The organism is Cupriavidus phytohabitans (assembly GCF_000426345.1).
Lineage (GTDB): Bacteria > Pseudomonadota > Gammaproteobacteria > Burkholderiales > Burkholderiaceae > Cupriavidus.
In genome coordinates this window covers 1-48,132 of record NZ_AUFE01000048.1, presented here as the reverse complement: position 1 = coordinate 48,132, position 48,132 = coordinate 1, and the positions used below count along the sequence as shown (strand labels likewise).

The following is a 48,132-nucleotide window of genomic DNA, read 5'->3' as shown; positions in this document are numbered from 1 at the left end:
AGGCTCTTATTGTGCAAAACCCCTCGACAGCGTGTGCTGCGAGGGGTTTTTGCTTTTTGGATTTTGATTTTTGTTGCAAGGTGGTTGGTGACATGTCACCAACAGCGACAGCGCGCGCGCTTAAACACCCGACAGCATGTCACCAACAGCGATTGCCGAGGCACAGCTCAAAAACCTCCGATACCATAAACTTGGCAATCCCCGCCACGCCAAGCAAAACCATGCTAGCCATCCTGCGCAAAACCACCGACGCGCTGTTCGATACAAACCGGCGCTTTCGGCAAGCCAGGCTGTTCCACGCCACGCGCGTCGCGCTGGCATTGCTGGCATCAATTGCCCTGACCACCGGCATCGATATCCCCCACGGTGAGTGGGCCACCATCACCGTACTGGTTGTCATCGGCGGCCTCCAGCACCACGGCAATATCCGGCGCCGCGCCGCGGAACGCGGCATCGGTACCCTGATCGGGGCACTCATCGGCCTGGCGCTGATCGTGCAGCAGTCATTCTTTGGCTGGCCGTTGCTGACCTATGCGCTGCTGGCGCTGATCTGCGGTTATTGCGCGTACCATGCCATTGGCCAGGGCGGCTATATCGCACTGCTGGCGGCAATTACCGTGGTGATCACAGCTGGCCATGGCGAACAGAATATCGCCGATGCGTTCTGGCGCACCGCTGACGTGTTTATCGGTACCGCGATCGCCCTGGTGTTTTCCTTTGCATTGCCCGCCTACGCCTCATATTCCTGGCGCATCCGGCTGGCGGGTCTGTTGCGCGCCAGCATGGCGGTCCATACGCGGATGCAGCACGGTTTTGCCGACGCCGCCGAGCTGCGCGCCGCGATGGTGGATTTGGGCGTGAAGCTGATCCCGCTGCGCGGGCTGATTCCCTCTGTCGCCAAGGAGACCGGCGTGCCAGCCGCCGAGTTCGAGGAAATCCAGCATGGCGCGCGCGTCTGTATCAGCGCGCTGGAACTGATGGCTACGATGGAGTTTGAAGGCGGCTTGCGGGAGGGCGACGATCCGGGCATCGATGCCGCTCTGCTGGCCATGGCCGACGCCCTGGAAACGGCCCAGGCGCCATTGCCGGCGTCGGCACCACGAGCCGCCGTGGCGGAGTTGGAGCCAGGGCCGCTGCCGATCATGGCACGGCAGCTGGCCGGCGAACTGGCCAGCCTGCGCGCCAGGCTTGACCGGCTCAGCAGGCAGTATGGCTTTCCGTACGCCGTACGCCTCTAGCCCTTGTCAACGCGGTTTGTTGGCCTGCTCGTCGACCTGCGCGCGCAGCCGCTCTTCCTGCTCGCGCAGTTCGGGCGTGAACTCCGACCCGAAATCATCGGCCTCGAACACCGGACGAATCTCGATCTCCGACTCGCCCTCCATGGGATTGGGGCAGCGCCTGACCCATGAGATCGCCTCGTCCATCGATTTGACCTGCCATAGCCAGAAACCTGCGACGAGTTCGTTGGTTTGCGCAAACGGGCCGTCGGTCACGGTCCGTTCTTTTCCGGAGAAGCGCACGCGCTTGCCCTTTACGCTCGGATGCAGGCCCTCGCCGGCGAGCATGATGCCGGCCTTGACCAGCTCTTCGTTGAAGTTGCCCATTGCCGCCAGCAATTCAGTGCCCGGCATCTTGCCGGCTTCGGAATCGCTCGTTGCCTTGACGATCACCATGACGCGCATTGTCTTGCTCCTTGAAGGGCTGGCTGCCGCTACACGGCAGCAGGAGCAAGTCAGCATAGGAGAAATTCAAAGCACCTTCAAATGACGCCACGGGCACATGGGAAGGCCGGCGACTCACCCGGCGATCACCCCGCGATCAGCTTGAGGCCCGCGGGCAGCGCTTCTCCGAAGACCCGTCCCTCGTCCGCGGCACTGAGCTCGACGACTTCGCGGACCATGGCGATCCAGCTTTGTGGCGCGTTGACGGCTTCGAGCCGGCGCAGCACATCGGCCCGGGTCTCGTCGGGCAGGTCGCGGGTGCGGTCGCCGGTCATGCGCGCGATCTGCACCGCGGCGAAGGCGGCCGGCTCGACCTTCTTCCAGTCGAGCGCGAGGATTGCGTCGATCCATTGCGTGGCGATCTCCGCCGGCACGACGCTGTGCGCGCTGCCATAGAACGGCATGCGCGCGCCGATGCGGCCCACCGCCCACCAGGCCAGGTTGTTTTCCGATGGCTTGCGCAGCCGTGTCAGCAGCCAGCCGGCAAGCTCGATCTTGGTGTCGGCCGACAGGCGTTCGAGCGATCCGGCCAGGCGCACCATGTCGGCATAGCCGCCGCGCGTGGGACCGGCAGGCTTCTTGTAGTATCCGCTGCCGGGGGGCTGCAGGTAGAACGCCATGTCTTCGAACAAGCGCAGTTGCGCGCTTTCATCGAGACCGCCGGCGGCGCGCCGCCACAGCGTCCACCATTCCGACCAGTTCTGGGTTTCGTTGACATACTGGATGCCCTGGTCGTACTGCGACCAGAGCTGCTCGACGCGCCATTCGTCCAGCGGATAGCCGAAGCCCGGCCGCACGCAATAGCCGGCCAGGTTCAGCCACAGGCGTTCATGGTCGGCCGTGCGGCGACGGCGTTTGGCGCGCTCCCAGAAGGCACCGAACAGCTCGCGCAGCAGGGCACTGTCCCATTGCTCGCGCGGGCCCAGCATCTGCTCCAGCTGCGCGCGCAAGCGCTTGACCTCCTTGGGGCCCACATCCTGCGAGCGTGCGCCAAAGGTGCGGTCGATCGCCTCGATGGCTTGCGGCAGCGACGGGTGCGCTGTCGCGGGTGCCGGCGCTTCCGCCGGGGCGTCGTTGCCGCGCAGCTGGAACTCCAGCCGCCAGCGTTGCGCGGCATCAGCGATATCGATGCAGTGGACTTCGAGCGTGCCCACCTCGGTCAGCGAGGTGCTGATCTGCACCGGCGTCTCGCGCGGACCGCGGGCGCCGCGCGGCGGCACGACGGTGGCGATCGGCGGCAGCCGCACGAAGTCGCCCGCCGACAGGTCGACCAGTTCGCCTGGTTGATAGACGGTATCGGCGACGGACGACACAAGGTGGAATTGCACCGGGTGCCCGACCCGCAGCGCAAAAGTACGGTCGCTGAGGTGGACCTCATGGCCTTCCTCGGTGCCCTTGGGCAGCAGGCAGATGCCTTGCTGGCCCGTCGCACTGTCATCGAGGACAAGGAAGTAGCTGCGCGGCGAACCGCCACCGATGCGCGGCGCCTGGCCGCTGCGGGCCCTTGCATAGGCGACCGCGCCGCGCGCCACGGCGATGTCGGGGTCGGCGTTATGCAGCACGTGTAGCGGCGCACCGCGCCATGCGCCCAGTGTCTCGGCGATGCGGCCTGCCAGCGCTTGCGCGCGGAATACGCCGCCGTTGAGCAGCAGCGTGTCGGGTACGGGCAGGGCATCGTCCTGCACGGGCGGCGCCTCCAGCGCGATGCGCGACTGCGCGGCGTGCTGCGCCAGAAAGCCGGCGACGTGTCGCGTTACGGCGGGGTCGGACGCATAGGGCAGGCCGAACTCGACGATGGCGCCACGCGCGCGGCCGGGTCGTTCTCCGGATGCAACCCTGGGAAAGAAACCGTCGACAACGAGTTGCTCGACTTCCTCCCGCGCCACCTCCACCGATCGCGCGCCGCCGACCAGCTTCGAACCTGCACCGAGCAGCGTGACCGTGACGGAATCCGGCGCCTGCGCGCTGAGCAACTGTTCCTTGGCCGCACGGCTGCGAGCCACCAGTTGCGACAGGCTGGAGGCCGACAGCCGCTGGCCCGCGCCGAGGCGCGCTTCGACCAGGTGCGCCAGCGCCAGGTCCATGTTGTCGCCGCCAAGCATCAGGTGGTTGCCCACACCAATGCGCGTCAACTGCGGCTGTCCGTCCTGCATCTCCACGCGGATCAGCGTCAGGTCGGTGGTGCCACCACCGACGTCGCAGATCAGCACCAGGCGTGTCTGCGCGAGATCGGTATCCAGCGTCTGGCGATGATGGAAGAGCCAGTCGTAGAGCGCAGCCTGCGGTTCTTCAAGCAGGCGCAGCGCCGGCAACCCGGCCAGGCGCGCTGCTTCGAGCGTCAGCGCGCGCGCGCCTTCGTCGAACGAAGCAGGCACGGTAAGCACCACGTCCTGCTGCTCGAGCGGCGCATCGGGGAAACGGTGGTTCCATGCCGAGGCGACATAGCCAAGGTAGCTGGCGCTGGCGACCACCGGCGAGATCTTGTCGGCGTCGTCGGGCCCGCCCCACGGCAGGATGGGCGCGGTGCGGTCGACCGATGCGTGCGACAGCCAGCTCTTGGCGCTGGCGACAAGCCGGCCGGGCACCTGCGCGCCCAGCGTCGCCGCCAGGCGGCCGAACACGGTCCGGCGCGCGGCGGCGCTGGCGGCGGTCTGCCAGGGGAGCTGCAAATCGTCACCGCTGAGCTCGCCCGGCGCCGCGTGGTAGCGCACCGAGGGCAGCAGCGGGCGTGCCGCGACTTCGCCGGGGCTGACCAGCTGGTCGATATCGAACACACGGATATCGTCCGAGCCGGCCCTCGCGTAGGCGACGACCGTATTGCTGGTGCCGAGGTCGATGCCGACGACGTACTGCTTCGCCGGCGCGGACGCTGCCTCAGGCATCGGCGCTGCCGCGCACGTCGAACTCGACCTTCCAGCGCTCGCCGTTGCCGCGCGGCACGGCTTCCAGCTCCAGCGTACCGGCTTCGGTCACGCGCGCATGCAGCCTGACCGGCACGACTTCACCGGCGGTGCGGCCTTCGGCGGGCAGGGTCGCCTGGATTTCCTCCAGCTCCTGCAGTTCTTCCGGACCCCAGAAGTCGAGCAAAGTGCCGACCTGGTCCTGGCGGCGCACCGACGAGCCGAAGAAGCGGAAATGCACCGGCTCGCCCACCACCAGGCCGAATTCCTGCGGCGGCAGCGCGGCGTCGGTGCCTTCTTCCATGCCGAACGGCGCCACGCACAGCGCCTGGATCGGCGGTTCGAACCCGGGCACGGCCGGCATCGACGATTCCACCGCGACATAGTAGGAACGCGCGGTACCGCCACGGATGCGCACGCCCTTGCCGCGCCGCACGTAGCCGTAGTACGCCGCGCCGCGTGCCACGGCCAGGTCCAGCTCGGCGCCGCCCAGCAGCCGCGCGGGTGCGGCGTTTTCGCCGGCGAGCCAGCCGTTGAGGGTCTGCAGGATGCGCTCGACCAGCAGTTCCGACTTGAACACGCCGCCGTTGAACAGCACCGCGGTCGGATGCAGCAAGGTCGCGCCTTCCGGCTGCGCGCCCTGGAAGCCTTCCAGTTCGGCCAGCGCGGCTACCTGGCGGCCCAGGAATGCGGCCAGGTGGCGCGTGATGGCCGCATCCTGCGCGTACGGCAGGCCTAGCTGTGTCAGGCCGGCGCGCGCGCGGCTGACCGGGCGTGCCGAGGCGTCGACCTGCGGGAAGAAGCCTTCCAGGATGGTCTGCGTCAGCTCGGCGCGGGTCAGGTCGGTGCGGATCGAGCCGCCGATCAGCTTGGAGCCGCGGCTCGGCACGACCAGCGGCACGGTGTCGGTGGTGGGGTCGGTGAGCAGCGTTTCCTTGGCAGCGCGGCAGGCGTAGGTCAGCGCGCGCAGCTGCCACGGATCGGCCTGCGTGCCTTGCGCGGCCAGCTTGCGCGCCACCACGTGGGCCAGCGCCAGGTCCATGTTGTCGCCGCCGAGCAGGATATGGTCGCCCACGGCGACACGGTGCAGCTCCAGGTTGCCGTCGCGCTCGATCACAGCGATCAGCGACAGGTCGGTGGTGCCGCCGCCGACGTCGACGACCAGGATGATGTCGCCGACCTTCACCTGCTTGCGCCACTGGCCGCCGCTTTTCTGGATCCAGCTGTACAGCGCGGCCTGCGGTTCCTCCAGCAGGGTCATGCGGGCATAGCCGGCCGCGGCTGCCGCTTCGGCGGTCAGCTCGCGTGCGGCGGGGTCGAACGATGCGGGGATCGTGACCGTGATGTCCTGCTCGCCGAACGGCGCGTCGGGATGGGCCTGGTTCCAGGCCTCGCGCAGGTGGCTCAGGTAGCGCACCGATGCTTCCAGCGGCGACACGCGCGACACTTCCGGCGGCGCGTCGGCGGGCAGGATCTGCGCGCGGCGGTCGACGCCGGGGTGGCACAGCCAGCTTTTCGCGCTGGACACCAGCCGGATCGGCGTGGCCGCGCCGCGGGTGCGCGCCATCTCGCCCACGGCGAAATCGCGCTCGGCGGTCCATGGCAGCGCCAGGTCGCCGGGCGACAGCTCGCTCGCGTGCGGCAGGTACAGGAAGGAGGGCAGCAGGTCGAGGTCTTCGACGGCGCCCGGCGCGGTCAGCTGCACGATGGCCTGCACGTCCTGGCTGGTCTTCTCGCCATCGCTGGCGGCCAGGTCGACGTAGGACAGAGCGCTGTGGGTGGTGCCCAGGTCGATACCGATGGCGTAGCGGGCTTCGCTCATAGCTCGACCTCGGCCGGCGCGATCACGGTGGCGTCATGGCGCTCGGCCACGCGCGGCAGGCGCACTTCCTCGACCTTCCAGCCGCGGTGGCTGATGCTGCCGTGGAACGGCGCGCTGCCGACCACGTTGCCGGTGAGGCGGATGGCGGTGGCGTCGAAACCATCGGCCACCGTCACGCGGCTGCCTTCGGCTTCCTCGCGCACCGGGCGGATGGTGAAGTGCTCGCGCAGCACCGCGCGGCAGCCGTCGTGCACCAGGCGTGCGGCGGCGCCGATTTCCGCGTCGGAATAGCGGGCCATGTCTTCCTCGACGAAGTCGACGAAGCGGGCGTCGCGCTGCAGCAGGCCCAGCAGCTGCAGTGCCGCCACCGGGCTGGCTTCCTTCAGCGTGGGGGCCTCGGGCGCCGCTGCCGGGACCGGCGCGGCGACGGGGGCCGGCGCTGCCGGCGCGGCGCTCTCGCCGCTGCGCAGCCGCTTGATGCCGGCCGCGAGCTGGCCGTCGCCGAGGATGGCGAAGAAGGTGCCCACGGCAAGCGAAACCCTGCCGAAGAAAGATAGGTTCGAGTCAGTCATGAAAAAGCTCCCGTGGCCCCGTCGGGCCACCCAGACCGGGATTTTGCCCTAACAAGTGTGTCAGCCGGCCACATTGCGACGAACCGGCACGGCAGCTTCCCATGCGCCGCCCGGTACGCGCCGGCCGGCCGGAGATCAGGCGTCCCGCAGGTAGGTCATCAGCCGGTCGGCGCGGCTCGGGTGCTTGAGCTTCTTCATGGCCTTGCTCTCGATCTGGCGGATCCGTTCGCGCGTGACGTCGAACTGCTTGCCGACTTCTTCCAGCGTATGGTCGCTGGCCATGTCGATGCCGAAGCGCATGCGCAGCACCTTGGCTTCGCGCGGGGTCAGCTCGTCGAGCATCTCGCGCACGACCGCGCGCAGGCCCGCCTGCAGCGCGGCATCGGCCGGCGTGGCGTTGTCCGAGTCGGCGATCATGTCGCCCAGGCTGGTGTCGCCGTCCTCGCCCACCGGCGTTTCCATCGACACCGGCTCCTTGGCGATCTTCATGATCGAGCGGATCTTTTCTTCCGGCATGTCCATGCGCTCGGCCAGCACGGCCGGATCCGGCTCCTTGCCGGTCTGCTGCATGATCTCGCGCGACAGGCGGTTGAGCTTGTTGATCTGCTCGATCATGTGGACCGGCACGCGGATGGTCCGGGCCTGGTCGGCGATGGCGCGCGTGACGGCCTGGCGCACCCACCAGGTCGCGTAGGTGGAGAATTTCCAGCCGCGGCGGTATTCGAACTTGTCCACCGCCTTCATCAGGCCGATATTGCCTTCCTGGATCAGGTCCAGGAACAGCAGGCCGCGGTTGGTGTACTTCTTGGCGATCGAGATCACCAGGCGCAGGTTGGCCTGCGTCATTTCGTGCTTGGCCTGACGCATCTGGCGCTCGGCGGCCAGCATCTTGCGGTTGACCGACTTCAGCTCGGCCAGCGACAGCGTGGCGCGGGCCTGGATGTCGATCAGCTTCTGCTGGTGCGACTCCAGGTCGGGCAGGGCGCGCGCCACGGCGGCGCTGTAGGGGCGGTTTTCCGCCACCAGTGCCTGGCCCCAGGCGAGGTTGGTTTCATTGCCGGGGAAGCGGGCCACGACGTCCTCGCGCGGCATGCCGCAGCGCTCGACCAGCAGCTGCAGCACCTGGCGCTCGACGGCGCGCACGGCATCGACCATCGACTGCACGTCGGCGCACAGGCGCTCGATGGTCTTCGCGGTGAAGCGGATCGTGCGCAGTTCTTCGCGCACCGCGTCGCGGGCGGCCAGGAACGCCGGCGACTGGGTGCCGTCGGCCGCCTCTTCGCTGCGCATCACTTCGAACTGCGCGGCCACGCGCGCAAACCGCTTCAGGCATTCCTCGCGCAGCTGCGCCGAGTCGGTCTCGGCGCCGCCGGCCTGCTGGGTCGAGCCTTCGTCGGCATCGTCTTCGTCGCCGTCTTCGTCATCGGCGCTGACGCTGGTGTCTTCGACCTCATCGTCGGCAGCGGGGGCCGCGGCGGCTTCCGCAGTGCTCTCGTCGCTCAGGCCGTCGACCAGGTCGTCGATCGCCATCTCGTTGGCGGAGACCCGTTCGGACAGTTCCAGGATCGTCGCGATCGTCGACGGGCACGCCGAGACCGCATGGATCATGTTGTTCAGGCCGTCTTCGATGCGCTTGGCCAGCTCGACTTCCTGCTTGCGCGTGAGCAGCGTGGCCGAGCTCATCTCGCGCATGTACATGCGCACCGGGTCGGTGGTGCGGCCGAATTCAGAGTCGACCGTGGACAGCGCCACCTCGGCCTCTTCTTCGGCCTGGTCGTCGGAGGCGACCACCGGACTGTCGCTCAGCAGCAGCGTCTCGGCATCCGGGGTCTGCTCGTAGATCTTCACGCCCATTTCGGCGAACGTGTTGACGATGCTTTCCATCGCCGCCGTGTCGGCGAAATTTTCCGGCAGGTGGTCGCTGATGTCGGCGTGGGTCAGGTACCCGCGCTGCTTGCCCAGCTGGATCAGGGCGCGCAATTGCTGGCTACGCGCGGCGGCCTCGGCCGAGGGATCAAGCTGTGCCGCGGACCCGCCGGGGGTCTGGCCTAGGCCCTTGATGGCTCCTGCATCTCGTGATTTGGCTGCCGTACGTTGTGCGCCGCTTGTCATTGACTGCTTTTTCCTTCGTGAATGGCAATTCGACGGCAGCGCGCACGATCACGTGCATCGCGTCCTGCTGTCGAGGCAAAAGAGGGGGTTCGCGATGGCGAGGGGCCGCAAATCAGGGGCGCGCCATGGCCTTCGAATCGGGGTCCGACATTGTACAGCCATTGGTGCGTCGCAGCACCTTGCAGTCGTAAGGAAGGTACTGTCGACTTGCCGGAACGGCGTAATCGGTGTATGCGCGGGGTATGCGCCGGCCCGCTTTTTCGGGTGCTCAGAAAGCCATGAGAGGGCAAGATGCGGCACATCGATGTCGGCTCCGGAGGCGGATCGCGGTTATAGCTTAGGCGACCCGGCTAAAATCAAGCACGCGGCACAGCTGGCTGCCGCGTCGAAAAAGGCCCCCGAATGCTCATGAACCCCAGAACGATCACGATAGCGCTGCTGCTGGCCGCATGCAGCGTCCCGGCCTATGCAAGCCTGGCGTCTGATGCGCGCGCGTTCAAGCACAACGTCAAGGCGGCGGGCAAGCAAGGCGGCCACGCGGTGCGCGATGCGGCGCATGCCGTCGGCCGCGGGGCCAAGGAAGCCGGCCATGCCGTCGGCTCTGCGACAAAGCAGGGCTGGCATGCGACGAAAAAGGCAGTCAAGGGCAGCGACTAGCCAGTGCCGGCCGTTCACCAACGCTCCGAGATGAATGCCATCCGTGCCCAGGACTGGCTGGACTTCAGTGCGCCTGTAGCCGCCGCGCGGGCTGCGGGCCGCCCCGTGGTTGCCCTTGAATCGACCATCATCGCGCACGGCATGCCTTATCCCGAGAACGTGCGCACCGCCCGCGAAGTGGAGGCGCTGATCCGCAGCCTCGGCGCCGAGCCGGCGACCATCGCGGTGATCGGCGGGCGCATCCGCATCGGCCTGTCCGACGACGAACTGGAACTGCTGGGCCGCTCCGGGCAGGCGCACAAGGTCAGCCGGCGCGACCTGCCGGCGGTGCTGGCCAGCGGCGAACTCGGCGCCACCACCGTCGCGGGAACGATGATCTGCGCCGCGCTGGCGGGCATCGAGGTCTTCGTCACCGGCGGCATCGGCGGCGTGCACCGCGGCGCGCAGGAAACCTTCGACATTTCGGCCGACCTGCAGGAACTGGCCAGAACCTCGGTGGCGGTGGTCTGCGCCGGCGCGAAATCGGTGCTGGATATCGGCCTGACGCTGGAATACCTGGAGACGCATGGCGTGCCCGTGCTCAGCTGCGGGCAGGACAACGTGGCGGCGTTCTACAAGCGCGACAGCGGCTTCCGCGCGGATTACCGGCTCGATGACCCGGCGCAGCAGGCGCGCTTCATCCGCGCCAAGTGGGACCTTGGCCTGGCGGGCGGCGTGGTGCTGAGCACGCCGGTGCCCGAAGCGGCGGCCATGGCCTCTGCGGAGATCGATGGCCTGACCGCACAGGCGCTGGCCGAAGCCGCCGCGCAAGGCATCACCGGCAAGGCCGTGACGCCGTTCCTGCTGGCCCGCATCAAGGCGCTGACCGGCGGCCGCAGCCTGGCGACGAATATCGCGCTGGTCAGGCACAACGCCGAGGTGGGCGCGCGGCTGGCCCTGGCGCTGGCGGCCACCGGCCCTCTGGCCAGCCAGGCCAGCCAGGCCAGCCAGGGCTAGCCATGAGCGCCAGTGCTCCCGCACCGCTGCATTCCGACGACCTGGCCTGCTTTGTCTGCGTGGCCGGCACGGGCAGCATTTCGCGCGCGGCGCTGGAGCAGGGCGCCGACCAGTCCACGGTCAGCCGGCAGATCGCGCGCCTGGAAGCCAGCCTCGATACCCGGCTGTTCCATCGCACCGGCCGCGGCATGATCCTGACCGAGGCCGGCCAGACCCTGCTCGGCTATGCGCGGCAGGTCTCGGCCACGCTGGCCGAGGCGCGCGAAGCGATCCGGGCCTCGGCCGCGCAGGGGCCGGCGCAGCTGATCATCGCGGCGCAGCCCACCATCGCCAACACCGCGTTCGCCAGCATCGGCACGGCCGTCAGGCAGCGCTTCCCGGCGACCCGGGTGCGTTTTGTCGAAGGGCTGGCCAGCCCGTTGCTGGCCTGGCTGGCGGAAGGCGAAGTCGATGTCGCGCTGCTCTACCTGCCCGACCAGCACGGCGCGCTCAAGGTCGACGTGCTGCTGGAAGAAGACCTGACGCTGGTTACGCCGACGTCATGGAACCATATCGGGCCGACGTTCCGCTGCGCCAGCCTGGACGAGGTGCCGCTGATCCTGCCCAGCACCGGCCACGGGCTGCGCGTGCTGGCCGAAAACCTGGTGGCGCGCGCCGGCAAGTCGCTGCAGCTGGCGCTGGAATGCGATGCGTCGAATACCGTGTCGATGCGGCTGGTCGAGGATGGCTGCGGCGCCACGCTGCTGCCGTTCGCCGCGGTGGCGGACCGCGTGGCGCAGGGGCGGCTGCGCTGCGCCAGGCTGGTCGAGCCGGTGGTGACGCGACAGGTGGCGCTGGCCACCGCGCGCAACCGGCCGCCGGTGCCGGAGCTGTGGGACATCATGCAGACCGTGCGCCAGTCGGTGCGCAATACCGTGATGTCGGGCGCGTGGCCGGGCGCCCGGCTGGTCTGATCAGCGCATCCCCCGCCCGCTACCCTCGGTCGGCAAAGCGGTCCCGCAGCGCCTGCGTGGCCTGGCGCAGCAGCACGTGGTCCAGCCCGACCGCGACGAAGCTGGCGCCCATGTCCAGGTAGCGGCGCGCGTCGGCCTCGACCGGCGTCAGCGTGCCGACAGCCTTGCCGGCCTGCCTTGCGGCCCGGAAGATGCGCTCGACTTCAGCCTGGACTTCAGGGTGGTTGGGGTTGCCGAGATGGCCGCAGGCGGCCGCCAGGTCGTTGGGGCCGATGAAGATGCCGTCGACGCCTTCCACCGCGCAGATCTCCTCCGCGGCATCCACACCTTTCCGGCTCTCGATCTGCACCAGCACGCACAGGTTGTCGTTGATCTGCTCGAAATAGCCCGGCATGGTGCCATAGCGGTTGCTCCGCTGCGTCATCGCCACGCCGCGCGTGCCCAGCGGCGGGTAGCGGGTCGCCGATACTGCCTGGCGCGCCTGCTCGGCGCTTTCCACGAACGGGATCAGGAAGTTGTAGAAGCCCAGGTCGAGCAGGCGCTTGAGCAGGATCGGGTCGTTCCACGCCGGCCGCACCACGGGGGCGCTGACGCTGTCCTTCAGCGCCATCAGCTGCGGCAGCAGCGTCAGCGGGTCGTTGGGGGCATGCTCGGTATCGAGCAGCAGCCAGTCGAAGCCGGCCACGCCGACGATCTCGGTGGTCAACGGGCTGGCCAGCGAGCACCAGCAGCCGATCTGGCGTTGCTGGCCAAGCACGGCGGCACGGAAGGTGTTGGGCAGGGGCGAATAGGGGGCGCGTGGATGGTTAGCCGAGGGCATGCGGTGTGCTTCCTTTGGGTCGGGGTGTGAGGTAATGCTCAGGCCGCCAGCCGCGAGAGCCGCGACAGCGGACCGGGCGAAGTGCCACGGACCGACTGCACGCGCGCGGCGGCGTCGTCAAGCTGGGCCAGCGTGCCGCTGTCCACCGGGATGGCTTCGGCACGTTCGCGCCGGCGTTGCCGTTCGGGCTCGCCGGGCAGGGCGATGCCGGCCTGGCCGGTCTGCTGCCGCGACGAGCGGATCCAGTCGGCAAAGGCCTGGACCTCGCCGCCGAAGCTGGTGCTGGTGCCGAGCCGCTGCGGGTCGAACACGATCGCCAGCATGTTGTTCCACACCGCGTGGCGGTGCGTCAGTGTCTCGGGCCGGATGGTGTGGCCGCCGGCCACCGCGGCGCCCAGCAGTTCGCACATCACCGCCAGCACATAGCCCTTGTGCTCGCCGAACGCCTGCAGCGCGCCCTGCGCGGCGCCATCGGCGGGGAACATCACCTCGGGCCGCGTGGTCGGTGCACCTTCCGCATCGATCAGGCAGCCGGCAGGCACCTCGATCCCCTTGTTGTGGGCCACGCGCACCTTGCCGAGCGCGATCGCGCTGGTGGCAAAGTCGAGCACCAGCGGCTGCGCGCCCGCCACCGGCAAGCCGATCGTGAAGGGATTGGTGCCGAAGCGCGCTTCGCTGCCGCCGTGCGGGGCGACGATGGGCCTGGACAGCACGTTGACGAAGTGGATCGAGATCATGCCGGCCGCGCACGCCTGCTCGGCCCAGTGGCCGACGCGTCCCAGATGGTGCGACTGGCGCAGTCCCATCACGCAGACGCCATGCTCCCTGGCCCGGCCGATCGCCAGCGCCATGGCTTCCTCGGTCACCGCCTGGCCCATGCCGCGGTTGCCGTCCAGGCTCAGCATGCTGCCGCCGTCGTGCAGCACGCTGACGTTGCGGTTCAGCTGCAGTTCGTCGGCCTGCCACGACAGCACGTACTTGGGGATCATGCCGACACCGTGCGAATCGTGCCCGCTCAGGTTGGCGCCGACCAGGTGGTCCGCGGTCAGGCGCGCCTCGCGCGCGCCGGAGCCGGCCGCCAGCCAGAGATCGGTGACCCATTGGTGCAGGGCAGGCGTGGAAATGTGGTGTTCGCTCATGTCGTCTCGATTTGTTCTTGGATGGAACGCCTTCCCGATGGCAAGGCGCGGGCCGGGCGAGCGGACATTCTGGCAGCAATCTACCTGCCGGCGGCCACCCCGGCCTTGCATTTTCTGCAAAGCAGGCATGCAGGAAGACGCGAGCGGACGTGGCCGGCCCGGGACAACAATCGGCGCCGTACCTTTCCCGAACCTTGATGAACTCCATGCCTGCCGATACTGCCTTGCCTGACGCCCGAGCGACCCATGCCGCCCGGACTGCCGCACCAACGCGCCGCACCGGCGGCCGCGCGCTGGTCGACGCCTTGCGCCTGCACGGTACGGACCGCGTCTTCTGCGTGCCGGGCGAGAGTTTCCTCGACGTGCTGGACGCGCTGCACGACCAGCCCGCCATCGAGCTGGTGGTCTGCAAGCACGAGGGCGCTGCCGCCAACATGGCCGAGGCCGACGGCAAGCTGACCGGCCGCCCTGGCATCTGCTTCGTGACGCGCGGGCCGGGCGCCACCCATGCCAGCATCGGCGTGCATATCGCGGCGCAGGATTCGACGCCGATGATCCTGTTCATCGGCCAGATCGCGCGCGATCACATGGGGCGCGAGGCGTTCCAGGAAGTCGACTACACCGCGATGTTCGGGGGCATGGCCAAGTGGGTGGCCCAGATCGATGATCCGGAGCGCATCCCGGAACTGGTTGCGCGGGCGTTCCAGTGCGCGACCTCGGGCCGGCCCGGACCGGTGGTGCTGGCGCTGCCTGAAGACGTGCTCGACGGCCTGTGCGAATGCGCCGATGCCGCGCCGTACCGGCCGGTCTCGGCGGCGCCGTCGCAGGACGATGCCGAGGCGCTGCGCGCCGCGCTGGCCGCTGCCGAGCGCCCGCTGGTCATTGCCGGCGGCGCCAACTGGAGCGCCGCAGCCGCGTCGGACTTCGCCGCCTTCGTCAAGGCCTGGGACCTGCCGGTGGCCTGCGCCTTCCGCCGCCAGGACGTCTTCGACAACCGCGACGCGCACTATGCCGGCCACCTGAGCCTGGGCATGAACCCGCGCCTGGCGCAGCGCGTGCGCGACGCCGACCTGATCCTGGCATTCGGCACCCGCCTGGGCGACATTGCCACCGATGGCTACCAGCTACTGACGCCGCCGCGGCCGCGCCAGCGGCTGGTGCACGTGCATGCCGACAGCGCCGAGCTTGGACGCGTCTACCAGGCGGAACTGGCGATCCAGGCCGGCATCGGCCCGGGGGCGCGCATGCTGGCCGCGCTGGCGGCGCCTTCCTTGTCTTCCTCACGGCGCTGGGCGGAATGGACCCGCGCCGCGCGCGCCGACCACGTCGCCTTCTCGGCCCCGTTGGCGCCCAACGCGCAGGCGCGCGGCGTCGACCTGTGCCAGGTGATGCAGTACCTCGACCAGACGCTGCCGGACGACGCCATCCTCAGCAACGGCGCCGGCAACTACACGGTCTGGCTGCACCGCTTCTTCGCCTACCGGCAGCCGCGCACCGAACTGGCCCCCACCTGTGGCGCCATGGGCTATGGCCTGCCGGCCGCCATCGCGGCCAAGCTGCGCGCGCCGCGGCGGATGGTGGTCTGCTTTGCCGGCGACGGCTGCTTCCAGATGTATCCGCAAGAACTGGCGACCGCGGCGGAGGCGGGGGTCAATGTGATCGTCGTGCTGGTCAACAACGGCATGTACGGGACCATCCGCATGCACCAGGCGAAGCGCTATCCGGGGCGCGTCAGCGGCACCGGCATCCGCAACCCGGACTTTGTCGCCATGGCGCGCGCCTGCGGCGCGTGGGCCGAGCGGGTGGAGCATGCCGACGGGTTTGCCGATGCCTTCGAACGCGCCCGCGCCGCAGGCACGCCGGCCGTGATCGAACTGATGACCGATCCACGCCAGATCACGCCGGCAATGTGGGTGGACGAGTGAGGCCCTGTAGAGGCGCCGTGCCGTCAGCGGAAATAGTCGGTGAAGCGCCCGCGGATCTCGTCGATATTCGCCAGTGTGCCGGACAGGTGCGCGCGCAGCGCGCTCTCGGCACGCGCCGGATCGCCGGCCGCGATCGCATCGACGATGGCCTCATGGTCGCGCAGCACCGCCATCGCCTTGCCGGGAATGGGCAGGTGCAGGCGGCGCAGCCGGTCGAGGTGGCCGCTCTGCCGGCGCACCAGGGTCCACAGGTCGGGCACCCGGGCCGCTTCGTAGAGTTCGCGGTGGAAGGCCTGGTCGTTGACGTTGAATTCGTCGAGGTCCTGCAGCTCGAGCATCTTGCGCTGCCGCGCGACCGTGGCGCGCAGGCGCTCGACCAGCACCGGGTCGGCCTGCTGTGCCAGCGTGCGCACGATCTCCAGCTCGACCGAGCGGCGCAGGAAGTGCGCCTGCGTGGCCAGGGCGACGTCGATCGGGCTGACCACGGTGGCGTGCTGCGGAAAGATGTCGACCAGGCCTTCTTCGCCGAGCCGGATCAATGCGTCGCGCACCGGGGTCTGGCTGATGCCGTACTGGTCGGCCAGCTCGGGGCGCGACAGCACGGTGCCCGGGGGCAGGGCCATCGAGATGATCTGGTCGCGCATGTGCTCGAACACCTGCGGCGCCGCGTGGCGCGTGCGGTCGAACTGGAATTTGGCTGCGGTAGGAACGGTTGCGGATGGCATGGGAAGGCTCGGCGCATGCCCGGATCGCCACACCGGTGGCGCCGAGGCGTTGCTGATGCGCTGGATTCTAAGGGATTTCACCCGCAATCTCATGCATTGACGTACTAATATATTAGTGCTTTAATGTTTCTAGCGATGCCCGGCGGCGCGATCGCCCGGCACAAGATAACAAGGTGGAAGAGACACATGACGGCTCGCAAGAAAACGCCGGACGCGCTGCGCAGCGCGCGCTGGTTCGCACCCGATGACCTGCGTTCGTCGGGGCATCGGTCCCGGATCATGCAGATGGGCTACTCGCCGGGCGAGTGGATGGGCAAGCCGGTCATCGCCATCATCAATACGTGGTCGGACATCAATCCCTGCCACGCCCACTTCAAGCAGCGCGTCGACGACGTCAAGCGCGGCATCCTGCAGGCCGGCGGCTTCCCGATCGAACTGCCGGCGATCTCCTTGTCGGAAAGCTCGGTCAAGCCGACCACCATGCTCTATCGCAATTTCCTCGCGATGGAGGCGGAAGAACTGATCCGCTCGCACCCGATCGACGGCGCCGTGCTGATGGGCGGCTGCGACAAGACCACGCCGGGCCTGCTGATGGGCGCCACCAGCGCCGGCGTGCCGGCGATCTTCGTTCCCGCCGGGCCGATGCTGCGCGGCAACTACAAGGGCAACGTGCTGGGCTCCGGCTCGGACGCGTGGAAGTACTGGGACGAGCGCCGCGCCGGCAATATCACCGACGCGCAGTGGACCGGCATCGAGGCCGGCATCGCCCGCAGCCACGGCACCTGCATGACGATGGGCACGGCCAGCACGATGACGGCCATCGCCGAAGCCATCGGCATGACGCTGCCCGGCGCTTCGTCGATCCCGGCGGCCGACGCCAACCATATCCGCATGTGCTCCGAAGCCGGCCGCCGCATCGTCGACATGGTGTGGGAAGACCTGACGCCGCAGCGCATCCAGACCCGACAGGCCTATGAAAACGCGATCGCCGTGGCGATGGCGATGGGCTGCTCGACCAACGCAATCATCCACGTCATCGCCATGGGCCGGCGCGCCGGCCATGACATCGGCCTGGAAGACTTCGATGCGGCCAGCCGGCGCGTGCCGGTGATCGCCAATATCCGGCCCAGCGGCGACAAGTACCTGATGGAAGATTTCTTCTACGCGGGCGGGCTGCCTGCGCTGATGCAGCGCATCAGCGACCGCCTGCACCTGGACGCGCTCACCATTACCGGGCGCCGGCTGGGCGAAACCATCGCCCATGCCGAGGTCTACAACAACGACGTGATCCGCACGCCGGAGAACGCGCTGTACCAGGAGGGCGCGCTGGCGGTGCTGAAGGGCAACATCGCGCCGGACGGCTGCGTGATCAAGCCCAGCGCGTGCGAGAAACGGTTTTTCCGGCACACCGGCCCGGCGCTGGTGTTCGAGGACTACCCGTCGATGAAGGAAGCGGTGGAGCGCGACGACCTCGACGTCACCGCCGACCACGTGCTGATCCTGCGCAACGCCGGCCCGCAGGGCGGCCCCGGCATGCCGGAGTGGGGCATGCTGCCGATCCCGAAGAAGCTGGTGAAGCAGGGCGTGCGCGACATGCTGCGCATGTCCGACGCGCGCATGAGCGGCACCAGCTACGGCGCCTGCATCCTCCATGTGTCGCCCGAATCGTACGTGGGCGGACCGTTCGCCCTGGTGCGCACCGGCGACCTGATCTCGGTCGATATCGAACGGCGCAGCATCCACCTGGAAGTCTCCGACGAAGAGCTGGCGCGCCGCCGTGCGGAGTGGACGCCGCCGCCGCCGCGCTTCGAGCGCGGCTATGGCTGGATGTTCTCCCAGCATATCCGCCAGGCCAACGAAGGCTGCGATTTCGATTTCCTGCAAACCGACTTCGGCGCGCCGACCGGCGAACCGAGCATCTACTGACGCCACCAGACCGGCAAGGACCACCATGACCCGACTCAGCCCCGCGGTACGGGACCAGCTCAAGACCGTCAGCACCGCCACGCTGTGCACCGCGCTGTTCAAGCGCGGCCTGCGCAACCAGTTTATCCAGGACGTACGCCCGCTGAATCCGGAGGGCGGCACCATGGTGGGCGAGGCCTTCACGCTGCGCTATATCCCGGCGCGCGAGGACCTCAACCCCATCACCGTGTTCCAGGACCCGGCGCACCCGCAGCGGCAGGCGATCGAGCAATGCCCGCCGGGCGCGGTGCTGGTGATCGACAGCCGCAAGGATGCGCGCGCGGCCTCGGCCGGCTCGATCCTGGTCACGCGGCTGATGCAGCGCGGCGGCGCCGGCATCGTCACCGACGGCGGCTTCCGCGATTCGCCCGAGATCGCGCGGCTGGCCATGCCCGCCTACCACCAGCGGCCTTCGGCGCCGACCAACCTGACGCTGCACCAGGCGCTGGAGTTCAACGTGCCGATCGGCTGCGGCGATGTCGCGGTCTTCCCCGGCGACGTGGTGGTCGGCGACGGCGAGGGCGTGATCGTGATCCCGGCGCACCTGGCCGAAGAGATCGCTGCCGAGGCCGTGGAGATGACGGCGTTCGAGGACTTTGTCACCGAGGAAGTGAGCAAGGGCCGCTCGATCATCGGGCTCTACCCGCCGACCAGCGAGCAGGCGCGCGAGGATTTCGTGGCCTGGCGCAAGGCCAACGGGCGCTAGCCGCTTCGCCCCGCCTGACACGCCAACGACAACAATACAGGCCGGCACGACCGGCCATGGCAGGAGACATCATGAAGCAAGGGATTGCAGCCGCAAGGCGCAGCGCCCGCACGCTGGCCGCGTGCGTGGCTTTCGGCCTCGGCGCGCTGGGCGCGCCGGCGCAGGCGCAGGACAAATGGCCGTCGCGGCCGATCACCTGGGTAGTGCCCTTTGCGGCGGGCGGCTCGACCGATATCGTCGCGCGCACCATCGGGCAGGAAGTCTCGCGCGCCCTCGGCCAGCCGGTGGTGGTGGAGAACCGGCCCGGCGCAGCAGGGGCCGTGGGGGCAGGCTACGTCGCGCGTGCCAAGGCGGACGGCTACACGCTGTTCGGCGGCACCATCAGCACCCACGCCATCAATGCCAGCCTGTACAAGAACCTGTCATATGACCCGGTCAAGGACTTCGAGCCGGTCAGCCTGGTCGGCTATGTGCCGAACGTGCTGATGGTGAACGCGGAGTTGCCGGTCAGCAACGTGCAGGAGCTGATCGCCTACGCGAAGAAGAAAAACGGCCTCAGTTTCGCCTCGTCCGGCGCGGGCACGTCGACCCATCTCGCCGGCGAACTGTTCGCCGACCTGATCCATGTGCCGATGACGCACGTGCCATACAAGGGCAGCCCGCAGGCCGTGCAGGACGTGGCGGCCGGGCTGGTGCCGTTCCTGTTCGACCAGCTCACCGCGGGCGAGGCCATGATCAAGGCCGGCAAGCTGCGCGCGCTGGCCGTGACCTCGCCGAAGCGCTCGGCGCTGCTGCCCAAGGTGCCGACCATGGCCGAGGCCGGCGTCAGCGGGTTTGAGATGGTGTCGTGGCAGGCGCTGTATGCCCCGCATGGCACGCCAAAGGAAATCGTCCAGCGCCTGAATGCCGAAGTCATCCGTGCGCTGAAGCAGCCCGCGGTGCAGCAGCGGCTCAGCCAGCAGTTGGGCATGGAGATCGTGGGCAGCACGCCCGCGGAGCTGGCGGCGCTGATGGACAAGGAGATTCCGCGCTGGGCTGCGTTGGTGAAGAAATCGGGGGCGAAGGCGGAGTAAGCAGCCGTCGCCAGGTCAAACCAGACGCTCAATTTCAGCGCGAGCCTCAGCGCACCCCTCTCCCGCAAACGGGCGAGGGGAGCAAACCGCCGGCTCCGATTCATGAACAATCAGGCAGGAGACACCATGGCAATCAACTTCCGATCCTCCCGGCTGGCCGCGGCGCTTGCCGTGACCGCCCTCAGCATCGCCTTCACCCCCACCGGCGCCCACGCCCAGAGCTATCCCACCAAGCCCATCACCATCGTCGTCCCGGCTTCCCCCGGCGGCGCCATCGACCTCGTTGCGCGCCTGGTCGGGCAGAAGCTGACCGAGGCCTGGGGCCAGTCGGTCGTGGTCGACAACCGCAGCGGCGCCACCGGCATCGTCGGCACTGACGTGGTGGCAAAGGCTGCCCCGGACGGTTACACGCTGGCGCTGGTGGCAAGCAGCCACGCCATCAACCCCAGCATGGTGCGCAAGCTGCCGTACGACACCGTCAAGAGCTTCGAGCCGGTCGCGCTGACGCACGTGGTGCCGCTGATGCTGGTGGTTTCGCCCTCGGTCCCGGCGAAGTCGGTCAAGGAACTGATCGCCTACGGCAAGGCGCATCCCGGCCAGCTGTCGTTCGCATCGAGCGGATCGGGCGGTGCCCCGCATTTCTCCGGCGAACTGTTCAAGAGCATGGCCGGCCTCGACATGGTCCACATTCCCTACAAGGGCAGCACGCTGGCGCATCCCGACCTGACCAGCGGCCGCGTCTCGCTGATGTTCGACACCGTGGCCGCGATCAACCCGCAGGTCAAGGCCGGCAAGGTGAGGGCGCTGGCAGTCAGCACGACCAAGCATGCGGCCATCGCGCCGCAGCTGCCGACCATGGCGGAAGCCGGCCTGCCCGGCTACGACACCAGCACCTGGGGCGGCGTGCTCGCGCCCGCCGGCACGCCCAAGGCAGTGATCGACAAGCTCAACGCCGGCATCAACCAGGCGCTGGCCGCGCCGGACGTGCGCGAACGCCTGCTTGCGGCAGGCATCGAGCCCGCCGGCGGCAGCCCCGCGCAGTTCTCGGGCTTTATCCAGACCGAGATGGTCAAGTGGGCCAAGGTGGCCAAAAACGCCGGCATCCAGCCGGAATGACACGACGACGCTTCCCCCGACAACGCCAACCGAACGAGACAGCCATGCCAGACCGCATCCCCTCCACCGCCCGGCGCCGGGCGCTGCTGGCTCTGTGCCTTGCCGCCGCACCGCTGCTTGCCCCGGCGGCTCACGCGCAAGCCAACGCCAGCTGGCCGACACGGCCGGTCACGATCATCCTGCCGTTCACGCCCGGCGGCGGCACCGACATTGCCACGCGCCTGGTAGCGCAGCGCCTGTCGCAGCTGTGGGGCCAGCCGGTGCTGGTGGACAACCGGCCCGGCGCGGCCGGCAACGTCGGCCTGGAGCTGGCGTCGCGCGCCAGGCCGGACGGCTACACGCTGGTGGCGGGCAATGTCGGCACCCAGTCGATCAATCCCACGCTGTACACCAAGCTGTCTTACGATCCCAACCGCCTGGTTCCGGTGACCGAGATGGCCGAGTTGCCGTTCGTGCTGGTGGTGACGCCCAAGCTGCCCGCAAAGACCGCGAAGGATCTGGTGGCATTGGCCAAGGCGCAGCCGGGCAAGCTATCCTTCGCCAGCTCGGGCACGGGCGGGTCGCCGCACCTGTCGGGCGAGATCTTCAAGGCCGCGACCGGGACCGACATGCTGCACGTGCCATACAAGGGCGGCGGCGCCGCCATGAGCGACCTGATGGCGGGCAATGTCGACATGCTGTTCGCGTCGGTGCTGGAAACCGCCGGGCACGTCAAGGCGGGCAAGCTGCGCGCGCTGGCGGTCACCGGCACGGTGCGCTCGCCGGCGCTGCCAGACGTGCCCACGCTGGCGCAGGCCGGCATCACCGGCGCCGAGTCTGGCTCATGGGTCGGCTTGCTGGCGCCGGCCGGCACGCCCAAGGACATCGTCGACAAGATCGCCGCCGGGGTGAAGCAGGTGGTGGCACTGCCCGAGGTGCGCCAGCAACTGGTGGAGCAGGGCGCGATTCCCGTCGGCAGCACGCCGCAGCAGTTCACCGAGCTGATTTCCACCGACCGCAAGCGCTACGCCAAGGTCATCGTCGACAACAAACTGCGCGCCGACTGACGCGCGCGTCTCTCCTCAAAGGACCCCTTGCGCATGAAACCCCGCCTGTTGCAGCACGGCCGCCTGCCTGAAGCCACCGAAGCGCGCCTGGCCGAGCACTACGACGTCCACCCGTTCTGGACTGAAGCCGATCCCGCCGGCTTCCTGGCCCGCCACGGCAGCGAGTTCGTCGCGCTGACGACGCGCGCCGCGATCGGTGCCGATGCCGCGCTGCTGGCCGCGCTGCCGTCGCTGCGCGTGATCTCCAGCTTCGGCGTTGGCCTGGACAAGCTCGATCTCGACACCGCGCGTCAGCGCGGCATCGCCGTGGGCTATACGCCAGACGTGCTAAACGACTGCGTTGCCGATACCGCGTTTGCGCTGCTGCTGGATGTCTCGCGCAAGGTCAGCGCCGCGGACCGCTTCGTGCGCCGCGGCGAATGGCCCAAGGGGCAGCCGTTCCCGCTGGCGACGCGCGTCAGCGGCAAGCGGCTCGGCATCCTTGGCATGGGCCGCATCGGCCGCGTGATCGCGCACCGCTCGGTGGGGTTCGACATGGAGGTGCGTTATCACAGCCGCAACCCGGCCCCGGATGCGCCTTACCCCTATGAAGCGTCCCTGGAAGCGCTGGCGCGCTGGGCCGATTACCTGGTCGTCGCCACGGCGGGCGGGCCCTCGACTCGCCATCTGGTGTCGGCAGCCGTGCTGGACGCGCTGGGCCCGCGCGGCTTCCTGATCAATATCGCCCGCGGCACGGTGGTAGACGAGGCGGCGCTGGTCGAGGCGCTATCGCGGCAGCGCATCGCCGGTGCTGGCCTTGACGTGTTCGAGGATGAACCGAATGTGCCCGAGGCGCTGTTCGGCCTGGACAATGTCGTGCTGCTGCCGCATATCGCAAGCGCCACGCATGAAACGCGGCAGGCGATGGCGGACCTGGTGTTCGAGAATCTGCAGCAGTTCTTTGCAACCGGCGCGGTGAAGAAGTCGGCGATCTAGCCCTGGGGATATGCTGCCATCTGCTGCGCGACCTGCTCCGAAGGCGGCAGCAGGCGAGATCAAGCCGAGGTATTCCGGGCCTTTTCAGGCGCCTCGGGCTGTTCGGCCGGCAGCACTGGCATGTCGACGCATGCAACCGGCGACACGGTGTCGGTGGGTGGCATGGCACGGGAGCAATCAATGCGCTGGATGATGTCGCCGTTCTTGTCATGCACGTAGAGCATCGCCCGTCGCTCCACGGCGAGCGATGTGGCGAGAGCAATGGCGCTGGTCATGTCGAGGCCGACCTGGAGGCGTCCTTCGCCCTCGGCCGCGATCGCCCAGTGCCCATCGAAAACGACATGCACATTGCAGTTCTGAACAGGCATTGGCTGCTTCCTCCGTGGCGGGGCCCAGCGGACCCCTCGAGACATTTGTAGACACAAGCTACCACGGGACTGCCCTGAGCGGGTGCGCCCGGAACTCGCGAGATTCGTACAGATCGGGTCTGATGATTTGACTTCATCGCGCCCCGAACATTCCATGCAAGTGCCATACCGGGGCACGATCGCCCGGCCATCCTGCAGGCAGGCAAGCCCCGCCACGACTTCGACGACCGGAGCAGTCCCCGAACGCTTCTGAAAGGATTGCATGAATTGCCCCGGCTCGTGTAGGGATTTCACCAAGCGATCCGGCTGGCAACGGTACGCCAGCGCGTATGTGCCGCAGCCAGCATACCCGGGCCACCGCCGGCACTGCTTCAGCGCTGCCCGCAGCCGGCACTTTGCCGTTCCGCCGTTGCCGTCCTACAACTGAAGCATGGGGCCGGAAAGGCACCGGGCCGCACTTGTGAGGAGACACATCATGTGCCGCTGGCTGGCGTACTCGGGCAGGTCCGTTCCGCTGGAGGCGGTGCTATTCCAGCCGGAACATTCATTGATCGACCAGAGCCTGAATTCCAGGCTCGGCCATACCACCACCAATGGCGACGGCTTCGGCGTCGGCTGGTACGGAAGGCATTCCGAGGTGCCGTTCCGCTACCGCTGCCTGCATCCGGCATGGAGCGACACCAACCTGCGCGAGACGGCGCGCGCGGTGCGGGCGCCGCTGTTCCTGGCCCATGTGCGCGCGGCCACCGGCACGCCCACGCAGGAGACCAACTGCCATCCGTTCCGCTTCGGCCGCTGGTTGTTCGTGCATAACGGGCTGATTCGGGAATATCCGCTGCTGCGGCGCGACCTGATGATGGCCGTGGCGCCGCATCTGTTCCGCTGGATCGAGGGATCGACCGACTCGGAGGTAATGTTCTTCCTGGCCGCTGACTTTTGGCCTGGAGCGCGACCCGCGTGGTGCACTGGAGCAGATGGCGGGGCTGATCGAGGAGGTCGGCCATCGCTATGACGTGCAGTTCCCGCTCAACATGACGGTGTGCGTCACGGATGGCCAGCAGGTCGTGGCGGTGCGCTATTCGAGCGAGACGGCGTCGCGCTCGCTGTTCCACAGCACCTCGTTCCGGCAGCTGCGAGAGCTGTATCCCCAGGACCCGCGCATCATCGCCGCCGGCGACGACGCGTTCCTGGTGTTGTCGGAGCCGCTGATCGACGTGCAGGGGGTTTGGGAGGAGATCCCGGAAGCGACCATCCTGATGGCCCGGAATGGCCAGATCGACCACAAGCGCTTTGTGCCGAGGATGCCTGAGCCGTCCGCGTAGTCACCGGGAAAGGCGCCTTCCCGGGAGGCGCCGGCGATGGTCAGGCGGGCTTGCCGGCCTGCGACGGTTCCGCCGCCTGTGCTGGCTGTTCCTGCTCCGCTTGCTGAGCCTGGTGTTCCTGCTGAGCTTGCGCAGCTTGCTGCACTGGTTGCTTCGACTGCGGCCGGGTAGCACGGCTGCGCTGCAACTGACGCGCGCGCCGGGCATCGGCCTCGGTGACCTGTCCGGCGGGCTCGCCGGCAAGGTCCACGCGCGCAGCGCCCTCCACCATGCCGTTCCAGTAGCGTGCGCCGCGGCACCAGGTCCGGATCGCGTCGCGCAGCTCGGCCTCGGTCAGCTTCAGTTCCTGCGCGTGCTGCACCAGGTCCTGGAAGATGCCGACCTTGAGCGGCACTTTCGGAGCCGGGTTCTTGGGGAAGACGGCGGGGAAGCGCTTTTGCAGCCTGGAGATGGCGAGGACCACCGGATCGACCGGCTTTTCCGGCGCGGCATCGCGTACGCGCGACGGCTTGTTGCCCTTGTTGCCCTTGTTGCCTTTGGCGCCGTCAGTACCCTTGCCGCCGTTAGCACCCTTTGTGCCGTTGGTGCTCTTGTTTCGCTTTGCAGACTGGGCCGCCTTTTCGGCCTTTGCCTGTTCCACGAGTTTTGCCTTCAGCGCCGCCAGTTGTTCGAAGCCCATTGTGTCAAGACATGTAAACGTGGCGGCATTGTATCAGGGTGCCGTCCTGGATCACCGCGTCAGCGCTCGCGCGACAGGTTTTCAAGCCACAGGCTCATCAACCCGGCCCGGCCCCTGACACCGAATTTGCGGAAGATCGTGGTGACATAGGAATGAGTGGTGGAGACGGCGAGGCCGAGGCGGTGGGCAATCTGCTTCTCCGAAGCGTCGGTCAGCAGCAACTGAAGGACCTTCTGCTCATGGGGCGCGAGCGGTACCGGGGAAAACGCCAGGCCCAGTTCGACCACGCTCTTCTTCCTCAGCGCCGTGACATCGCGCGCGACCCCGACGCGCATCCGTTCCGATTGCAGCCATCCGGCCGACCACATGATATGAACATCGTTGCCGTCTTTGTGGCGGTAGCGATTCTCGAAGCCGATCCGCTTCTTGCCGGCCATGACTTCCTTGGCCTCGATCAGGGTCCGGTCGCGGTCGTCCGGTGCCACCAGGTCGATGATGGATTGCCCGGTGATCTCCTTCGGCGTGTAGCCGAGGATGCCTTCGCAGGCAGCGCTTACGTACTGGATGCGGCCGCTGGTATCGACCATGAACACGGCATCCAGCAAATGATCCGCAAATTCGGTGCGGTCCTTCCCGATCTCGTTCCTCATGGCAGTCCGGAAATATGCCGAAGTTGCTGTGCTGCGCCGATCCCGCGTGCGGCCGGGTTCCCATGCGGGTGAAGACTAGACGACACCCTCGCACCTGTAAATAACGCCAAAGGGGCAGAAATTGTCAGGGAGAGGGCAAAAAGGGGACCGCAGCTCGCATCAGCGCCCCTTGAACACCGGATGCCGCGCGCACACCGACAGCACGATGCGCTCGGACTGCGTCAGGTAATCGTTCAGCGCCACTGCGCATTCGGCCAGCTTGCCCGCCTCGAACAGTTCCAGGATGTGCTGGTTCATCTCGACGTAAGGGCCGTGCAGGAATTCGGGGTCATGCAGCATGCCGAACGCCAGGCGCAGTTCGGCGAGCAGATGGGAGAACATCACGTTCAGGCGCTCGCTGTCGGCCAGCTCCACGATCGCCATGTGGAATTCCATATTGGCAGTGCCAGCGCCCTGCCAGTCGCCGTTGTCGCGGCAGCGCAGCCCCATTTCCACCGCTTCGCGCAGGTGCTTGCGGGCCGGATGGCTGGGGTAGGCCTGGGCAATCGCCTGGCATTCGATCAGCCGGCGCACCCGATAGATGTCGATGATCGACGCAATGCTGGGAATCGCCACCGACACGCCCCGGTTGGGCTCGTGCTTGAGCAGGCCTTCCTTGGTCAGCACGCGGAAGGTCTCGCGCAGGGTGTTGCGGGAAATCTGCAGGCTTTCGCTCAGCGCCGCTTCCGACAGGCGCTGTCCCGGCTCGAACTCGCCATGCACGATGCGCTGGCGGATCTGTTCCGTGACTCGTTCTGCCAAATTCTTCACGTCAGGTGTGGAGGACATGGTGGATGGATCGCTCATTCCGGTGAAGCCCGTGACCGGATGTTAACGCACTTTGTTCAACAATAAGCACAGGATTGGTGCGGACGACGGGCTGCAACGGTGCCTTAGGTGTATACCATGATCGATCAACACCAAAGATTGTTCAACAATATGTGTACGGTGGTTGAGTGATACGTGCCGATAGGTCAACATGGCATGCGATTTGCTAAACAACGCCGATGAAAACGAACATCGTCGTGAGTCAGTGCGACGAGCTTTTTCCCACGCTTTGTCCTTGTCCTAGTGAGCGCAACCATGTGGCTTAAAGAAACTACCGGAGCAGAGCGCAAGACGCTCTTTGCCGCCTTCGTCGGCTATGGCGTCGATGCCTTCGACTACATGATCTACACCTTCATGATCCCCACGTTCATCCTCGTGTGGGGCATGACCAAGGCCGAAGCGGGCTATATCGCGACCGGCGCGCTGATCAGCTCGGCCGTCGGCGGCTGGCTGGCCGGCATCCTGGCCGACAAGTACGGCCGCGTGCGGATCCTGCAGCTGACCGTGCTCTGGTTCAGCTTCTTCACCTTCCTGAGCGGGTTCACCAACTCGCCCGAGCAATTGTTCGTCACCCGCATGCTGCAAGGCCTGGGCTTCGGCGGCGAATGGTCGGTCGGCTCGGTGCTGATCGCCGAGATGATCCGCGCCCGCCACCGCGGCAAGGCCGTTGGACTGGTGCAAAGCAGCTGGGCGGTTGGCTGGGGACTTTCGGCGATCGCGTTCTGGGCGGTCTATGCCGCGTTCGAGCAGCAATACGCATGGCGAGTGCTGTTCTGGATCGGCGTGCTGCCGGCGGTCTTTATCCTCTACATCCGCCGCAATATCTCGGAACCCGAGGTGTATCAGGAAACCAAGGCCAAGCTGGCCCGCACCGGGCAAAGCAATAACTTCATGCTGATCTTCAAGCCTGGCGTGCTGCGCACCACGGTGCTGGCCAGCCTGCTCGCGACTGGCATGCAGGGTGCCTACTATTCGGTGACGACCTGGCTGCCGACCTATCTCAAGATGGAGCGCAACCTGTCCGTGCTCAATACCAGCGGCTATCTGATGGTGCTGATCGCAGGCTCGTTCGCCGGCTATCTGACCAGCGCCTGGCTGTCCGATCGCCTGGGACGCCGGCGCTGCTTCATGCTGTTCGCAGTGAGCGCAGCCATCCTCGTGACCTGCTATACGCAGCTGCCGATCACCGACTCGGCGATGCTGCTGCTTGGCTTCCCCTTGGGATTCTTCCTGTCTGGCATCTTTTCGGGCATGGGAGCTTACCTGACGGAGCTATATCCGAGCCATATCCGTGGCTCCGGACAAGGCTTTTCCTACAACTTCGGGCGCGCGGTCGGCTCGGTGTTCCCGGCCATGATCGGGCACATGAGCGCATCGATGTCGCTGGGCGTGGCCATCGGCTATCTTGCCGCGGGCGCCTATGGGTTGGTCGTTATCGCGTGCCTGCTGTTGCCGGAAACACAGGGACGCGAACTACTCGGGGAGACCGAGGCTGGCACGGAAGGACCGGCTGGCGCAGCAACATCGCGGACGGCAGCCTGACGCCATGCATATCGATCTCAACAGCGACCTCGGCGAGAGCTTCGGCGCCTGGAGCATGGGCAACGATGCCGCCATGCTGGATATCGTCAGCAGCGCCAACGTGGCCTGCGGCTTTCACGCCGGCGATCCGGCAGGCATCCTGCAGACGCTGAAGGCCGCGGCGGAGCGCGGCGTTGCCGTGGGCGCGCACGTTTCGTATCCCGACCTGCAGGGCTTCGGCCGACGCAACATGGACGTGGCCAGCGCCGACCTGGTGGCCGACGTGATCTACCAGATCAGCGCACTGTCGGGCATGGCCGCCACGGTTGGCACCACGGTGCGCTATGTCAAGCCGCACGGCGCGCTCTACAACACCATCGCCAGCGACGAGCGCCAGGCGCGCGACGTGATCGCCGCCATCCGCGCGGTGAATCCGGAGCTGGCGCTGGTGGCGCTGGCGGGCTCGCCGCTGGTGGGCTGGGCGCGCGAGGCCGGCCTGCGCGTGATCGCCGAAGCGTTCGCCGACCGCGCCTACACGCCGCAGGGCACGCTGGTGTCCCGCCGCGAGAAGGGCTCGGTCCTGCACGACGCCACCGACGTGGCGCAGCGCATGCTGCGCCTGGTGCGCGAAGGCACGGTGCTCGCCATCGACGGCAGCGTGGCGCGCGTGGAGGCGCAATCGATCTGCGTGCATGGCGACAGCGACGGCGCGCTCGAGATGGCACGCGCCGTGCGCGCCGCGCTGGAGCGCGACGGCATCACGGTTCGCGCCTTCGCCTGAGCCGTCGGGCCCTGAACACACTGGAGAAACACACATGCAAGCATCCGCACTGGAACGCGCCCGCATCGCCGCGGTGAATGCCGCCCGCGAAGCGCGCGCGAGCTATCGCGCCGGTACCGTGCAGCCGACCGCCGGCATTGCGCCGGGCATGACGCAGGCCAATATGATCGCCTTGCCGCGCGACTGGGCCTGGGATTTCCTGCTGTACGCGCAGCGCAATCCCAAGGCCTGTCCGGTGCTCGACGTGATCGAGGCGGGTGCGCACCAGACCCTGCTGGCCGAAGGCGCGGACGTGCGCACCGACATCCCGCTGTACCGCGTCTGGCGCGACGGCAAGCTGGCGGACGAGGTGGCCGATGCCACGCCGCTGTGGGCCGAGCATCCGGACCTGGTCACCTTCCTGATCGGCTGCAGCTTCACCTTCGAGACGCCGCTGCAGGAGGCCGGCATCGAGGTGCGCCATATCGCCGACGGCTCCAACGTGCCGATGTACCGCACCAGCCGCCAGTGCCGTCCCGCCGGCCGCCTGCATGGCGAGCTGGTGGTGTCGATGCGGCCCATCCCCGCGCACCGCGTTGCCGATGCCGTTTCCATCAGCGGGCGTTTTCCCTCGGTGCACGGCGCGCCGGTCCACGTGGGCGATCCGGCCGCGCTGGGCATCGCCGACATCGGCAAGCCGGACTTCGGCGACGCCGTGCGCATCGAGCCGGGCGAGGTCCCCGTGTTCTGGGCCTGCGGCGTGACGCCCCAGGCGGCCGTGATGGCGTCCGGCGTGCCGTTCGCCGTGACCCACGCACCGGGCCATATGTTCATCACCGACGTGCCGGACAGCACGTACCACGTCTGAGACCGCCGGGTCCTTTGCGGAGCTAGTCTTGCGTTTCCTGCCCGTCACCTCGAATGCCCTGCTGGTAGAGCTGGCCGACCTCGGCCAGACACTGGCCCTGCTGGCCTCGCTGCAGCGCGATCCGCTGCATGGCGTGGCCGAGCTGGTGCCCGCCGCGCGCACCATCCTCGTTCACTTCCGCCCGTCGGCGACCAGCGCCGCCGCGCTGGTGCGGGCCATCGCCGCGCGCGACCTGTCGCAGCGCGTCGAGCGCAGCGACATCCTGGTCGAGATCCCCGTGCACTATGACGGCGAGGACCTGGCCGAGGTCGCCGGGCTGCTCGGCATCACGCCGGAGGAAGTCGTGCGCCGCCACACCGGCAGCGAATATACCGTGGCCTTTACCGGGTTTGCCCCGGGCTTTGCCTACCTGAGCGGCGGCCATCCCAGCTTCGATGTGCCGCGCCGCAGTACGCCGCGCACGCGCATTCCCGCCGGCGCCGTCGGCCTGGCCGGCACCTTCAGCGGCGTGTATCCGCAGGCCAGCCCCGGCGGCTGGCAGATCATCGGCGTGACGCCGGTGGCGATGTGGGACCTGGAGCGCGATCAGCCCGCGCTGTTGCAGCCTGGATATCGCGTGCGCTTTGTCGATATCGCGCGGCTCAATGGCGTGGCGCATCCCACCGGCGCCATTGCTGCCGTCGCGCCGCAGCGCGCGGCAAAGCCGGCGGACCAGGCGCCTGCTTCCGCGTCGTTGAACGTAAAGGGCACTGGCCTGCAGACCCTGTTCCAGGACCTGGGCCGGCACGGCCAGGCGGGGCAGGGCGTGTCCGCCTCGGGCGCGATGGACCAGGCCGCGCTGAAGGCCGCCAACCGGCTGGTGGGCAACGGCAGCGATGCCGCGGCGCTCGAGACCATCGGCGGCGGCCTGCAGCTGCAGAGCATGGGCGAAAGCGTGCTGGCCGTCACCGGCGCCGACGCACCGCTGACCGTGCGCACCGCCGATGGCCGGCAATGGGACGTCCCGAACCACCAGGCCGTGGCGCTGGCCGATGGCGACACGATTGCCATCGGCCAGCCGCTGGCCGGCGCGCGCTGCTACGTGGCCGCGCGCGGCGGGTTCGCGGTGGCGCCGGTGCTGGGCAGCTGCGCCACCGACACGCTGGCCAGGGTCGGCCCCGCGCCGCTGGCGGCAGGCGATGTGATCGACCTGCGGCAGGCTCCGGCCGGTGCCATCGTCGGCGCACCCGAGATGCCCGCCGAGAACCTGCCCACGGTGGAGCAGGAGGTCGTGCTGGACGTGGTGCTCGGGCCCCGCACCGACTGGTTTACCGCCGAATCCGTGGAACGGCTGGGCGCGCAGCGCTGGCAGGTCACGCCCCAATCCAACCGCGTGGGCCTGCGCCTGGCCGGCGAAGTGCCGCTGGAGCGCGCCATTGCCGGCGAGCTGCCCAGCGAAGGCACCGCGCTCGGCGCGCTGCAGGTCCCGCCGAGCGGCCAGCCCGTATTGTTCCTGGCCGACCATCCGCTGACCGGCGGCTATCCCGTGATCGGTGCCGTGGCGCCTTATCACCTCGACCGCGCCGGGCAGATCCCGGTCGGCGCCTGGCTGCGCTTCAATCCCGTCGGCGCCTTCGAAGAACTGCAACCGTAATTGCCATGAAGAAAGTCCTGATTGCCAACCGTGGCGAGATCGCCGTTCGTATCATCCGCGCCTGCGCCGACTATGGCGTGGCCTCCGTCGCCGTCTATGCCAACGCCGATATCGACGCGATCCACGCGCGCCTGGCCGACGAAGCCTACGGCCTCGACGGCGACCGCCCGGCGGACACCTACCTGAACATCCCCAAGCTGCTCCAGATCGCCCGGCGCAGCGGCGCCGACGCCGTGCACCCGGGCTATGGCTTCCTGTCGGAAAGCGAAGCCTTCGCCCGCGCGGTGATCGATGCCGGCCTGACCTGGATCGGCCCGTCGCCGGAAACGATCGCGCGGCTGGGCGACAAGGTGGAAGCCCGCAAGATCGCGCTGCAAGTGGGCGCGCCGCTGGTAGCCGGCACGCCCGATCCGGTGTCTGACGCCAACGAGGTGCTGGCCTTTGCCGAGCGCCACGGCCTGCCCATCATCATCAAGGCGGCGTTCGGCGGCGGTGGCCGCGGCATGAAGATTGCCTGGCGCATGGATGAAGTCGAAGAGCTGTACGCGTCCGCCGTGCGCGAGGCGGTCACCGCATTCGGCCGTGGCGAATGCTTCGTCGAGCAGTTTCTCGACAAGCCGCGCCATATCGAAGCCCAGGTGCTGGCCGACAAGCATGGCAACGTGGTGGTGCTCGGCACGCGCGACTGCTCGCTGCAGCGGCGCAACCAGAAGCTGGTGGAAGAGGCCCCCGCGCCGTTCCTGAGCGACGAACAGCGCGCCCGTATCCACGCCGCCGCGCGCGACATCTGCGCCGCCGCCGGCTACACCAGCGCCGGCACCGTCGAGTTCCTGCTCAGCGCCGGCGGCGCGATCTCGTTCCTGGAGGTCAACACCCGCCTGCAGGTCGAGCACCCGGTGACCGAGCAGACCACCGGCGTCGACCTGGTGGTCGAGCAGTTGCGCGTGGCCGACGGCCTGCCGCTGTCGATCACCGAAACGCCGGCGCCGCTGGGCCATTCGATCGAATTCCGCATCAACGCCGAAGACGTCGGCCGCGGCTTCCTGCCGACGCCCGGCCCGGTGCAGCGCTTCGAAGCCCCGTCGGGCCCGGGCGTGCGCGTCGATTCGGGCGTGCAGACGGGGTCGGTAGTGCCCGGCACCTTCGACTCGCTGATGGCCAAGCTGATCGTGACCGGTGCCACGCGCGAGCAGGCGCTGGCGCGCGCGCGCCGCGCGCTGCGCGAGTTCCGGATCGAAGGCGTGGCCTCGGTGCTGCCGTTCCACCGCGCCGTGATCGATCATGCCGATTTCCTGGGCTCCGACGGCTTCAAGGTCCATACGCGCTGGATCGAGTCCGACTTCACCGAGCCGCTGGCCGCCGCCGTGCGCGCCGAGCCGCAGCCGGATGGCAGCCTGCTGCGCACCGCGATCGAGATCGACGGCCGCCGCATGGTGCTGGGCCTGCCGGCGCAACTGCTGCGCGGCCTGGCCGAAGCACCGGGGCAGGGCGGTGCCGCTGCTCCGGCGCCGGCCGCGACGACCAACGCCGCCGACCTGCCTTCGCCGATCGCCGGCACCGTGCAGGCCTGGAAGGTCAACGCGGGGGACGAGGTTAAGGAGGGCGACCTGATCGCCGTGATGGAGGCGATGAAGATGGAGATGCAGGTCCACGCCCATCGCAGCGGCCGTGTCACGTGGCAGGCCGAAACGGGCGTGTTCCTGGCCGCGGGGGCGCGGCTGGCCAGCGTAGAGTGAGCGCGGCCGGGCGCCGGCCTGTTCGTCGGCGCCGCCCATCTTGCGCAGTCCCTTGAACACGAACGGTGCTGCCAGCGCGGCTTCGGCCCGCGCCGGCAGCGCCGCCGGGCCGGGGTGCGACACGAACACCAGAGGGTCGCCCAGGGTCATCTGCATCGCGCGGCAGGACTCCTGGCATTCGGGATAGCTCGCAATGGCGCATCGCGGGCGGCGGCACGGCAAGCGTCAGCCGGCCGGCTGCGACAGCGTCCGGTGCAGGATCAGCGGGATGACGCCGCCACGCCGCAGCAGTTCCACTTCAAGCTGCGTTTCCACTACTGCGGTAGCGTCGATCTCGTCGATCGCGCCGTCGGCGCGCACGACGCGGACCGCAATATGGCAGCGCGGCGCGATGGCCTGCGCGGGCGCCTCCACGTGGATCTTGTCTCCTGGCTTGATGTCGAGGGTGCGCGGGCCGGTGCCGCGCGGCAGCCGGACCGGCAAGATGCCCATGCCGATCAGGTTGGAGCGGTGGATGCGCTCGAAGCTCGGCGCGATGACCGCGCGGATGCCGAGCAGCCGCTGGCCCTTGGCGGCCCAGTCGCGCGACGAGCCGGTGCCGTAGCGTTCGCCGGCGACCAGCACCACCGGATCGCCGGCGGCGCGGTAGCGCTCGGCGACTTCGAAGATCGGCTGGACTTCGTTGCTGGGCACGTGCAGCGTGTGGCCCACCGGCGCGGCGGGATGCAGCAGGTTGGCCAGCGTCTTGTTGTAGAACGCGGCGCGCATCATCACTTCCCAATTGCCGCGGCGCGAGGCGAACACGTTCAGGTCGCTGGGCGACGACATCACCACCGACCATATCTCCGGCCAGCGCGATTCCGAAGGACAGCTTCATCGCCGACTTCCTGGCATTCCCTGAAAGTGCCTGATCATTCTCCTGGGCCCAGCGCCACGCGCCGGCAACTTGCGCCGGGCGCTGCGCAGTCAGCCGGCAAGCTAGCCGCCTGTGGCCCGCTGCACGCCCGGCCTCCGGTCCTCCACCACGAACGCCGCCTGCGTGCCGACCGGGCTGTCCGCGCGCGTCACGTCTTCCACGGCGCGCAGCGTGGCGGCCCAGCGCGCGGGCGTGGCCTCGACCACGGTGTAGCCGCGCCGGTCCGGCCGGGCATGCACGATATGCGGATTCTGGGCCATGATGTTCTCGACACTCTGCATGCTGCTGCCCGAGGCCGAGGCGATGGAGGTCGTGCAGAACTCGCTGGCGATCACGCGGGATGACGGGTCGCTGAAGTCGGCGAGTACGTTGCAGGCGTAGTGCTGGTGGATATCGCCCCCGATGAACACGCTATTGCGCGGCGCCGCCGCCGCGATGCTGTCGAGCAGGCGCTGGCGCGCGGCGGGATAGCCGTCCCAGGTGTCGCTGTGGAAGGCTTCCTCCGGCGGCGCCTTGTAGTTGCGCCGCGAGAAGATGGTCTGCTGCGCGATCGCGCTCCAGCGCGTCTGGTCGCGCTGGTCCTGCGTCAGCCCCTGCGCCAGCCATCGTTCCTGCGCGCTGCCCAGCATGGTGCGGCGCGAGTCGTAGAGCGCGCTGCATGTTTCGGGGGACACAGCGCCTTTGCGTGGCTGCCCGGGCTCGCGGCAGGGCTGGATATCGCGATACTGGCGGTCGTCCAGCACATGGAAATCGACCAGCCGGCCCCAGCGGTGGCGTGTGTGGATGCGCAGTGCATCGGGCGTGCCAAGGCCCGCCGCGCCGTGAACCAGCGTGCTCGCGCGGATCGGCATGTTTTCGTAGAACGCCTGGTAGCCGGCCGTGCGCCGGGCGAGGAACGCTGCCGCGGGCTCGCTGCCCGCGAGCGCCGCGTAGTCGTTCTGGACTTCATGGTCGTCCCAGGTGACCAGCCACGGGCACGCCGCGTGCATGGCCCGCAGCAGCGGGTCGCTCTTGTACAGCGCGTAGCGGTCGCGGAAGTCCTGCAGGCTGGTCGCGGTGGGCAGGCTGTGCGTGCGCGGCAGGTGCGCACGCGCGTTGGCGGGCACCGCGGTTTCGTAGATGTAGTCGCCCAGGAACACCACCAGATCCAGGTCTTCCTGCCGCATCCGCCGGTAGGCGGCGTAATAGCCTTGTTCCCAGCGCTGGCAAGAGGCAAAGGCAAAGCGTACGCGCGGGGCCAGCGTGTCGGCAGCCGGCGCGGTGCGGGTGCGGGAAGGGGCGGTAACTGCGTCGCCGTGCATGAACCGGTAGAAGTACCAGCGATCGGGGCGCAGCCCGTCGACTTCCACATGGACGGAATGGCCCAGTTCGGGCAGCGCCTGCGCATGGCCGCGGCGAACGATGCGGCGGAATGCTTCATCTTCGGCGACTTCCCACTGGACGGTCAGCCGCCCCTGCAACGGCGTGGTGCCATGGGCATCGGCCTGCGGTGTACCCGGGATGGCGCCGTCGAACAGCCGCGTCCACAGCACGAATCCGTCCGGCGTCGGGGCACCGCTTGCCACGCCCAGCGCGAACAGGTCGCGCTGGCGCAGCGTGGCGGAGATGGCCCAGCGCGGCAACTGTGTGGCAAGTGCGGCAGAGGCTGCCAGCGTCAGGAATGTTCTTCGTTGCATGGCGGTTCCGTACAGTCAGGAGGGACGATTGCAGCTCGGCTCGAAGCATCCGATGCTCGCGTCCCAGCCAGTGTTTCAATGCCGAATCAGCCCGCATTCCCCCGTTTGAACGATGGGAGCGGGTGCCCTCGTGCACTACGCTTCGACGAAATATCACACCACTGAATCCGGGGGGAATCATGGGTGAGTCGAACCCGTGCGGGCAATACGAGCCTGCTGATCTTTCATTGTGCGAGTTGCCTGAGCCAGACACAGTTGGAACACCGAGGCCAAAGCCGACGGAAGAGCGGCCCAAACCGCCACAGGCCGCACCACGCAAGATAACACCCATCGAGCAGCCCGGAACTCCAGACCTGGACGCCATGGCAGACCACCGGGAGCAGCATGCCGGCACGCGCGGTTCGACGGCCGCGGATGATCCGCTGCTGGGCTGCCTGTTATTGCTTAACCGGGCGCGGCAGCAGGCAATACCGCCTGCCGTCCTGCTGAAAGGGCTGCCACTGGAAGGGCAGCCCCTCACATTGCCGCTCCTGAGCGATGCGGTGGAGCGCGCCGGCTGGTCGGCCCGGCTCGTGGAGCTGGATCTTGACGATATCCCTGACAGCGTGCTTCCGGCGATCCTGCTGCTGGACAGGCGCAGGCCGTGCGTATTGCTGGAGTGCCGCGAGTACGGAAGTTTTCTGGTCGCGCTCCCCGGATGGGGCGGCGGGATCCAGGAGGTGAGCCGGGAAGAGCTGCTGGCCGCGTACAGCCGGTACGCCATCGTCGTGCAGCCTGCTCCTCAGGCGGAAATCCAGGCAGACATGGGGCGGGTGCAGCCTGGCCGGTCGGCAGATGCGCGTAACGCATTCGCACCGATACTCGAGTCTTTGCCTCGTCCAGCCTGGTAAAGCTGGCCTCGCCTGCATTCCCGGCGCCCCCAATGTTGCACCAGGCGATACATTGGCCGGGAATGTTTTGCGCTATATCGGCATCCCGTTCCTGCTTCCCTCCGATTTCTGCACGCCAGTGCAGAAGCCGCTCGTCGTGCTGTTTCATCTCTTCCACGCCCTGCATAAACCAGGGCCAAGTGAAATTCAATCCAGTGTGAGCGGAAGGAGCGCCGTGTCGGCGGGTACGCATAGGCGCCGGGAACCCGCGCTCGACCTGTCCCAGGGATCGTGATTTTCTGTCGCGGCCCACCTGTCGACCACGACGTTTCATTTTCAAAACATGCTTTTGGTGGAGTTTTTCCGGCGCTTTTTCATTTGCTGTATTGCTGCAGTATTTCCCCGCTGTCGAGGGGTATCGAATATCGATGCATGCGTGCGCCGCGCTCTCTGAAATAAATCCGAGCCGCCTGCATGGCCTTGTCCGGCAAGGCTTTGCGGGCAGCCGCACCATTCGTGTCCATGCCTCTTCGTCATGCCGCTTCCGTACGAGTCGGCCTGATGAATTCGCCGCGTATCTCGTCCATCTGACCGTTCCAAGGGCCTCACCAGGCCGATTTGCCGCTCGTCCATAGGACCGATTTTCCATTCCAATTCCGCCAACTAGATTGATCTCGCTGGCGCTTGAAAAAGCTACGGAAGCAATTGCTTAAACATCGGGAAAACGGGGGCATCCATGAAACACATCCACATGAGGCTGGCGGCCGTGCCGCTCGCTTGTCTGATCGCCATGGTCGCGGCTTGCGGGGGAGGCGGCGGCGATTCGGCGCCTGCAAGCACCGCCGCTGCGGCAGCGGATACGGGAACGTCTACGCCGGCGCCCGCGCCGGCTTCGCCAAGCAGCGCCATGCTGTCGGGTACCACCGACCCGGGGCCGGATGTCGGCAAGGACGGTGACTTCTACCTCAATACGGCGACCTGGATGTTGTTCGGGCCCAAGGCAAACGGTGTGTGGCCCGCCGGGGTTTCGATTGCCGGGCCTGCGAGCGGAACCGGCGCGCAGGGCGACACCGGGTCTGGCGGCAACACAGGACTGTCCGGTAACACCATCCTGTCGGGTTCGGTCGACCCGACCGATGGTGTTGGCAACGATGGCGATTACTACATCAACACGTCGACCTCGACGCTGTTCGGGCCCAAGGCGGATGGCACCTGGCCGCCGGGCGTGCCGCTGGGCGGCGGAAGCGGATCGGGCGGTGGCACCGTACTGACCGGCGCGGGCGCTCCGGACAACAGCGTCGGCAACAACGGTGACTACTACCTCGATACCAACACCTGGACGCTATATGGGCCCAAGGCCAATGACCAGTGGCCGGCGGGTGTCCCGCTGACTGGCCAGTCGGGCGGCGGCGGATCCGACGGCACGGGTGGCAGTGGTGGCAGTGGTACCGACGGTGGCACGGTCGGCAACGGCGGCCACCTCCTGTACGGCAGCGGCGCGCCGAACGACAGCATTGGCGTCGATGGCGACTTCTATTTCGATACCTCGACGTCGACGCTTTACGGACCCAAGCAGGACGGCAAGTGGCCGACTACGGGCGTGACCATGACGACAGCCACGGTCTACAACGGCAACTTCAACGTGCCGGCCACGCTCAGCCGCGGCCACTATGCGATGACTGGCTCGGGCGGCGCCGTGCCCTTGCCGTCGGACTTCGGCGTCGTGATTCCCTACGACTGCAGCAGCGTCACGCTCACTGCCGGCACGCTGGGCAAGGTGCAGGGCTCGCTCGACATCAGCCTGTACAAGGTCACCGGATCCGGCACATCCGTGACCCTGGCACCGGTCGATGACCTGAGCTGCAAGATCACCAACGGGCTGCAAAGCTGCAGCCGGACGGTGCCGTCTGGAACCATCAACCACAGCGACAAGCTGCAGGTCCAGGTGGATAACAACCAGGCCACGGACTGGGGAGGCCTTACCGTCAACGTCGCCTGCGCGAAGTAGGCCCGTTGGAGCGGAGCGCGCCCATGCCAAGGGGGGGCGGGCGTGCGTTGGAACGGCGGCCGGACATAGCGTCCCGCCGCTGTTTTTTTTCGTCTGGATTACTCATGAGGCGCCTTGTCATCAGGCTTTGCGGCCGAGCCAATGGTCGGCTTGTGCGCGGTAGCAGGCGCCGCGGGTTTCTCCCGCTTGACAGTACATGACAGGCTTTTATCATTCTGTGTCACTGTTTCACTGAGGTCTGCAATGTCGTCTCTTGTCCGCGCCGCGGCCCTCACCAACTACAGCGAGGTTGCCCTGGCCGCCGGACTGGATCCGGTGCGGATGCTGCTTGATGCGGGCTTGAGTCCCAGCGTCCTGCGCGAGCCGGACTTCATGATTCCAGGGGAGCGCGTCGGACGGCTGCTGCAAGCGTCCGCCACCATGTCGGGCAACGAAAGCTTCGGCCTGTGCATGGCCGAATCGCGGCTGTTGTCCAACCTCGGGCCGGTAGGGTTGCTGATCCGCGACCAGGCGACCCTGCGTGACTCGCTGTGCGTCCTGATGCGCTATCAGACCCTGCTCAACAGTGCGCTCTCGCTGGCGGTCGAAGAATGCGACGGGCTGGCGATCATTCGCGAGGCGGTCATCGCCGGCAACGCCCACCAGCCCACGCGCCAAAGGGCGGAGCTCGCACTCGGCGTCATCGTGCGATTGATCCGGCAGCTGCTGAGGCCGGACTGGGAACCGCGACGCGTCTGCTTCGAACATCCCGCGCCACGCGACCTCAGTACACACCAGCGGTTTTTCGGCGCTTGCATCGAGTTCGACCATGAATTCAACTGCATCATCTGCACGAAGGCCGATCTCGATGCCCGCAATCCCGCTGCGGATCCCGCCATGGCGCGTTACGCGCAACAGTTGGTAGACGCTTCCGCCATTGCCCGGCAAGTGACCATGCTGGAGGACGTGCGGCGCATCATCCCGTTGCTGCTGCCCAGCGGGCGCTGCACCATCGAGCAGGTGGCGGACCATCTCGGCGTGGTGTGCCGCACGGTCCAGCGGCGGCTGGCGGAAGAGGGGCAAAGCTTTTCCTCGATCGTCAATGGCATTCGCACGGAACTTGCCGCGCGCCATGTCATCGAGAGCGATCGTCCATTGACCGAGGTGGCGACCTTGCTCGGTTTCTCCGCGCCAAGCGGATTCTCGCGCTGGTATCACGTGCAGTTTGGCTGCAGCCCGAAGGAAAGCAGGGCGGCGCGGGGCACAATGCGCCGGCGCGCAGGCCATCCGCAAGCCAACGCATAGCACTTCACGACGCCATGCCAGATGCGACGTTCTGGTTGCCGCCGAGGGCTGGGTGGACTTAGTATTGTCGACAAAAACCTAACCAACGAGCGGAACCAAGGATCACCACGCATGGGTCGACTCAAGACCACCAACACACCAGACCTGCAATCGCTGCTGGCGCTGCAAACACCGCAAAACCCGGTCATGCTTGCCGTCGAGCACGCGCTCAAGCATGGCCGCGACTGGTCGGCATCAGTCGCGGACCAGATTGCGGTGCGGCTGGCGGGCCTGATCACCGTCGATGCGATCCACGCGGGCCAACGCCTGCTTGAGAATGACATCTGCGAAGTGTTGGAGGTCAGCCGCGCGCCGGTGCGCGAAGCTTTGCGCATTCTGGAGCGGGAGCGCCTGGTCGAGTTTCGCGCGCGGCGCGGGGCCATTGTCACCGAGCCCAATGCCCAGGATCTGCGCGATATCTACGTCGTTCGGGATGCGCTGTTTGCAATCCTGCTCAGGCAGCTGGTGCAAGAGCGTGCGGACGCGCTGGATGCCTGGTTCGAGAAGTTCATGCCGCAGTTCGGCAAGGCCGTCGAGGAATCGGTGGACGCCTATATCAGCGTCACCTTTGTGGCGAATATGGCCATGGCAGACCTGTCGAGCAACCGGCTGGTCGGAGAGTTGCTGAATTCCATCTCGCTGCGGGTGCTGCGCTACGTGCGGCTCGGGCTCGCATGCCATCCCGGCTCGCTGGAGAATTCCCTGAAGACCTGGCGAGCCCTGCAGCGTGCCGTTTCCAAGCGAGACATCGATGCGGTCTTGCAGACGGCGCACAAGCGCATCGCAAATTCGCGTGAAGCGGCCATTCGCGCCCTGGGAAGCCACCAGCGCTAGCGCGCCATCAATTGCGCCATCATTTCCGCCAGCGAGCGGGAATGTGTTGGCGTTCCCGGCCCCTGGAGAAGTGCACTAAGCTAGAGAACAAGACCTTTCGATGGGGCGCCAATGCAACTCCACCTCTTGTTCTCACGCCTCGGCAAAGGCCGTGCCCTGGCCCAGTGCGCGGTCATCGCCTTTCTCTCAGCCGGCCTGGCGGGATGCGAAGGCGTTCCGCGGGATACCAGGGGGACACCGCCACCGCCGCGCGAGCCTATCGCGGCTGGTGACGAGGTGTATCCGGCGCCAACGTCGGTACGAGATACGCGGCCTTCGACTCGCGCGCCGTAGACGCCTGCCGCGGATCAGCGTTGCCTGGCACGCGCACGATGCTGCACCGGTGGCCAGCGCGGAGCAGGACAGGGATCCGCTGGCCAGCGCTGTCCGGCATATCCGGCAGTGCCCGCTCAGGCTTGCGTCCCACGGTTCGCCTCATCCATTGCCGCGAATACCTCCTCGGCCATATGGAAGGCCGAGTTGGCCGCCGGCACGCCGCAGTAGATGGCGGTCTGCAGCAGCACTTCCTTGATCTCGTCGCGGGTCACGCCATTGTTGGCGGCGGCGCGCAGATGCAGCTTCAGTTCGTCCGAGCGGTTCAGCGCCACCATCATGGCAATGGTCAGCAGGCTGCGCGTGTGCCGCGGCAGCCCTTCACGGGTCCAGATTTCTCCCCAGGCATAGCGTGTGATCAGGTTCTGGAATTCCTCGTTGAGCGGTGTCAGGCGCGCCAGCGACCGGTCGACGTGAGCGCTGCCTAGCACCGCACGGCGCACCGACAGACCGGCCTCGTAGCGCGCCGCGTCATCGGTGACGGGCAGGCGGCCCAGGATGAAGTCGAGCAGCGCCGCGGTAAAGCGGCCGGGTTGCTCGAAGCTGGAGATATGCGCGGCCGGCAGCTCGACGAAACGCGCATCCGGCATCGCGGCGGCCAGGTCGCGGCCTTCCTGCGCCGTCGTGGACGGGTCGTTGCTGCCCGCGATGACCAGCACCGGCACGGTAATGGTGCGCACGGCCTCGCGGAAATCCGCATCGCGCACCGCGGCGCAGCTGGCGGCATAGCCGCGCGGGTCGAGTGCCGCCAGCACCGCGCGCAGTGGATCCAGCGCGCGCTCCGCGGTGGCGGCAAAGGCAGGGGTGAACCAGCGCTGGATGGAGGGCGCCACCATCACGCCCATGCCATCGCGCAGCACGCTGTCGATGCGGGTGTTCCAGCCGTCGGCATTGCCTATCTTCGCCGCGGTATTGGCCAGCACTATCTTCGGGAAGCGTTGTGGCGCATGCACGCCCAGCCACATGCCGGTCAGTCCGCCCATCGACACGCCGCAGAAGGCGGCCTGTTCGATGCCCAGCGCATCAAGGATGGCCAGCACGTCGCTGCCTAGCTGCTCCATGGTGTAGGCATCGCCGGGCGCGGTCGAGCGTCCGTGGCCGCGCGTGTCATAGCGCACCACGCGAAAGCGCCCGGCCAGGGCGTCGGCCTGCGGCTGCCACATGGTGTGGTCGGTGCCGAGCGAATTGGAAAAGACGATGGCCGGCGCTTTGTCCGGGCCATCCACGGTATAGAAGAGCCGGGCTCCGGCGTGATCGAGATAGGGCAAGGCTGTCTCCTGGAATCCTGTCTGTGGTGGTGTGCAATCAGCGGACGCCGCGTTGTGCCAGCGCCGCGTGCCAGGCCTGCACGGCGGCATCGGTGAACGCCGCGGACTGGCCGGAATAGTTGGCGGGGTCGGCCAGGCGGTCGAGCGCGGCATCGTCGAGCAGCCCCGCATGGGCGGGATTCTCATCGAGCGTCTGTGCCAGCGCCTCGCGCAGGGTGATGCCGTGCGTCACCGCGCGGCGCGACGCCTGCTCGACCACGTGGTGCGCTTCCAGTCGTCCGATGCGGCCGCCGAGTTCCAGCATGGCGGCCTCGCCAAGGATCAGCCCGTGCGTGAGGCCGAGGTTGGCGCGCATGCGCGCGGTGTCCACCTGCAGGCCGGCGGCCACCTCGCCCATCTGGCGCAGCGCTCCCGCGGCGAGCGTGACGATCTGCGGCAGCGTGTCCCATTCCGCCTGCCAGCCACCCAGCGCGCGCTCGTGCTCCTGCACCATGCCCGACAGCATGGTCGCGACCAGCGGCGGTACCCGCACCGCGGCGGTCAGCACGGCGGCGCATCCCACCGGGTTGCGCTTGTGCGGCATGGTGCTGGAGCCGCCGCGCCCTGGGCCGGACGGCTCGGCCACTTCCGCGACTTCGGTCTGCATCATCAGCGAGATATCGCGCGCCATCTTGCCCAGCGCGCCGGTGAGCATGCCGAGCGTGGCGGCCACCTCGACCAGCCGGTCGCGATGCGCGTGCCAGGGCAGGGCGGGCAGGTCCAGCCCCAGCTCGCACGCCAGCGCGCGGGCCACGTCGGGGGCAGCCCCGCCGAGGCTGGCCAGCGTGCCGGCCGCGCCGCCGAACTGCAGCGCGCGGGCGCGGCCCCGTGCCGCGTCCAGCCGGCCCAGGTCGCGGCGCAGCGCGTCCAGCCAGCCCGCGGCCTTCAGGCCGAAGGTGGCGGGCAAGGCATGCTGCAGCCAGGTGCGGCCGACCATCGGCGTATCGCGATGCGCTGTGGCCAGTGCGGCGCAGGCATGGCCCAGTGCGAGCAGGTCTGCTTGCAGCAGGGGTAAGGCATCGTCCAGCTGTAGCACCAGCGCGGTGTCGAGGATGTCCTGGCTGGTGGCGCCCCAGTGGACAAAGCGCGCGGCTTCGGCATCGCGCGCCGCCACGGCGGCGGTCAGCTGCTTCACGAAGGGAATGGCGAGGTTGCCGGCGGCAACGGCGGCCTGCGCCAGGGCGTCCAGGCCGATGACGGCAGGATCCGCGCAGACTTCGGAGATGACCGATGCAGCCGCCGCGGGAATGACGCCGCAGCGGGCCTCGGCACGGGCCAGCGCGGCTTCGACCGCGAGCATGCGCTGCACCGCGCCGGTATCGGAGAAGATCTCCAGCGCGGCCGTGCTGCCGAACATGGGATCGGTGAGGCGGGTCGAGCTTGGCATTTGGGGGCGTGGGAAATGCGTGCCGCCACGATATCAGCGGCGGCACGATGTTGCGAGATGCGTCAGATGTCGAAGAATACCGTTTCGGCCAGACCCTGCAGCACCACGTCCCAACGCAGCGTGCCATTGCCCTGGGCCGAAGCGACGAGCGTGCCGCGCCGCCCGGCCGGCACTTGCGCCAGCACGCTGTCGGCGGCATTGGCCTCGGCTTCGTCCGGGAAGTACAGGCGCGTGGCCACATGCTTGACCAGGCCGCGCATGAACACCGACACCATGATGTGCGGGGCCTGCGGCTTGCCGTCCGCGCCCGGCACCACGCCCGGTTTGACGGTGACAAAGCGGAAGGAGCCGTCTTCGGCGGTGGGCACGCGGCCGAAGCCGGTGAAGCCCGGCACCAGCGGCAGTTCGCGCGTGTCCTCCGGATGGCGGTAGCGGCCGGCCGGGTTGGCCTGCCAGATCTCGACCATGCCGTCGGGCACCGGGGCGCCGGTGCCGTCGGTCACGCGGCCTTCGATGACGATGCGCTGGCCGGCCAGTTCAGGGGCGTCGGCGGTGAGGTCGGCGCAGTTCAGGCCGGTCAGGCCGATGTGCAGGTAGGGGCCGACAGTCTGGGAAGCGGTGGCATACAGCATGGTCTTACTCCATCGGCGTGGCATCGCGGCCACGCAGCACGATATCGAAACGGTAGCCCAGCGCGTACTCGGGCTGCGTGGTCTCCCAGTCAAGCGTGGCGATCAGTCGCTGGCGCGCCTTCTCGTCGGGCACGCACTGGAAGATCGGGTCGAACGGCAGCAGGGGGTCGCCCGGGAAATACATCTGCGTCACCAGGCGCGTCGCATACGCGTTCCCGAACAGCGAGAAGTGGATATGCTGCGGCCGCCAGGCGTTGTGGTGGTTGCGCCAGGGGTAGGCGCCGGGCTTGATGGTCTTGAACTGGTAGCGGCCGTCGGCGTCGGTCACCGTGCGGCCTTCGCCGGAGAAATGCGGGTCCAGCGGGGCATCGTGCTGGTCGCGCTTGTGCACGTAGCGGCCGGCGGCATTGGCCTGCCAGACTTCGATCAGCGCATGCGGGACCGGGCGGCCGTTCTCGTCCAGCACGCGGCCGGTGACAAGGATCCGTTCGCCGATCGGATCGCCGCCGTTGCCGACGGTCAGGTCGTTGTCGCCCTCACGCATAAACTCGGCGCCGAAGGTCGGCCCCGTCACTTCGGACAACGTCTGCGGGATCCGTACCAGCGGCTGCGACGGCGAGCGCAACACGGTCGAGCCATAGGGATCGAAGCGGTATTCGGGCTGGGTGTCCCAGTAGGGACGGCGGTACTGGGCAAGGCTGGGCATGCTGCTTGTCTCCATGGTGTCGGGGGGTGGAATGACTTTAAGACACACTCAAATTCAAGTAAATTGAGATATTCGGAAAATTAGATGAATTTTAGATATGGAACGACAAGGACAGGGCACCCAGGACATCTTCCGCAACCGTGTGCGGCTGCGGCACCTGTCCTGCTTTGTGGCGGTGTCGCAAACGCAGCATCTCGCACGCGCCGCTGAGCGTCTCGGGCTGACCCAGCCGGCCGTTTCCAAGACACTGAGCGAACTGGAGGAACTGGCCGGCACCCGGCTGCTGGTGCGGCGGCGTGCAGGCACCGAGCTGACCACCGCGGGGACCCGCTTCCTGCAGCATGCGCTGCGCATCCTGGCCGACATCGACGCCGCCGCCGGCAGCGTCACGGGCGAGGCGGCGCAGACGCACGAGCGCATCCGCCTGGGGGCGCTGCCAAGTGTGGTGCCCGCCGTGCTCACCGATGCCGTGCTGCGGTTTCGCGCCAGCTTTCCGGAAGTCGGCCTCGACATCCGCACCGGCATGAACCGCAACCTGATCGACCAGCTCAAGGCAGACGTGCTGGACCTGGTGATCGGCCGCATGGACGACCCGGTCGCCATGGAAAGCCTGTGGTTCGAGTCGCTGGGGCCGGACTCCCTGGTGCTGGCCGTGCGTCCCGGCCATGCGCTGGCGCAGGCCTCGCGCGCGACGATGCTTGACTGCCTGGCGTGGCCGCTGGTGATTCCCGCCGTGGGCTCGATTCCCCGTCACAACACCGAAAGCCTGCTGGCGCGCCACGGACTGCGCCTGCCGGACGGCTGCGTGGAGACCTCAGACGCCTATCTGGGGCGCCTGCTTGCGGAGCAGAGCGACTGCGTCTGGGCCGCGCCGACGTCCGCCGCCCGCCGCGCGCTGGACGAAGGTGGCCTGGTGGCATTGCCGATCGATACCCTCGGCACCGAGGAGCCGGTCGGCCTGCTGCGGCACAAGGACCGCGCGCTGACGCCGATGGCGGAGGCGCTGGCGGACTGCGTCCGGGCGGCGGCGCATCGGGACGCTTCATGGCACGGCCGGCCGGCGCCGTGACGGACGATCTGTATTTTCGGACCGAATGTTCGTGTCACGCAGGAGCGCGTCAACCGGTTTGGCGAACTTTTGATTGCCGGGGTCGGTGTGTTATCGAGAGCGCCCGGCAAGCGTGAAACCTGAGCCTGGTCATCAGGCTCAGGTTCCACGGCGGATGGGCTTCGCGACTTACTCGGCAACGACATGCGCAACCTTGATGGTCTGCGCATAGCGAGCCGCCTCGTCGGCAATGACCTTCACGTAGTCCGCGCTCGATCCTCCCACGGGTTCGATACCGGCAATGCATAGTGAGAAGCGCGCCTGACTGCATGCGCGACGAGTCTATTAAATGGGAAGAATCGGCTTGAGGCGCTTTTCGAGCAGGATGGGGGCGATGCGGCGTACAAATCCGGCGCGCTGACAGGCGTCCATCGCCAGCGAGCGGGGCTTGCCGCCCCCTTCGTACACGTTGACTTTCTACCGCCCGGAAGTCTTTCCGCGGTGTGAAAAGAATTGGCGAAAGATGCCCTAGGCAGATGCGGTGGGGGGCGCACTAACCGGCGCCGTGACGCCTCACACCGCGCGGCGGACCATCAGCTCCTTGATCTTGCCGATGGCCTTGGTCGGGTTCAGACCCTTCGGGCACACGTCGACGCAGTTCATGATGCTGTGGCAGCGGAACAGGCGGTACGGGTCGTTCAGGTTGTCCAGGCGCTCATTGGTGGCCTGGTCGCGGCTGTCCGCAATGAAGCGGTAAGCCTGCAGCAGGCCGGCCGGGCCGACGAACTTGTCCGGGTTCCACCAGAACGACGGGCACGACGTCGAGCAGCTCGCGCAGAGAATGCACTCGTACAGGCCATCGAGCTCGTCGCGCTCTTCCGGCGACTGCAGGCGCTCTTTCTCGGGCGGCGGCTCGTCGTTGATCAGGAACGGCTTGATCGAGTTGTACTGCTTGAAGAAGTTCGTCATGTCGACGATCAGGTCGCGCACTACCGGCAGGCCGGGCAGCGGACGCAGCACGATGCGGTCCGGCAGCTCGCGCATGTTGGTCAGGCAGGCCAGGCCGTTCTTGCCGTTGATGTTCATCGCGTCCGAGCCGCACACGCCTTCGCGGCACGAACGGCGGAACGAGATGGTCTCGTCCAGCTTCTTCAGCTTCACCAGCGCGTCCAGCAGCATGCGCTCGTGGCCGTCGAGCTCGACCTCGTAGGTCTGCATGCGCGGCGCCGCATCCTTGTCCGGATCGTAGCGGTAGACTTCGAAAATACGCTTCATTTCTGTGGGTCCTGTTTTCTCTACGATGCGGTGCTCAGAAGGTACGGGCCTTCGGCGGCACGCTTTCAGCCGTCAGCGGCTGCATCTTCACCGGCTTGTAGTCGAGGCGGTTGCCTTCGCTGTAGAACAGCGTGTGCTTGAGCCAGTTCTCG

Annotated in this window: 41 protein-coding genes and 2 pseudogenes; 22 read left to right on the top strand and 21 right to left on the bottom strand. The window is 67.7% G+C overall.

Annotation, left to right across the window (positions count from 1 at the left end):
• Window positions 1-92 precede the first annotated feature (92 nt).
• Window positions 93-1,238 (top strand): FUSC family protein, encoded by a 1,146-nt coding sequence (locus K309_RS0125860; protein ID WP_232232488.1) that lies wholly within the window; start codon window positions 93-95, stop codon window positions 1,236-1,238.
• 6 nt (window positions 1,239-1,244) lie between these two features.
• Here K309_RS0125860 and K309_RS0125855 read toward each other — a convergent pair whose 3' ends face one another.
• The 5 genes from K309_RS0125855 to rpoD form a co-directional block, all read right to left on the bottom strand.
• Window positions 1,245-1,682 carry a YciI family protein gene (locus tag K309_RS0125855; protein WP_029049092.1) on the bottom strand — a complete coding sequence of 146 codons (438 nt, stop codon included), beginning with the start codon at window positions 1,680-1,682 and terminating at the stop codon, window positions 1,245-1,247.
• Window positions 1,683-1,807: 125 nt separating this feature from the next.
• On the bottom strand, window positions 1,808-4,603 hold the full coding sequence (locus K309_RS0125850; protein ID WP_029049091.1) for an Hsp70 family protein: 2,796 nt from the start codon (window positions 4,601-4,603) through the stop codon (window positions 1,808-1,810).
• Entirely contained in the window at window positions 4,596-6,443 is a 1,848-nt protein-coding gene (locus K309_RS0125845; protein WP_029049090.1) for an Hsp70 family protein, read from the bottom strand. The genes K309_RS0125850 and K309_RS0125845 overlap by 8 nt, the downstream gene beginning before the upstream one ends.
• Entirely contained in the window at window positions 6,440-7,015 is a 576-nt protein-coding gene (locus K309_RS0125840) for a DUF2760 domain-containing protein (RefSeq protein WP_029049089.1), read from the bottom strand. Before K309_RS0125840 ends, K309_RS0125845 begins: the two co-directional genes overlap by 4 nt.
• A gap of 135 nt (window positions 7,016-7,150) precedes the next feature.
• Window positions 7,151-9,127 carry an RNA polymerase sigma factor RpoD gene (gene rpoD / locus K309_RS0125835; RefSeq protein ID WP_029049088.1) on the bottom strand — a complete coding sequence of 659 codons (1,977 nt, stop codon included), beginning with the start codon at window positions 9,125-9,127 and terminating at the stop codon, window positions 7,151-7,153.
• Between the two features lie 408 nt (window positions 9,128-9,535).
• Between rpoD and K309_RS0125830 the strand changes: the two genes are divergently transcribed.
• The 3 genes from K309_RS0125830 to K309_RS0125820 are packed head-to-tail and all read left to right on the top strand — an operon-like array spanning window position 9,536 to window position 11,733.
• Window positions 9,536-9,784 carry a hypothetical protein gene (locus tag K309_RS0125830; RefSeq protein ID WP_029049087.1) on the top strand — a complete coding sequence of 83 codons (249 nt, stop codon included), beginning with the start codon at window positions 9,536-9,538 and terminating at the stop codon, window positions 9,782-9,784.
• A gap of 30 nt (window positions 9,785-9,814) precedes the next feature.
• Window positions 9,815-10,780: a pseudouridine-5'-phosphate glycosidase gene (locus K309_RS0125825; RefSeq protein WP_029049086.1), complete on the top strand. Its 966-nt coding sequence runs from the start codon at window positions 9,815-9,817 to the stop codon at window positions 10,778-10,780.
• A gap of 2 nt (window positions 10,781-10,782) precedes the next feature.
• Complete coding sequence (locus K309_RS0125820; RefSeq protein ID WP_035878394.1) at window positions 10,783-11,733, top strand: LysR family transcriptional regulator; 951 nt, start codon at window positions 10,783-10,785, stop codon at window positions 11,731-11,733.
• 19 nt (window positions 11,734-11,752) lie between these two features.
• Here K309_RS0125820 and garL read toward each other — a convergent pair whose 3' ends face one another.
• Together garL and K309_RS0125810 are read right to left on the bottom strand one after the other, a co-directional pair.
• Window positions 11,753-12,553 carry a 2-dehydro-3-deoxyglucarate aldolase gene (gene garL / locus K309_RS0125815; protein ID WP_051320604.1) on the bottom strand — a complete coding sequence of 267 codons (801 nt, stop codon included), beginning with the start codon at window positions 12,551-12,553 and terminating at the stop codon, window positions 11,753-11,755.
• 38 nt (window positions 12,554-12,591) lie between these two features.
• Window positions 12,592-13,692, bottom strand: coding sequence for a malate/lactate/ureidoglycolate dehydrogenase (locus tag K309_RS0125810; protein ID WP_029049083.1), 1,101 nt, complete (start codon window positions 13,690-13,692; stop codon window positions 12,592-12,594).
• A gap of 206 nt (window positions 13,693-13,898) precedes the next feature.
• Between K309_RS0125810 and K309_RS0125805 the strand changes: the two genes are divergently transcribed.
• Window positions 13,899-15,617: a thiamine pyrophosphate-binding protein gene (locus K309_RS0125805; protein ID WP_051320603.1), complete on the top strand. Its 1,719-nt coding sequence runs from the start codon at window positions 13,899-13,901 to the stop codon at window positions 15,615-15,617.
• A gap of 23 nt (window positions 15,618-15,640) precedes the next feature.
• Here K309_RS0125805 and K309_RS0125800 read toward each other — a convergent pair whose 3' ends face one another.
• Entirely contained in the window at window positions 15,641-16,342 is a 702-nt protein-coding gene (locus tag K309_RS0125800; protein ID WP_029049081.1) for a GntR family transcriptional regulator, read from the bottom strand.
• A gap of 186 nt (window positions 16,343-16,528) precedes the next feature.
• Here K309_RS0125800 and araD point away from each other — a divergent pair, with 186 nt between their 5' ends.
• The 6 genes from araD to K309_RS0125770 all read left to right on the top strand — a co-directional run bounded on the left by araD (window position 16,529) and on the right by K309_RS0125770 (window position 23,223).
• Window positions 16,529-18,268: an L-arabinonate dehydratase gene (gene araD, locus K309_RS0125795; protein WP_029049080.1), complete on the top strand. Its 1,740-nt coding sequence runs from the start codon at window positions 16,529-16,531 to the stop codon at window positions 18,266-18,268.
• 25 nt (window positions 18,269-18,293) lie between these two features.
• Window positions 18,294-19,013, top strand: a complete 720-nt coding sequence (locus K309_RS0125790; protein WP_029049079.1) for a ribonuclease activity regulator RraA — start codon at window positions 18,294-18,296, stop codon at window positions 19,011-19,013.
• A 71-nt stretch (window positions 19,014-19,084) separates the two neighbouring features.
• Window positions 19,085-20,086 (top strand): Bug family tripartite tricarboxylate transporter substrate binding protein, encoded by a 1,002-nt coding sequence (locus tag K309_RS0125785; RefSeq protein ID WP_029049078.1) that lies wholly within the window; start codon window positions 19,085-19,087, stop codon window positions 20,084-20,086.
• A gap of 126 nt (window positions 20,087-20,212) precedes the next feature.
• On the top strand, window positions 20,213-21,202 hold the full coding sequence (locus tag K309_RS0125780; protein WP_035878393.1) for a tripartite tricarboxylate transporter substrate binding protein: 990 nt from the start codon (window positions 20,213-20,215) through the stop codon (window positions 21,200-21,202).
• 44 nt (window positions 21,203-21,246) lie between these two features.
• Window positions 21,247-22,248, top strand: a complete 1,002-nt coding sequence (locus tag K309_RS0125775) for a Bug family tripartite tricarboxylate transporter substrate binding protein (protein ID WP_035878392.1) — start codon at window positions 21,247-21,249, stop codon at window positions 22,246-22,248.
• A 33-nt stretch (window positions 22,249-22,281) separates the two neighbouring features.
• Window positions 22,282-23,223: a 2-hydroxyacid dehydrogenase gene (locus K309_RS0125770; protein ID WP_029049075.1), complete on the top strand. Its 942-nt coding sequence runs from the start codon at window positions 22,282-22,284 to the stop codon at window positions 23,221-23,223.
• 59 nt (window positions 23,224-23,282) lie between these two features.
• Here the strand turns inward: K309_RS0125770 and K309_RS42545 are convergent, their stop codons facing one another.
• Complete coding sequence (locus tag K309_RS42545; protein ID WP_029049074.1) at window positions 23,283-23,591, bottom strand: DUF2188 domain-containing protein; 309 nt, start codon at window positions 23,589-23,591, stop codon at window positions 23,283-23,285.
• Between the two features lie 475 nt (window positions 23,592-24,066).
• Between K309_RS42545 and K309_RS37450 the strand changes: the two are divergent.
• Window positions 24,067-24,913, top strand: a pseudogene (locus K309_RS37450) (class II glutamine amidotransferase).
• A 40-nt stretch (window positions 24,914-24,953) separates the two neighbouring features.
• Here the strand turns inward: K309_RS37450 and K309_RS37445 are convergent.
• From K309_RS37445 to K309_RS0125745, 3 genes are all read right to left on the bottom strand, one after another.
• Window positions 24,954-25,553, bottom strand: a complete 600-nt coding sequence (locus K309_RS37445) for a ProQ/FinO family protein (RefSeq protein WP_232232486.1) — start codon at window positions 25,551-25,553, stop codon at window positions 24,954-24,956.
• A gap of 98 nt (window positions 25,554-25,651) precedes the next feature.
• Window positions 25,652-26,242, bottom strand: coding sequence for a PAS domain S-box protein (locus K309_RS0125750; RefSeq protein ID WP_051320602.1), 591 nt, complete (start codon window positions 26,240-26,242; stop codon window positions 25,652-25,654).
• 159 nt (window positions 26,243-26,401) lie between these two features.
• Window positions 26,402-27,070: a GntR family transcriptional regulator gene (locus K309_RS0125745; RefSeq protein ID WP_029049072.1), complete on the bottom strand. Its 669-nt coding sequence runs from the start codon at window positions 27,068-27,070 to the stop codon at window positions 26,402-26,404.
• 294 nt (window positions 27,071-27,364) lie between these two features.
• On the opposite strand from K309_RS0125745, the gene K309_RS0125740 reads away from it, so the two are divergent.
• The 5 genes from K309_RS0125740 to K309_RS0125720 are packed head-to-tail and all read left to right on the top strand — an operon-like array spanning window position 27,365 to window position 33,627.
• Entirely contained in the window at window positions 27,365-28,651 is a 1,287-nt protein-coding gene (locus tag K309_RS0125740) for an MFS transporter (protein ID WP_029049071.1), read from the top strand.
• Between the two features lie 4 nt (window positions 28,652-28,655).
• Window positions 28,656-29,411, top strand: a complete 756-nt coding sequence (locus K309_RS0125735) for a LamB/YcsF family protein (protein WP_029049070.1) — start codon at window positions 28,656-28,658, stop codon at window positions 29,409-29,411.
• A 34-nt stretch (window positions 29,412-29,445) separates the two neighbouring features.
• On the top strand, window positions 29,446-30,258 hold the full coding sequence (locus K309_RS0125730; RefSeq protein ID WP_029049069.1) for a putative hydro-lyase: 813 nt from the start codon (window positions 29,446-29,448) through the stop codon (window positions 30,256-30,258).
• Between the two features lie 28 nt (window positions 30,259-30,286).
• The gene (pxpB, locus tag K309_RS0125725) at window positions 30,287-31,891 is read left to right on the top strand and encodes a 5-oxoprolinase subunit PxpB (RefSeq protein ID WP_029049068.1); all 1,605 of its coding nucleotides are present in this window, start codon (window positions 30,287-30,289) and stop codon (window positions 31,889-31,891) included.
• 5 nt (window positions 31,892-31,896) lie between these two features.
• Entirely contained in the window at window positions 31,897-33,627 is a 1,731-nt protein-coding gene (locus K309_RS0125720; protein ID WP_029049067.1) for an acetyl/propionyl/methylcrotonyl-CoA carboxylase subunit alpha, read from the top strand.
• A 225-nt stretch (window positions 33,628-33,852) separates the two neighbouring features.
• On the opposite strand, the pseudogene K309_RS0125715 reads toward K309_RS0125720, so the two are convergent.
• Window positions 33,853-34,440, bottom strand: a pseudogene (locus K309_RS0125715) (aconitate hydratase AcnA); the annotation flags it as partial.
• A 165-nt stretch (window positions 34,441-34,605) separates the two neighbouring features.
• Window positions 34,606-36,219 carry an alkaline phosphatase D family protein gene (locus K309_RS0125710; RefSeq protein WP_035878390.1) on the bottom strand — a complete coding sequence of 538 codons (1,614 nt, stop codon included), beginning with the start codon at window positions 36,217-36,219 and terminating at the stop codon, window positions 34,606-34,608.
• A 362-nt stretch (window positions 36,220-36,581) separates the two neighbouring features.
• On the opposite strand from K309_RS0125710, the gene K309_RS37440 reads away from it, so the two are divergent.
• On the top strand, window positions 36,582-37,109 hold the full coding sequence (locus tag K309_RS37440; protein WP_051320601.1) for a cysteine peptidase family C39 domain-containing protein: 528 nt from the start codon (window positions 36,582-36,584) through the stop codon (window positions 37,107-37,109).
• Between the two features lie 353 nt (window positions 37,110-37,462).
• Here K309_RS37440 and K309_RS41945 read toward each other — a convergent pair whose 3' ends face one another.
• Window positions 37,463-37,612 (bottom strand): hypothetical protein, encoded by a 150-nt coding sequence (locus K309_RS41945; protein WP_156914451.1) that lies wholly within the window; start codon window positions 37,610-37,612, stop codon window positions 37,463-37,465.
• 212 nt (window positions 37,613-37,824) lie between these two features.
• On the opposite strand from K309_RS41945, the gene K309_RS0125695 reads away from it, so the two are divergent.
• The 3 genes from K309_RS0125695 to K309_RS0125685 all read left to right on the top strand — a co-directional run bounded on the left by K309_RS0125695 (window position 37,825) and on the right by K309_RS0125685 (window position 41,253).
• Window positions 37,825-39,096: a hypothetical protein gene (locus K309_RS0125695; RefSeq protein WP_029049064.1), complete on the top strand. Its 1,272-nt coding sequence runs from the start codon at window positions 37,825-37,827 to the stop codon at window positions 39,094-39,096.
• A gap of 243 nt (window positions 39,097-39,339) precedes the next feature.
• Window positions 39,340-40,380: an AraC family transcriptional regulator gene (locus tag K309_RS0125690; RefSeq protein WP_029049063.1), complete on the top strand. Its 1,041-nt coding sequence runs from the start codon at window positions 39,340-39,342 to the stop codon at window positions 40,378-40,380.
• Between the two features lie 111 nt (window positions 40,381-40,491).
• The gene (locus K309_RS0125685; protein ID WP_029049062.1) at window positions 40,492-41,253 is read left to right on the top strand and encodes a GntR family transcriptional regulator; all 762 of its coding nucleotides are present in this window, start codon (window positions 40,492-40,494) and stop codon (window positions 41,251-41,253) included.
• Between the two features lie 449 nt (window positions 41,254-41,702).
• Here K309_RS0125685 and pcaDC read toward each other — a convergent pair whose 3' ends face one another.
• The 4 genes from pcaDC to pcaH all read right to left on the bottom strand — a co-directional run bounded on the left by pcaDC (window position 41,703) and on the right by pcaH (window position 45,657).
• Entirely contained in the window at window positions 41,703-42,893 is a 1,191-nt protein-coding gene (pcaDC, locus tag K309_RS0125680) for a bifunctional 3-oxoadipate enol-lactonase/4-carboxymuconolactone decarboxylase PcaDC (RefSeq protein WP_029049061.1), read from the bottom strand.
• A gap of 37 nt (window positions 42,894-42,930) precedes the next feature.
• Complete coding sequence (locus K309_RS0125675) at window positions 42,931-44,319, bottom strand: 3-carboxy-cis,cis-muconate cycloisomerase (protein WP_084402546.1); 1,389 nt, start codon at window positions 44,317-44,319, stop codon at window positions 42,931-42,933.
• A gap of 62 nt (window positions 44,320-44,381) precedes the next feature.
• Window positions 44,382-44,951, bottom strand: coding sequence for a protocatechuate 3,4-dioxygenase subunit alpha (gene pcaG, locus K309_RS0125670; protein WP_029049059.1), 570 nt, complete (start codon window positions 44,949-44,951; stop codon window positions 44,382-44,384).
• Between the two features lie 4 nt (window positions 44,952-44,955).
• The gene (pcaH, locus tag K309_RS0125665; RefSeq protein WP_029049058.1) at window positions 44,956-45,657 is read right to left on the bottom strand and encodes a protocatechuate 3,4-dioxygenase subunit beta; all 702 of its coding nucleotides are present in this window, start codon (window positions 45,655-45,657) and stop codon (window positions 44,956-44,958) included.
• Between the two features lie 97 nt (window positions 45,658-45,754).
• On the opposite strand from pcaH, the gene K309_RS0125660 reads away from it, so the two are divergent.
• Window positions 45,755-46,726, top strand: coding sequence for a LysR substrate-binding domain-containing protein (locus K309_RS0125660; RefSeq protein WP_029049057.1), 972 nt, complete (start codon window positions 45,755-45,757; stop codon window positions 46,724-46,726).
• Between the two features lie 552 nt (window positions 46,727-47,278).
• On the opposite strand, the gene K309_RS0125645 is transcribed toward K309_RS0125660, so the two are convergent.
• Together K309_RS0125645 and K309_RS43120 are read right to left on the bottom strand one after the other, a co-directional pair.
• A complete protein-coding gene (locus K309_RS0125645) occupies window positions 47,279-47,980 on the bottom strand; it encodes a succinate dehydrogenase iron-sulfur subunit (RefSeq protein ID WP_010814619.1) in 702 nt (233 codons plus the stop codon).
• Between the two features lie 34 nt (window positions 47,981-48,014).
• Window positions 48,015-48,132, bottom strand: a 118-nt coding sequence (locus K309_RS43120) for a hypothetical protein (RefSeq protein ID WP_232232487.1), incomplete at its 5' end; no start/stop codon positions are given.

What these genes read in the sequence shown, in the direction of transcription:
- K309_RS0125860 (WP_232232488.1), top strand. Translation starts at nt 93, where the DNA reads ATGTCACCAACAGCGACAGCGCGCGCGCTTAAACACCCGACAGCATGT.
- K309_RS0125855 (WP_029049092.1), bottom strand. Translation starts at nt 1,682, where the DNA reads ATGCGCGTCATGGTGATCGTCAAGGCAACGAGCGATTCCGAAGCCGGC.
- K309_RS0125850 (WP_029049091.1), bottom strand. Translation starts at nt 4,603, where the DNA reads ATGCCTGAGGCAGCGTCCGCGCCGGCGAAGCAGTACGTCGTCGGCATC.
- K309_RS0125845 (WP_029049090.1), bottom strand. Translation starts at nt 6,443, where the DNA reads ATGAGCGAAGCCCGCTACGCCATCGGTATCGACCTGGGCACCACCCAC.
- K309_RS0125840 (WP_029049089.1), bottom strand. Translation starts at nt 7,015, where the DNA reads ATGACTGACTCGAACCTATCTTTCTTCGGCAGGGTTTCGCTTGCCGTG.
- rpoD (WP_029049088.1), bottom strand. Translation starts at nt 9,127, where the DNA reads ATGACAAGCGGCGCACAACGTACGGCAGCCAAATCACGAGATGCAGGA.
- K309_RS0125830 (WP_029049087.1), top strand. Translation starts at nt 9,536, where the DNA reads ATGAACCCCAGAACGATCACGATAGCGCTGCTGCTGGCCGCATGCAGC.
- K309_RS0125825 (WP_029049086.1), top strand. Translation starts at nt 9,815, where the DNA reads ATGAATGCCATCCGTGCCCAGGACTGGCTGGACTTCAGTGCGCCTGTA.
- K309_RS0125820 (WP_035878394.1), top strand. Translation starts at nt 10,783, where the DNA reads ATGAGCGCCAGTGCTCCCGCACCGCTGCATTCCGACGACCTGGCCTGC.
- garL (WP_051320604.1), bottom strand. Translation starts at nt 12,553, where the DNA reads ATGCCCTCGGCTAACCATCCACGCGCCCCCTATTCGCCCCTGCCCAAC.
- K309_RS0125810 (WP_029049083.1), bottom strand. Translation starts at nt 13,692, where the DNA reads ATGAGCGAACACCACATTTCCACGCCTGCCCTGCACCAATGGGTCACC.
- K309_RS0125805 (WP_051320603.1), top strand. Translation starts at nt 13,899, where the DNA reads ATGCCTGCCGATACTGCCTTGCCTGACGCCCGAGCGACCCATGCCGCC.
- K309_RS0125800 (WP_029049081.1), bottom strand. Translation starts at nt 16,342, where the DNA reads ATGCCATCCGCAACCGTTCCTACCGCAGCCAAATTCCAGTTCGACCGC.
- araD (WP_029049080.1), top strand. Translation starts at nt 16,529, where the DNA reads ATGACGGCTCGCAAGAAAACGCCGGACGCGCTGCGCAGCGCGCGCTGG.
- K309_RS0125790 (WP_029049079.1), top strand. Translation starts at nt 18,294, where the DNA reads ATGACCCGACTCAGCCCCGCGGTACGGGACCAGCTCAAGACCGTCAGC.
- K309_RS0125785 (WP_029049078.1), top strand. Translation starts at nt 19,085, where the DNA reads ATGAAGCAAGGGATTGCAGCCGCAAGGCGCAGCGCCCGCACGCTGGCC.
- K309_RS0125780 (WP_035878393.1), top strand. Translation starts at nt 20,213, where the DNA reads ATGGCAATCAACTTCCGATCCTCCCGGCTGGCCGCGGCGCTTGCCGTG.
- K309_RS0125775 (WP_035878392.1), top strand. Translation starts at nt 21,247, where the DNA reads ATGCCAGACCGCATCCCCTCCACCGCCCGGCGCCGGGCGCTGCTGGCT.
- K309_RS0125770 (WP_029049075.1), top strand. Translation starts at nt 22,282, where the DNA reads ATGAAACCCCGCCTGTTGCAGCACGGCCGCCTGCCTGAAGCCACCGAA.
- K309_RS42545 (WP_029049074.1), bottom strand. Translation starts at nt 23,591, where the DNA reads ATGCCTGTTCAGAACTGCAATGTGCATGTCGTTTTCGATGGGCACTGG.
- K309_RS0125750 (WP_051320602.1), bottom strand. Translation starts at nt 26,242, where the DNA reads ATGAGGAACGAGATCGGGAAGGACCGCACCGAATTTGCGGATCATTTG.
- K309_RS0125745 (WP_029049072.1), bottom strand. Translation starts at nt 27,070, where the DNA reads ATGTCCTCCACACCTGACGTGAAGAATTTGGCAGAACGAGTCACGGAA.
- K309_RS0125740 (WP_029049071.1), top strand. Translation starts at nt 27,365, where the DNA reads ATGTGGCTTAAAGAAACTACCGGAGCAGAGCGCAAGACGCTCTTTGCC.
- K309_RS0125735 (WP_029049070.1), top strand. Translation starts at nt 28,656, where the DNA reads ATGCATATCGATCTCAACAGCGACCTCGGCGAGAGCTTCGGCGCCTGG.
- K309_RS0125730 (WP_029049069.1), top strand. Translation starts at nt 29,446, where the DNA reads ATGCAAGCATCCGCACTGGAACGCGCCCGCATCGCCGCGGTGAATGCC.
- K309_RS0125720 (WP_029049067.1), top strand. Translation starts at nt 31,897, where the DNA reads ATGAAGAAAGTCCTGATTGCCAACCGTGGCGAGATCGCCGTTCGTATC.
- K309_RS0125710 (WP_035878390.1), bottom strand. Translation starts at nt 36,219, where the DNA reads ATGCAACGAAGAACATTCCTGACGCTGGCAGCCTCTGCCGCACTTGCC.
- K309_RS37440 (WP_051320601.1), top strand. Translation starts at nt 36,582, where the DNA reads ATGGCAGACCACCGGGAGCAGCATGCCGGCACGCGCGGTTCGACGGCC.
- K309_RS41945 (WP_156914451.1), bottom strand. Translation starts at nt 37,612, where the DNA reads ATGGACACGAATGGTGCGGCTGCCCGCAAAGCCTTGCCGGACAAGGCC.
- K309_RS0125695 (WP_029049064.1), top strand. Translation starts at nt 37,825, where the DNA reads ATGAAACACATCCACATGAGGCTGGCGGCCGTGCCGCTCGCTTGTCTG.
- K309_RS0125690 (WP_029049063.1), top strand. Translation starts at nt 39,340, where the DNA reads ATGTCGTCTCTTGTCCGCGCCGCGGCCCTCACCAACTACAGCGAGGTT.
- K309_RS0125685 (WP_029049062.1), top strand. Translation starts at nt 40,492, where the DNA reads ATGGGTCGACTCAAGACCACCAACACACCAGACCTGCAATCGCTGCTG.
- K309_RS0125675 (WP_084402546.1), bottom strand. Translation starts at nt 44,319, where the DNA reads ATGCCAAGCTCGACCCGCCTCACCGATCCCATGTTCGGCAGCACGGCC.
- pcaG (WP_029049059.1), bottom strand. Translation starts at nt 44,951, where the DNA reads ATGCTGTATGCCACCGCTTCCCAGACTGTCGGCCCCTACCTGCACATC.
- pcaH (WP_029049058.1), bottom strand. Translation starts at nt 45,657, where the DNA reads ATGCCCAGCCTTGCCCAGTACCGCCGTCCCTACTGGGACACCCAGCCC.
- K309_RS0125660 (WP_029049057.1), top strand. Translation starts at nt 45,755, where the DNA reads ATGGAACGACAAGGACAGGGCACCCAGGACATCTTCCGCAACCGTGTG.
- K309_RS0125645 (WP_010814619.1), bottom strand. Translation starts at nt 47,980, where the DNA reads ATGAAGCGTATTTTCGAAGTCTACCGCTACGATCCGGACAAGGATGCG.